This window comes from Catellatospora sp. NPDC049111, assembly GCF_040648615.1.
Lineage (GTDB): Bacteria > Actinomycetota > Actinomycetes > Mycobacteriales > Micromonosporaceae > Catellatospora > Catellatospora aurea.
Map to the genome: position 1 here is coordinate 1 of NZ_JBEZEB010000050.1, position 57201 is coordinate 57201.

The window sequence follows — 57201 nt, forward strand, 5'->3', positions numbered from 1 at the left end:
ACCCCCCCCGGGGCGGCCCCCCCCCCCCCCCTCCCACGCCAACAGTAAAAGCCCCGGGCCCGCCCGGTCGCGGTGGGGCCGCGAGTCTTTAAGAGTTGTGCCAGGGGTGGGGCGGCGCGCGGCGTGCGGAGCGCGCCGGGTGGGAGTGGGTGGGGCGGGTCAGAGGACGCCGGGGCGGCGGGGGGCCAGTGCGACGATGGACGAGGCGATCAGGCCGACCACCACGGCGATCATCGCGCCGAGGTAGGCGTCGGCCTGGTCGGTCAGGGCGCGGGAGATGCCAGGGCCGCCGATGACGTACGCCATCGCGACCGGCAGCGGGCCGATCGCCCCGGACAGTGCGATCAGCAGCCGCGAGCGGCCCACATGCCGGGCGGTCAGGCCGCAGGCCAGCGCCACCAGCAGCGCGATCACGGGCATCGAGAACGAGGCTCGCGGGATCGGCTGCAGGCCGCTGATGTCGAGCACGCCCAGTCGCATCGGGTCGTAGTACTCGCCCAGCGCGTCGCGGTTGCGGGAGAACCCGGTGGTGTCCAGGTAGGACACGATCGCCAGCAGCCACACCCCGCCGGTGCAGGCCCACAGGTTGGCCGACAGCGGCATCCGGCCGACCGCCAGCAGCGCCACGAACAGGCCCGCGACGACCCCGGCGGCCACCGCGATGGCGGCGGTCAGTTCCGGGTCGAACGCCGCGCTGAGCCGGGCGTACCGGGCGGGCTGCAACGTCAGCGGGAAGGCGGCCGCCGCCGCGCCCAGCGCCGCGGCCACCGCGGTGACGATACGCACGGCCGCGCCGATGCGGCGGCGGTCGCGCTGGGCCAGCCCGGCCGCGAAGGTCGCCCCGCCGGCCACCGCCACGATGGTGAACCACACCACCCAGGTGAGCTGCAGGTTCCAGTCGTTGTCGGTGCCCGCGACGAACTCGCGGTCCAGCCGCAGCACGTCGAGTCCATAAACGACGCCGAACTGGGCTGCCCCGACCAGCGCCGCCATGCCGAACGCCGCTGCCAGCAGCCTGCCCCAGAAACGCATCACGCGGGGACCATACGTCCGTTGGCGGTTTCAGTCCACCGGCAGCCGGTAGCCCCTTTTGACCACCGTCTGGACGAAGGCGGGATCACCCAGACCGGCACGCAGCCTGGCCACGGCCATCTCGACGGCGTGCTCGTCCGCGCCGCGCGGCAGCGCGGGCAGCAGCGAGGCCCGGGAGCGCACCTTGCCCGGCATGGCGGCCAGCGCGCGCAGCACGGCCATCGGAGCCGGGGCGAGCGGGCGCAGTTCGCCGTCGACCATCGCCGCGTGCCCGCGCAGGGTCAGCTGGTGCTCGGCGACCTGCAGAGTGACCGCCCGCCGGGGCAGCTCGTCGGCGATGGCGCGGACCAGCGCGCCGAGCCGGGCCCGCGCCGGGGCGATGACCGGGATGCCGTGCCTGATCAGCGGGGCGGCCGTCACCGGCCCGACGCACGCGGCGACGACGTCGGCCCGCAGCGCCTCCAGCACCGCGTCCCCGCCCGGCCCGGCCGCCGCCAGCAGCGCGCCGACGGCCGGGGCCGAGGTGAAGGTGATGGCGTCGACCAGCCGGTTCGACACGAGGTCGACCAGGCGGTGCAGCGGCGCCGAGTCCAGCGGCGGCGCCCAGCGGTACACGGGCACCTCGATGACCTCGGCACCGGCCGCGCGCAGCGACGCGCAGAACTCCGGTTGCTGGTCGCCGTGCAGCTGCACCGCCACCGTCTGCCCGCCCACACCCCGCTTGAGCAGGTGGGCCAGGCACTCGTCGCAGCTCTCGGAGTCCGGCGACCACTGGTCGTGCAGGCCGGCGGCACGCACCGCGCCGCGCGCCTTCGGGCCACGGGCCACGATGTACGCCTCGGCCAGCACCGTCCGCAGCGGGTCGGCCAGGCCCCAGCCCTCGGCGGCCTCCAGCCAGCCGCGCATGCCGATGCCGGTGTTGGCGACCACGATGTCGGGCGGTGTGTCCAGGCAGCGCCGGGTCGCCTCGCGCAGCTGGGAGTCGTCGTGCAGCGGCACGATGCGCAGCGCGGGGGCGATGACGACCCGCGCGCCGCGCCGCTCCAGCAGCGCGGCGAGCTCGTCGCGCCGCCGGTCGGCGGTGACCCCGACGGTGAAACCCGCGAGTTCGGTCATGACCCGGCCTTCCCCGTCAGCCCGCCGTGCCCTGCCCCGCTGCGCTCGGTCATGGTGTATCCACAGCCACTTCGACCGTGTCGCCGTTGCGGCGGATCGGGTACGTCGGCACGGCCATCCCGCTCACGTCCAGGCACTCGCCGGTACGCAGGTCGTACACCTGCTTGTGCAGCGGGGACGCGACGGTCGGGGCGTCGCCGCGGGTGCCGACGATGCCGCGCGACATCACCTGCGCCCCCGCGATCGGGTCGCGGTTGCCGATGGCGAACAGCTCGCCGGAGTAGGTACGGAAGATCGCGAGCTGGACGCCGTCGACGAGCGCGGCCACGCCGCGTTCCGCCTCCAGCCGGCTGTACGAGCAGATCGCCGTCCAGGTGACGGTCAGGGTCGTCGTGGTCATCGGGCACCTCCCAGGGTTACCGGCACCGGACCGCGGGCAGGGATCTTCTGCCCGCGCTCGACCTCGAAGCTGATGTCGGGATCGGGCGTGCCCGGTGCGTTGACGAACGAGACGAAACGTGCGAGGCGCTGCGGGTCCTGCAGCGTGGCCTGCCACTCGTCGGCGTACGACCCGACGTGGCGGGCCATCTGCGCGTCGAGCTCCTCGCACAGTCCCAGCGCGTCGTCGACGATGACGGCACGCAGGTGGTCCAGACCGCCCTCCATCGCCTCCAGCCAGGCGGCGGTGCGCTGCAGCCGGTCGGCGGTGCGGATGTAGTACATGAGGAACCGGTCGATGGTGCGGATCAGCTCCTCGGTGCTGACGTCGGTGAGGAACAGGTCCGCGTGCCGGGGGCGGAAGCCGCCGTTGCCGGCGACGTAGAGGTTCCAGCCCTTCTCCGTGGCGATGATGCCGAAGTCCTTGCTGCGGGCCTCGGCGCACTCGCGGGCGCAGCCGCTCACCGCCGACTTGAGCTTGTGCGGGGCGCGCAGGCCCCGGTAGCGCAGCTCCAGCTCGATGGCCAGGCCGACCGAGTCCTGCACGCCGTATCGGCACCAGGTCTCGCCGACGCAGCTCTTCACCGTGCGCAGCGCCTTGCCGTACGCGTGCCCGGATTCGAAGCCCGCGTCCACCAGGCGGTGCCAGATCTGCGGCAGCTGCTCGACCCGCGCGCCGAACAGGTCGATGCGCTGGCCGCCCGTGATCTTCGTGTAGAGCCCGAAGTCGCGGGCCACCTCGCCGATCACGATCAGCTTCTCCGGGGTGATCTCACCACCGGGGATGCGCGGCACCACCGAGTACGTGCCGTCGCGCTGGATGTTGGCGAGGAAGTGGTCGTTGGTGTCCTGCAGCGCGGCTTCCTCGCCGTCGAGGATGTAGCCGCTGTTGGTCACGGCCAGGATCGACGCGATCGCGGGCTTGCAGATGTCGCAGCCCCGGCCGGTGCCGTGCGCCGCCACCAGCTCGCTGAACGAGCGGATGCCGCGCACCCGGATGATGTCGAACAGTTCCTGGCGCGAGTAGGCGAAGTGCTCGCACAGCGCCTTGGACTGCACCACCCCGCCCGCGGCCAGCAGCTGCTTAAGCAGCGGGATGCAGGAGCCGCAGCCGGTGCCGGCCTTGGTGCAGGCCTTCAGCCCCGGCACGTCGGTGCAGCCGCCGGCGATGGCGTCGGTGACGTGGTCCTTGGTCACCGCGTGGCAGGAGCACACCTGCGCGGTGCCCGGCAGTTCGGCCTTCGGCGACCCGTCCCCGGCCGGGGCGAGCAGCGCCAGCGGCGGCGCGGGCAGCGGCCCGCCGAGTGAGGCCCGCAGCGTCGGGTACGCGCTGGCGTCGCCGACCAGGATGCCGCCGAGCAGGGTCTTCGCGTCGTCGGTGAGCAGCAGCTTCGCGTACACGCCGGTGACCTGGTCGGTGACGACCACGTCCAGCCCTTCGGCGAACGGCGTGCCGAAGCTGGCCACGTCCACGCCGAGCAGCTTGAGCTTGGTGGAGGTGTCGGGGCGGGCCATCGTCGCCTCGCCGCCGGTCAGCCGGTCGGCGACCACCTCGGCCATCGCGTACCCGGGCGCGACCAGGCCGTAGCAGACCCCGCCGGTCTCGTCGACCGACAGCGCGGCGCACTCGCCGATCGCCCACACCGCCGGGTCGGCCGTCGCGCACGAGGCGTCGACCGTGAAGCCGCCGCGCGGGCCGCGGGCCAGGCCGGACGGCTCGGCCAGTTCGTCGCGTGGCCGGATGCCCGCGGCCACGACGACCACGTCCACGTCGAGCGAGCCGCCGTCGTTGAACAGCATCCGGCGTACGCCGTCCGCGTCGCCCTCCAGGCCCGCGCAGCCGCGGCCGGTGTGCACGGTGACGTCGAGCGCTTCGATGTGGCGCTTCAGCACCGCGCCGCCGCCCTCGTCCACCTGCAGCGGCATCAGCCGCGGCGCGAACTCGACCACGTGCGTGGTGATGCCGAGCAGCTTCAGCGCGTTCGCGGCCTCCAGGCCGAGCAGGCCGCCGCCGAGCACCGCGCCGACCCGGCGGCCGTTCGCGGTCGCCCAGTCCTTCAGCGCGGCCAGGTCGTCGAGGGTGCGGTAGACGAAGACACCAGGCAGGTCGCTGCCCGCGATCGGCGGCACGAACGCCCGCGAGCCGGTGGCCAGCACCAGCGCGTCGTACGGCGTCTCGCCGGACGCGCTGTGCACGACTCGGCGCTCCCGGTCGATCCCGGTGACGGCCTCGTTCAGCCGCACCGCGACCCCGTCGGGCGCGCCGCCCAGGTGCAGCGCCCCGGCGTCGTAGTCGTCGAACCAGGCCGACAGCCGGACCCGGTCGTACGCCGGGCGGTCCTCCTCGGCCAGCACGGTCACCGACCAGCCTTCGGCGGCCCGCTCCGCGAACGCCTCCAGGAAGCGCTGCGCCACCATGCCGTACCCGGCGACCACAAGCTTTTTCATCAGGACACCCCCACACTGTCCGAGGTCGACAGCCACCCGACGATGCCGTCAACCGCGTCCTTGCAGCTGCCGCAGCCGGTGGTGGCGCGAGTCTGGGCGACGACGTCGTCGAGCGAGCGGGCGCCGGAGCGCCAGCAGCGCACCAGCGCGCCCTTCGTGACCGTGTTGCACTGGCACACGGTGGCGTTGTCGGGCATGAGCGCGGGCGTGGTCGTGGCGACCGGCGCCTCCGCGCCGCCCAGGGACCGGCCGAGCAGCAGCGCGCGCCGGTCGCGCGGCACCACGCCCTTGCGGTCGAAGAGCTGGATGACCTGGCCGACGCTGGGGTTGTCGCCCAGCATCACCGCGCCGGTCAGCCGGTCGTCGCGGATGACCAGACGGGCGTACGTGCCCCGGGCCGGGTCGGCGAAGCTGACGTCCTCGCAGGCGGCGTCCGGTTGCAGGCTGCCCATCGCGGCCAGGTCGATGCCGGAGGCCTTGAGCCGGGTGACCGGCGAACTCGGCACGTACACCGCGTCGGGGTCGGCTCCGGTGAGCCGGGCGGCCAGCACCTTGGCCTGCTCCCAGGCGGGCGCGACCAGCCCGCCGACGACCTCGCCGAACTGCGCGCAGTCGCCGATGGCCGAGATGCGCCGGTCGGAGGTGGCCAGGCGCCGGTCGATGACGATGCCACGCTCCACGCGCAGCCCCGCCGCGCGGGCCAGGCTCGTCTCGGCGCGCACCCCGCACGCCAGCACCAGCAGGTCGGCGCGCAGGTTGCGGTCGTTGAGCCGCAGCGTCACGCCGTCGTCGTCGGCGCTGACCCCGGTCGCCGACGACGCCAGGTGCACGGCCACGCCGTGCTCGGCGAGCGTGCGCACCAGCACCGCGCTGGCGCCGGGGTCGAGCTGCCGCTCCATCAGGTGGCCCACGCCGTGCACCACCTCGACCGCCAGCCCGCGGCCGGCCAGCCCGCGCGCGGCCTCCAGGCCGAGCAGCCCGCCGCCGAGCACGAGCGCACTGCGCGCGCCCCGCGCGGCGTCGAGGATGCGGCGGCAGTCCGCCAGCGTGCGGAACGTCGCGACGCGCGGGTGCGGCTGCTCCAGTCCCGGGATCGGCGGCACGATCGCCTGCGACCCGGTGGCCAGCACCAGGTGGTCGTAGTTCAGTTCCTCGCCGTCGTCGAGGGTGACGGTGCGGGTGGCGCGGTCGACGCCGGTGACGGTGACTCCCGTGCGGGTCTTCACCCCGTGCCCGGCGGCCTCGGTCAGCGTGATGTCGGTTTCGCCGTGCTTGCCGGCCAGCACGCTGGACAGCAGGATGCGGTTGTAGGCCCGGTGCGGCTCGGCGCCGAGCACGGTGACCTCGACGCCGGACGCGGCCGACAGTTCCGTCGCCAGCCGGGCACCGGCCATGCCGTACCCGATGACGATCACGTGGTTGGGGGAGGTGCGGGGTCGCTCGGCAGGCGGCAGGGCAGAGCCATGCCGCGCGGTGTTGCCAGGGTTCATGGTGTCACCGGCTCGATTCGTACGGCACAGACCTTGAACTCCGGCATCCGCGAGATCGGGTCCAACGCGTCGCCGGTGAGCGAGTTGGCCCGGCCCATGCCGGAGTAGTGGAAGGGCGCGAAGAGGGTGTCGGGTCGGATCGTGGTGACGAGCCGGGCGGGCGCGATCATCTCGCCGCGGCGGCTGACCACCCGCACCGTGTCGCCGTCGTCGATGCCGAGCCGCTCGGCCAGATCCGGGTTCAGCTCGACGAACGGCCCGCCGGGCAGCGCCGCGATGCGGCGGGTCTGCGCGCCGGACTGATACTGCGCCAGCACCCGCCCCGTGGTGAGGTAGAGCGGGTACTCGGCGTCGATCTCCTCGGCCACCGGCCGGTGCTCCACCGCGATCAAGCGGGCGCGACCGTCCGGGGTCGGGAAGCCTTCTTCGAAGAGCCGCGGCGTGCCTGCCCGGTCCGCCGCGGGGCACGGCCAGAAAACGCCGTTCTCGGCGTCCACCCGCTCCCACGTGACGCCTGCGTAATCGGCGACCCCTCCGGCGGTGGCCCGCCGCAGCTCTTCGAAGACGGCGCGCGGCTCGGCGGAGAACCCGCCGGACTGCTCGCCACCGGCGACGGAGCGACCGTCCCCGGTTCGGCCGAGCCGGGAGGCCAGCTCGGCCATCACCGCCAGATCCGTCCCTGTCCCTGGCGGTGGCTTGCGGAGGGCGCGGCGCCGCAGCACCCGGCCCTCCAAATTGGTCATGGTGCCGTCTTCCTCCGCCCACTGTGCCACGGGAAGCACCACATCGGCGATGGCCGCGGTCTCGCTCAGCACGAAGTCACAGACAATTAACAGATCCAGCGACCGGAGTCGCTCGGTGATCCGGGCCGCGCGGGGCGCGGAAACCACCGGGTTGGAGCCGAACACCAGCATCGCCTTCGGGCCGCCGGGCTGCCCCAACGCGTCGAGCAACTCGTACGCGGACAGGCCGGGACCGGGCAGGCTGTCGGGGTCGACGCCCCACACGCCGGCGACGTGCGCCCGCGCGGCCGGGTCGTCGATCTTCCGGTAGCCGGGCAGCTGGTCGGCCTTCTGGCCGTGCTCGCGCCCGCCCTGGCCGTTGCCCTGCCCGGTGAGGCAGCCGTAACCGGAGCCGGGCCGGCCGGGCAGCCCGAGGGCCAGGGCCAGGTTGATGAACGCGGTGACCGTGTCCACGCCTTTGGCGTGCTGCTCGGCGCCGCGCGCGGTCAGGATGATCGCGCGGTCGGCGTTCGCCAGCGCCCGCGCGGTGGCCTCCAGGTCGGCCACGGGCACCCCGGTGAGCAGCTCCACCCGGGCGGGCCAGTACGCCGCGACGGTTTGGCGGACAGCCTCCCAGCCGGTGGTGCGCTCGGCCAGGTAGGCCTGGTCGGTCAGGCCCTCGGCCACCACGATGTGCAGCAGGCCCAGCGCGAGCGCCAGGTCGGTGCCGGGGGTGGGCTGCAGGTGCAGGGTGGCGGCGCGCGCCGTCGGGGTGGCCCGCGGGTCCACGACGATCTGGGTGCCGCCGCGCTGGCGCTGCTCGGTGAGGTATCGGGCGAAGGGCGGCATGGTCTCGGCGACGTTCGCGCCGATGAGCAGCAGGGTGTCGGCCTCGGCGATGTCCGCCATCGGGAACGGCAGCCCGCGGTCGATGCCGAACGCGCGGTTGCCGGCGGCCGCCGCCGAGCTCATGCAGAAGCGGCCGTTGTAGTCGATGTTGGCGGTGCGCAGCGCCACCCGGGCGAACTTGCCCAGCGCGTACGCCTTCTCGTTGGTGAGCCCGCCGCCGCCGAACACCGCGACCGCGTCGCGCCCGTGTGTCTCCTGCACCCGACGGATGCCGTTGACGATGAAGTCGTATGCCTCGTCCCAGGTCGCGGGCTGTCCCTTGAGCAGCGGGGTGGTCAGCCGCTCGGGGTGGTCCAGCAGCTCGGCCGACGTCCAGCCCTTCTGGCAGAGCCCGCCGCGGTTGGTGGGGAAGTCGCGTGCGGCGACCTCGACCCGTCCCTCCGGGGTCTCGCGCAGGGTCATCCCGCACTGCAGGGCGCAGTACGGGCAGTGGGTGGCGACCTCACGCGGCGACGCGAGCAACGGCAGTGCCGTGGCTCGAGTGGCGGGTGGGGCCGAGGGCGTCATGTGCGAAATCCTGCGGTCCGGGAGTTTCGCCGGGACGTCCCCCGTGTTTCCAACCTGCTAAGAGCCGCGCACGTCGCGCGCGAAACCGCTGTTGGTGACGTTGCGCCCGCCGACGGGCCGGTCGGGGAGGGCGTTTTGCGGGGTCAGCCGTCCAGTGACCGTGATGATCGTCCGAATGGTTGATTATCCCATCCGGGCGCTTACGGTTACGATGACGTCACAGTGCGTAAAAGTGCTCAGAATGGGCGATTTTCACTCACGGATCTGGCATGAAGAACAGGATGACTCGTGGTCACACCGGGCGTAATCTAATCGGCATGACTGCCAAAGTAACGCTGTCCTTCACGGACGAGACGATTGAGGAAGCGCGCCGGTACGCCGAGCGCGACGGCCTGTCGCTGTCGGCTTGGATGGACCAAGCCGCGCGGGAGAAGGCCCTGCGGGAACTGTTCACCGCGCACGCGGACGTGGTGCGCCGGGCGGGCGTCGACCGGCTGGAGAAGAACGCGCTGGACGATGAGCGCGAAGTCGAATTGGTACGCCTGGAACTGTCAGGACGGGGGCGGCGTGCTGCGTAGAGGCGAGATCTGGCGGATCGACGGGGCCCGCGAAAGGCTCGGCCTGGTCATCAGTTCGGATGTGTACAACAGCACCGATGTTCCGATCGTCATCGTCGCGGAGGTCGTCGAGGAGGACGAACTCCGCGACTCGCCGCTGGCGGTGCCGATGGGCGAGCTGATCATCATGCCCGACCGGGTGTCGTCACCCATGAAGAAGTGGTTCACCGACATGGTGGACGTCGTCGACACCGACACGATGCGCAAGGTCGGCCGGGCCTTGCGCATCATCCAGGACCTCTAACAGTCCCCGTCGTCCTTGGGGCACTGCTCCCGCATCGAGGTGTGCAGCGGAGCGAACAGCTCCGTCAGCTGCACCAGCTGCCGCGGGGTCAGCCGGTCGATGAAGATCGAGCGCACCAGCTCGACGTGAAACGGCGCGACCCGCCGGATCGTCTCCCACCCCTCGTCGGTGAGCACGGCGAACTGCCCCCGCCGATCTGACGGGCAGCTCTGCCGGCGCACCAGCCCGGCGCGCTCCATCCGGGTGATCTGGTGTGACAGCCGGCTCTTCTCCAGCAGCATCGTCTGGGCCAGCTCCGACATGCGCAGGCGCCGGTCGGGCGCCTCGGAGAGGCTCACCAGCACCCCGTAGTCGGTCCCGGAGAGGTCGTGCTGTGCCATCCCCCGCTCCAGCTCGGCGAGCACGAGCTTGGCGGTGAAGATGAAACTGCGCCACGCCTCCTGCTCCTGGTCGTTGAGCCAGGAGACCTCTTCCGTCTGCGTCGCGATGGTCACCATGCATCACACCCTAGAGGGGTGGGGACACCTGCCCCCACCCCTCATCGTCTCTATCAGGCCGTCTTTACGACATCGTCGTACGCGAGCCGCGGGTTGCGGTCGTACCAGGCGCCCTCGCCCGGCTTGCCGATGTTCACCACGGCCAGCACCCGGTGCTGCCCGTCGGTGAAGAACTCCTTCTCGATGCCGGTCGCGTCGAAGCCGGTCATCGGGCCGGCGGCCAGCCCGGCCGCGCGCACGCCCAGGATGAAGTAGCCCACCTGAAGCGCGGCGTTGAACTGCGCGGTGTGGGCGCGGGCGGCGTCGTCGCCGGTGAACCAGTCGCGGATGCCGGGGGCGTGCGGGAACAGGTCGGGCAGGCGGTCGTGGAAGTTCGTGTCCGCAGCGAGGATGGCCACCAGCGGAGCCTTGCCGGTCTTGTCCTTGTTACCGTCGGCCATCTGCTCGACCAGGCGCTCGCGGGCCTGCTCGGAGCGCACCAGCACCACCCGCAGCGGCTGCATGTTCAGCGAGGTCGGCGCGTACTTGACCAGGTCGTAGATGGCCCGCACCTGCTCGTCGGTCACCGGCTCATCGGTGAACGTGTTGGCGGTGCGCGCGCTACGGAACAGCAGGTCCTGCGCGTGGTTGTCGAGAACGAGCGACATTGTCTTTCCTCCGAAGTCGGTCTGGCTCTGTCAGCCACCTGTCACCAACTTTGGTGAAACTTCAACTATTTCGCAAGCAGCAACGCTGTGGCGTACCCGACAGCGCGAAGCCGCCTTGATCAGCGGATTTGCCAGGCAGGCGGGTGTATCCGCGCGCAAGATACGGCCAGGTGCCTGGCAAGTCGGGTGATCGAGGCCGTCACGGCCGGCCGAAGATGTCGAATGCCCCGACCCCGGAGGCGGCCGGGATCGGGGCGGGAAGAGGTGGGATGGTCAGACGCCCGCGTGGGCGAGGCTGGGGGCCTGGGTGACCAGGACGCGGCGGCGCAGGTAGCACCACCAGGTGACGGCCAGGCAGGTGCCGTACATCACGGCGAACCAGCCGAAGGCGGTGCCGATGCCGCCGGTCGCGTTGATCGAGTCACTGATGGCCCGGGGCAGGTAGAAGCCGCCCAGCGCGCCGACCGCGCCGGCGATGCCCAGCGTGGCCGCCGACTCCCGCTTCGCGGTGACCAGGTCCTTCGACGTGGCGGCGAAGATCGCCGGGATCATCCGGTAGGTCGAGCCGTTGCCCGCGCCGGCGGCCGTGAACAGCAGCAGGAACGCGGCGAGGAAACCGCCCATGCTCTTGGCCTGCACCGCCGCGATGACGCCGTACGAGCCCAGGCCCATGATCATGAAGCAGGCCGCCGTGACCCTGGCCCCGCCGACCTTGTCCGACAGCCAGCCGCCGAACGGGCGGGCCAGCGAGCCGACGAGCGGGCCGGTGAAGGCCAGGGTGATCGTCGCCGCGCCCAGGTGGGCGGTCGGGGCCTGCGGGAACTGCAGCTTGAGCACGAGCGGGAAGGCCGCGGAGTAGCCCAGGAACGAGCCGAAGGTGCCGATGTAGAGGAAGGACATGATCCACGTGTGCGCCCTCTTGACCGTGGCGAACTGGGCCTTCAGCGGCGACTTCGCCACTTCGAGGTTGTTCATGAACAGGCGGGCGCAGAGCGCGGCGGCCAGCACCAGCGGCAGCCACATCAGCCCGCCGTACACCAGGCCGAAGGACAGCGCGATCGGCACCACCAGCTGCATCACGCTGATGCCGAGGTTGCCGCCGGCCGCGTTCAGGCCGAGCGCGACGCCCTTCTCCTTCTCCGGGTAGAAGAAGGAGATGTTGGTCATGGAGGAGGCGAAGTTGCCGCCGCCGAGGCCGGCCGTCGCGGCGACGAGCAGCACCGCCCAGTACGGCGGCTTGGCCGTGACCGCGAACACCATGCCCGCGATCGGGATCAGCAGCAGCAGTGCGCTGATCATGGTCCAGGTGCGCCCGCCGAACCGGGTCACCGCGAAGGTGTACGGGATGCGCATCAGCGCCCCGATCAGGTTCGGCAGCGCGACCAGCCAGAACTTCTGGTCGACGGTGAACGGGAAGGCGGCGGCCGGCATCGCCACCACCACGACGCTCCAGAGCGTCCACACGGAGAAGCCCAGGTGCTCGGCGAAGATGGAGAAGACCAGGTTCCGCCGGGCGACTCGGCGGCCGGTGGAGGCCCAGAACTGCGGGTCCTCGGGGTCCCAGTTGCTGATCGCGGCGGGCTTCGATGCCGGCGGCGCAGGCGCGATGGCGGTCATGACCAGCAAATTACGAACATGTGATTGCCATGTTGTTCCGATGCGCGTACCCGTGGTGTGAACCCTGCCGCACCGCGCGACCGCGATCGCTGTGAGCCGACGGCGGGAAACCGGACATCGAACGGCATACCACAGGGCAAGCAGGCCGTTTTGACCTCGCCGGGAGGCACCGGGTATCGTTAGCGGCTGTTGTGCGAGAGGTGGCGCCGAGCCGGTAGTCCTGATGCTCAGGTAGGCTTGTCGTTCGCGCGCCGGTCCGTTTGCGACCGGCCGGCATCGCAGAATCCGTTGGTCGTGGGCAGGTTCGCCCGCGGTCACACAGACCTACGACGAGACAAGGTAGACCTGTGCGTACGTACAGCCCGAAGCCGGGTGAGATCGAGCGTCAGTGGCACGTTATCGACGCTTCTGACGTCGTGCTGGGCCGGCTCGCCACCCACACCGCCAATCTCCTGCGCGGTAAGCACAAGCCGACTTTCGCGCCGCACGTCGACACCGGCGACTTTGTGGTCATCATCAACGCCGGCAAGGTTGCCCTCACCGGCAACAAGCGCGCGACCAAGATCGCTTACCGGCACTCCGGCTACCCCGGTGGTCTGAAGCAGGTCGGCTACGAGGAGCTGCTCACCAAGCGCCCCGAGAAGGCGATCGAGCTGGCCGTCAAGGGCATGATCCCCCACAACAAGCTGGGCCGTCAGATTCTGTCGAAGCTGAAGGTCTACGCTGGCGCGGAGCACCCGCACGCGGCTCAGCAGCCGGTGCCGTTCGAGATCAAGCAGATCGCGCAGTGAGCGCGGACGAAGGAATCACCATGACCGACACTTCCGTGCCGACCCAGGCCGTGGTCGAGGCTGAGGCTGAGGCCTCGGTCGCCGTTGCTGCCAAGCCGGCCACCCCGAAGTTCAAGGGCGACCGCCCGATCCAGACCGTTGGCCGCCGCAAGCAGGCCGTCGTCCGGGTGCGCCTGATCCCGGGCACCGGCAAGATCACCTGCAACGGCCGGGAGCTGGAGAAGTACCTTCCCAGCAAGGTCGCGCAGCAGTCGGTGCGGGAGCCGCTCGTGCTCGCGGAGAAGGGCGAGACCCTCGACGTCGTCGCCAACCTGCGTGGCGGCGGCATCAGCGGGCAGGCCGGCGCGCTGCGCCTGGCCATCGCGCGCGCCCTGTGCGAGCTCGACATCGACGACCGCCCGGCGCTGAAGAAGGCCGGCTTCCTCACTCGTGACGCCCGCGTCACCGAGAGCAAGAAGTACGGTCTCAAGAAGGCCCGTAAGGCCCCGCAGTACTCCAAGCGTTGATCGCTGTCTTCTGATCGGCCGGGCACGCTCCTGCTTCACGGCGGGATGGCGTGCCCGGCCTTTCGACTTTGGCCCCTCACCCGCGGGCCGGGTCGTCTCGAACCCCTCCTTTCGCACCCCACAGAAAGGGCCACCCGGATGGCACGCCTTTTCGGCACCGACGGCGTACGCGGTCTGGCCAACGCGGACCTCAGCCCCGAACTCGCTCTCTCGCTGGCCGTCGCCGCGGCGCACACCCTGCCCGACTCTGACCGGGAGCAGCCGCCGCTGGTGGTGGTCGGCCGCGACCCCCGGGCCAGCGGCGAGATGCTGGAGGCGGCCGTGGTCGCGGGCCTGGCCAGCGCCGGGGCCAACGTGGTGCGGGTCGGCGTGCTGCCGACGCCCGGCGTGGCATACCTGACCGCCGAGGTGCGGGCCGACTTCGGCGTGATGATTTCCGCCAGTCACAACCCGATGCCGGACAACGGCATCAAGTTCTTCGCCGCCGGCGGGCACAAGCTGACCGACGAGCAGGAGGACGCCATCGAGGCCGCGCTCGGCGCGACCTGGACGCGTCCCACCGGAGCCCAGGTCGGGCGGGTGCACGACCTGCTGGACGGGGCCGAGCACTACACCACGCACCTGGTCCAGGCGACCGGCCACCCGCTCGCCGGGCTCAAGGTCGTCGTCGACTGCGCGCACGGTGCGGCCAGCGACGTGGCGCCGGAGGCGTTCCGCGAGGCCGGGGCCGAGGTCATCGCCATCAACGCCGAGCCCGACGGTCTCAACATCAACGACGAGTGCGGCGCGACCCACCTGGGGCCGCTGAAGGCGGCCGTGGTCGAGCACGGCGCGCACCTGGGCATCGCGGTCGACGGCGACGCCGACCGGTGCCTGGCGGTCGACGCGTCCGGCGCCGAGGTGGACGGCGACCAGATCATGGCGATCCTCGCGCTGGCCATGCGCGACGCGGGCGCGTTGGCGAACGACACCCTGGTCGCGACCGTGATGAGCAACCTCGGGCTGCGCATCGCCATGCGCGAGGCGGGCATCACCCTGGTCGAGACCAAGGTCGGCGACCGGTACGTGCTGGAGGAGCTGCGCGCCGGCGGCTTCAGCCTGGGCGGTGAGCAGAGCGGCCACGTCGTCTTCACCGAGCACGCGACCACGGGTGACGGTGTGCTGACGGGCCTGCGCCTGCTGGCCCGGGTAGCCCAGACCGGCAAGCCGCTGGCCGAGCTGGCCGCCGTGGTGAACCGCCTGCCCCAGGTGCTGATCAACGTGCGGGTCGCCGACAAGGCCGTGGCCCGCGCGCCGGAGATCCTGGCCGCGGTCGCCGCGGCCGAGGCGCAGCTGCACGGCAGCGGGCGGGTGCTGCTGCGCCCGTCGGGCACCGAGCAGCTGGTCCGGGTGATGGTCGAGGCCGCGAGCGAGGACATCGCGCAGAAGATCGCCGAGGACATCGCCGCCGACGTACGGGCGGCCAGCCCGGCGGTGTGAGCACAGGCTAGACACGAAAGGGCGTCCCCGCTGCAGCGGGGACGCCCTTTCGTGTCTTGTCAGCCGGCCACGAACACGCTGATGCAGGTCGCCGCGCCGCCCGAGCCGTCCCGCTTCTGCCGCTCGGTGCCGTCGACGGAGATGGAGCAGCCGGTCACGTTCCCGTCGCCGCCCGGCGAGCGGAACGCGATCACCGACAGGCCGAACGAGTCACTGTTCAGGGTGAAGTTCTTGGTCCACGGCAGGGTGACCGTCTCGGTCTGCGTGTTGCCGGGCCCCTCCGAGTACGTGATCAGCGCCTGCCCGGTGCCCTCGACCGCGTAGCGCACCGAGTGCGAGCCGGTGGGGTCGCCGGTGGCCACGCCGACGCTGGGGATCATGTCCGGCAGGTCCTCGATCGCCTCGCCGGCCTTGTAGAACAGGTAGTAGCCGCCGACGCCGCAGACCGCGCACAGCAGCAGCACGACGCCGAGGATGATGCCCACGATCAGGCCGGTCTTGCTCTTCTTCGGCGGCTGCACCGGCGAGCCGTATCCCGCGGCGCTGTACGCCGGAGGCTGGTTGGGGTTGTACGGCGGCGGCGGTGGCTGGTTCGGGTTGTAGGCGGGGGGCTGCGCCTGGTTCGGGTCGTACGGAGGGGGGTAGCTCATGCCTTCTTCTCCTGGCTGCGCTAGTAGGCGGGGAGGCGGCGCGTCGGGCCGGGGGACCCGCGCTGCTCGCTCACCCGCGGATGGTAGGCCCCGCGCGCTCATCGGGGGCATGTGCTGGCAGCAATCCGTCACTTTTCGGGCAGGCCCAGGTCCGTCCAGGTTGCAATCAAACGTGGTGCGTGATTGGCCGGGTTCCGAACATGCAATGTGAGCGAAACTCCGCTAAGGTAACGGGCATGTGCGGGATCGTGGGATACGTGGGCGGCCAGCAGGCGCTCGGAGTGGTGTTGGACGGGCTGCGGCGGCTGGAATACCGGGGTTACGACTCCGCCGGCGTCGCCGTGCTGGCAGACAGCCGGCTGCTGCTGGCCAAGAAGGCCGGCAAGCTGTCGAATCTGGAGAAGATGCTGGCCGAGGCCGCCGAGGCGGACCTGCGCGCGGGGACCACGGGCATCGGTCACACCCGCTGGGCCACCCACGGCGGTCCCACCGATCGCAACGCCCACCCGCACCTGTCGGCCGACGGCCGCATCGCGGTGATCCACAACGGCATTATCGAGAACTTCGCGAAGCTGCGGGCCGAATTGCAGGCCGAAGGCATCGAGTTCGCCAGCGACACCGACACCGAGTGCGTCGCACACCTGCTGGCCGCCGAGCTGGCCGGCGTCGCGGGCAGCCCGCAGGCGCTCGCCGACGCGATGCGCCGGGTCTGCGGCCGCCTGGAGGGCGCGTTCACGCTGCTCGCCGTCGACGCGCAGGCGCCCGGCGCGGTGGTCGGCGCGCGCCGCAACTCCCCGCTCGTGGTGGGCCGCGGCAACGGCGAGAACTTCATGGCCAGTGACGTCAGCGCGTTCATCGAGCACACCCGCGAGGCGATCGAGCTGGGCCAGGACCAGGTCGTGCTGATCACCGCCGACGCCATCGAGATCACCGACTTCTTCGGCAACCCGGCGCAGGGCCGCGACTACCACGTCGACTGGGACGCCCGCGCCGCCGAGAAGGACGGCCACGCCTGGTTCATGCTCAAGGAGATCGCCGAGCAGCCGCAGGCCGTGGCCGACACGCTGCGCGGGCGCATCGGTGAGACCGGCGAGATCATGCTCGACGAGGTCCGGCTCACCGACCAGGACCTGCGCGACGTCGACAAGGTCTTCATCGTCTCCTGCGGCACCTCGTACCACGCCGGGCTGGTCGCCAAGTACGCGATCGAGCACTGGACGCGCATTCCGTGCGAGGTCGAGCTGGCCAGCGAGTTCCGCTACCGCGACCCGGTGCTCGACCGGTCCACGCTGGTCGTGGTCATCTCGCAGTCCGGCGAGACCATGGACACCCTGATGGCGCTGCGGCACGCCAAGGAGCAGAAGGCCCGGGTGCTGGCCATCTGCAACACCAACGGCTCCACCATCCCGCGCGAGTCCGACGCCGTGCTCTACACCCACGGCGGCCCCGAGATCGCCGTTGCCTCCACCAAGGCCTTCCTGACCCAGCTCGCCGCCTGCTTCCTGGTCGGCCTGCACCTGGCCCAGGTGCGCGGCGTGAAGTACGCCGACGAGGTGGCCGCGGTCGTCGCGCAGCTGCAGGAGATGCCCGGCAAGATCGAGAAGGTGCTGGCGGGCATGGACCCGGTCCGGGAGCTGGGCCGCGAGCTGGCCGAGGCGAAGGCGACCACGGTGCTGTTCATCGGCCGCCACGTGGGCTACCCGGTGGCGCTGGAGGGCGCGCTGAAGCTCAAGGAGCTGGCCTACATGCACGCCGAGGGCTTCGCCGCGGGCGAGCTCAAGCACGGCCCGATCGCGCTGATCGGCGGCCCCGCCGACGACCAGAAGCAGAGTGGCGGCCCGTCCGAGGACCCGGTCTCCGGCACTCCGGTCGGCCACGGCACGCCGGTGGTCTGCATCGTGCCCTCGCCGGCCGGGCGCGGCCTGCTGCACGACAAGATCGTCAGCAACATCCAGGAGGTGCGGGCCCGTGGCGCGCACACCATCGTCATCGCGGAGGAGGGTGACGAGGCCGTCGTCCCGTACGCCGACGTGCTGGTGCGGGTGCCGCGCACGCCCACGCTGCTGGCCCCGTTCGTGACCACCGTGCCGCTGCAGGTGCTCGCCGCGGCGATCGCCGACGCCCGCGGCCACGACGTCGACCAGCCCCGCAACCTGGCCAAGTCCGTCACGGTCGAGTAGTCCGCACCAATCGGCCCCGGCTGCCCGCCCCTATCGCGGACCGCCGGGGCCGTCTGCTGCCCGGCCACCGGCAGCGGTCACGGCACGGGGCTGTTCGCCGTTCCGTGCTCGCCGGTCACGATCTCGGCCAGGTGCTGCAGGGCCGGGCTGTGCTCGTCGAAGTAGAGGCCGTGCGCCTGGAACGGGTCGGCGCCCCGGCTCGACGGGAACACCCGTGCGCCGAACTGCTCCGACGACGGGTCCACGCCGTGCCACAGGTCGGCGTTGCCGCGCACCACCGCGTCCACGGTCGAGCCGGCGAACATGTAGGCCGGCCCGCCGAGCGCGTTCAGCGCCAGCTCGCCCTTCGAGGGCGCGTTCAGCACGATGTCGTTGGGGGCCGTGGAAGCCCACACGTGGCCCGGACGGGCCAGCTCGGCGGCGCTGCCCACGCCCATGCCGGGGCTGCCCAGCGCGACGATCTCGTCGGCGGCGACCGTGCCGTCCCGCTCGGTGACTCCGACCGTGAGGCTGCCGTAGGAGTGGCCGATCAGACTCAGGTGCGCGGGTTCGCCCTCGTGCGCGGCGACCAGCCCGGCCTGGAACGAGCTGAGGTCGCCGCGCGCGGCCAGCGCGGCGCGGTCGCTCGCCGCGTCGAGCCCGTCGGGCGGGTCGTACCCCAGCCACATCACCGTCGCCGTCGTGGCGTCCGGGGCCAGCACCGCCGCTCGCGCCTGCAACGCCGCGGCCCGGTCCACCTCGACGGCGAACCCGTCCAGCGAGGTGCCCACGCCCGGCACGTAGGTGGCCACGTGGTCGCTGCCGTCGGGGTCGCCGAAGGCCACCACCAGCCGACCGTCCCCGCTCGGATCCAGCCGCAGCAGGTACGCCCGCGGGTCGGCCTGGTCGAGCCGCGCCGCCAGGCCGGTCAGCGCGGTCAGCCGCTCCTGCGCGCCCGGAACGGGCGGGTGGGCCGCGGCGGCGTCGCGCAGCCGGTCCAGTTCCCGGTCGAGCAGCTCCCGGTTGACGCGGTCGCGCACCGCCGCGGGCACCCCGTCGAGCCTGCCCAGCTCCTCCGGCCGCATCGCCACCAGCCAGGCCCGCTCTGCCTCGGTCAGCCCGGCCCACCAGCGCGCCACGTCCGCCGGGGTGCCGCTCGCGGGCAGCGGAACGGGCGTGCCGGACCACGCCTGGGCGGCCGCCTTGGCCAGCGCGGTGAGGCGGCGGGCGGTGTCCTCGTCGCTCGCTCGGGCCTCCCGCACCACCGCGTCGATCTCGGCGGAGACCCGCACCGCCAGCGCCACGTCGGACGCCCCGGGAGCCGGCACGCCGAACGGAACAGCTTGCGCCGAGCCGCCCGGCGCAGCCCCGGCCCACCCGACGAGCCCCGCCGGAACGCTGCCCTGGCCGCCACCGGTGCCGGCGGGGACGCTGCCCTGGCCGCCGGGAGCGCCGGGCGGGCCGCCCCGGGCGATGTCGGGTACGACGACGCTCACGTGGCCGTCCGCGGACACCTGCACGGCGGTGCCCCGCGTCGCGGCCAGTGCCTCGGCGAGCCGCCGCTGTAGCAGCCGGATGCGGTCGGCGTGCCGCCACAGCAGCTGGTCGACCTCCAGCAGGGCGGGCGGGGCGGTGGCGAGCCGCCGGGCCAGGGCCGCGCCGGACTCCCGGCCCGCGACGGCCGCGGTGCCGCCGTGCCAGACCTGCTCCTGACGGCGGAGCCGATGGGCCAGCTCGTCGTGGTGCTCGTCGAGCGCCCGGCTCAGCCGCCGCCAGGCGACAGCGCTGTCGACCCAGCGCGCGGGATCGGCGGCCAGCAGCATCGCGTACGTGATGGTCATCGGCGCACCGCCATCGCGGCGATCTTGCGGGCCAGGCCCGAGTCACGGTCGGCGTAGCTCGCCCCGGCCAGGCACAGCCGCTGCCCGAAGACGCCCAGGTCCTCGGCGAAGCCGACCAGGTACGTGCCCACCTCGTGGGCCAGCCGGACCTGTGCGCCGCTCACCGCCCAGCCCGACGGCCCGCTGGTGAGCCCGTTGGCGTACGGCACCTCGCGTGCGACCGCGTCGGCCAGCCGCTGCAGCCCGCCACCCAGTCTGATCAGCTCGTCCGGCTCGACGTGCACCGGCTCGGGCACTGTCCCGGAAGGATTCTCGGCGTCCATGCCGACGATGCTTCCCGCCCCGAGCCGCCCCCGGCCAGCCTTGTGGATAACTCGGAGCCCGCTCGCCCGCAGGTTGTCCACAGCCCTTGTCCACAGGTGACCGCCCTGGTAGAGGGCCTGTGGACAAAGGCCGAGGAGTCAGCCGCCGTGCACCAGGCGGCCGGCTGCCCAGGTGAGTTCGGCGCGGGCCGCCCCGATCTCCTCCGCCGGTCCCGCGAACGGGTCCCGGTCCAGCACGGTCAGATCGGCGCGCAGGCCCGGCGCGATCCGCCCGGAGTCGTCGAAGTGGTTCACGTACGCCGACCCGGCCGTGTACGCCGCCAGCGCCGTGTCCAGGTCGATCGCCTGTTCGGGGCCGAGCGGCGGCTCGTCGAACCGGTAGCCGACCCGGTTCACCGCCACGTGGACCGCCCGCATCGGATCCGGGTCGGACACCGGCCAGTCGCTGCCCGCGGCCAGCCGGCCACCGCCGCGGTGCACCGCCCCGAACGGGTACTGCCAGGTCGCGCGCTCCGCGCCGAGGAACGGGATGGTCAGCTCGTCCATGGCGGGCTCGTGCGCGGCCCACAGGGCCTGCATGGTGACGGTCAGCCCGAGCCGGGCGAAGCGGGGCACGTCGGCGGGGTGTACGACCTGGACGTGCGCCACGTGGTGGCGCCGCGGCGAACCGGCGACGCGCTCGACGGCGTCCAGCACCTCCCGGGTGGCCCGGTCGCCGATGGCGTGGAAGTGGACCTGGAAACCGGCCGCGTCCAGGGCCGACACGACCTCGTTCAGGTCGGCCGGCGCGACCCGGGAGATGCCGCGGCGGTCGGTGGCGCAGCCGCAGCCGTCCAGGTAGGGCTCGATCATCGCGGCGGTGAAGTTCTCCGCCACCCCGTCCTGCATGATCTTGACGGTCTCGGTGCGGAAGTTCGCCCCGCCCGCGATCCGGGCCCGCTCCCGGCGCTCCACCAGCTCGTCGAGCTGCTCCGGGCCGCGCGACGGCTCCCACCACAGCGCACCCCGTACCCGTGCGGTCAGCAGCCCGGCGGCGTCCGCGGCCAGGTAGGCCTCGAACGCGTCCGGCCAGCCGCCGTAGTCGCCCAGGATCGCGTCCTGCCAGGCCGTCACGCCCAGCGCGTGCAGCCGGGACTGGGCCAGCAGCAGCGCCCGGCGGATCTCGGCCGCGTCCGGCCGCGGCGCCACCCCGCTGACCAGCTCCATCGCGCTCTCGTGCAGCACCCCGGTGGGTTCGCCGTCGGCGTCGCGCTCGATCCGCCCGCCCTCGGGATCGGGGGTGTGCCGGTCGATCCCGGCCAGCGCGAGCGCACGGGAGTTGCACCAGGCGCTGTGCGCGTCGCGTACGGCCAGGTAGACCGGGCGGTCGGGGACCACCCGATCGAGCATGTCCCGGTCCGGCTGACCGCCGCCGAAGGCGTCGTAGGACCAGCCCGCGCCCATCACCCAGGCCCGGTCGGGATGGGCGCGGGCATACCGGGCAACCTCGCCCAGGTAACCCGCCGCGTCGTGCTGCTCGGTCAGCTCGCAGCGCAGCAGGTTCAGCCCGGCGAACACCGGGTGCACGTGCGCGTCCTGGAAGCCCGGCAGCAGCAGCCGCCCGGCCAGGTCCACCACCTCGGTACGCCCGGTGATCAGCTCTTTCATCTCGGCGTCGGAGCCCATCGCGGCGATCACCCCGCGGTCGACGGCCACCGCGGTCGCGCCCGGCGACCCGTACACATTGCCCGAGCGAAGTACCAGATCCACACCTGAGACCTTAAGGTCAACACGTGATTGTCTCGGTGGGCAACGACGTCGTCCTGGTCGACCGTTTCGCGGCGGCGCTGCGGCGCACGCCGATGCTGACCGAACGCCTGTTCACCGAGGCGGAGCGCACCACCCGCAGCGGCAACCCGCGCTCACCCGAGTCGCTGGCGGCCCGGTTCGCGGCCAAGGAGGCCGTGGCCAAGGCGCTGGGCGCGCCGGCCGGCATGCAGTGGCACGACTGCGAGATCGTCGTCGACGCCGACGGCCGGCCCTGGCTGACCGTCTCCGGCACCGTCGCCGCGGTCGCCGCCGAACGCGGCGTCGAGCGCTGGCATCTGTCGCTGTCGCACGACGGCGGCATCGCGTCGGCCGTGGTCATCGCCGAAGCGGGCCGGTGAGCGGGGTTCGGCCACGCACGGCGGGCACGGCAGGCGAGACTCAGGCACAGACGAGCGGAACGGAGTTCTGCGTATGAGGTCGGTCTACCGGGTGGCGCAGGTGCGGGCCGCCGAATCCGCGCTGATGGCGACGCTGCCCGCGGGCACGCTGATGCAGCGCGCCGCCGCGGGGCTCGCCCGCCGCTGCGCGGTCACCCTGCGCGGGCTCGGCGGGGTGTACGGCTCCCGCGTGGTGCTCCTGGTCGGCCCCGGCGACAACGGCGGCGACGCGCTGTTCGCGGGAGCGCTGCTGGCGCGGCAGGGAGTCCAGGTCGGGGCACTGCTGAGCGATCCCGAGCGGGCCCACGCCGAGGGTCTGGCCGCGCTGCGCGGCGCGGGCGGCCGGGTGCTGAGCGACTGGCCGAAACGCCTCGACCTGGTCGTCGACGGGCTGCTCGGCATCGGCGCGACCGGGGCGCTGCGCGGCACCGCGCTGACGCTGGCCGAGCAGCTCGCCGCGCTGTCCCCGCGCCCACCCGTGATCGCGGTGGACGTGCCGTCCGGGGTCGCCGTGGACACCGGCGACGTGCCCGGCACCGCGATCCGCGCCGACGTCACCGTCGCGTTCGGCTGCCTCAAGCCCGCCCACGTGGTCGGCCCGGCCGCGGTCCTGGCCGGCCAGGTCGAACTCGTCGACATCGGCATCGTCCCGCACCTGGTCGGCGACCCCGCGCTGCGCGTCGCGGACACCGCCGACATCGCCGCCTGGTGGCCGCAGCCCGGACCGATCTCGGACAAGTACACCCGTGGGGTCGTCGGCGTGGCCACCGGCTCGGCCGGCTACCCCGGCGCGGCCCTGCTCTCCCTGTCCGGCGCGCTGGCCGGGCCGGCCGGGCTGGTCCGCTACGCCGGGTCGGCGCACGAGATCGTGGTGCCCGCGCATCCCAGCGTCATCGCCGCGCCGCGGCTGGCCGAGGCGGGACGGGTGCAGGCCTGGGTCTGCGGCAGCGGCCTGGGCACCGACGAACGGGCCGCGGCCGAGGTGCGGGGCGTGCTGGCCGCCCCGGTGCCCGCGCTGCTCGACGCGGACGCGATCACCCTGCTGGTCGACGGCTCGATGGCGAACGAGCTGCGCAGCCGGGACGCGCCGACGGTGCTCACCCCGCACGACCGGGAGTACGCCCGGCTCGCTGGGCAGGACCCCGGCCCGGACCGGGTCGCCGCCGCCCAGAAACTGGCCTCGTGGACCCGGTCGGTGGTCCTGCTCAAGGGCGACCGCACCGTCGTGGCCGGACCGTCGGGCGAGGCCTGGGTCAACCCGACCGGCACCCCGGCGCTGGCCACCGGCGGCACCGGCGACGTGCTCTCCGGCCTGCTCGGCTCCCTGCTCGCGGCGGGCCTCCCGGCGATCCGCGCGGCGGTCGCGGCAGCCTACGTGCACGGCCTCGCCGGCCGCATCGCAGCCGAGTCCGGCCCGGTAACCGCCGTCGACGTGGCGGCATCCCTCCGCCCCGCCGTAGCCTCCCTCACCCGCATGCCCACCGGCACGGCCCCCGTCCGCCCCACCTGACCCACCTCCACCCCCACCCACCGGCCAGGCTTTCCTGCACTTTCCAGGAAACTGCACGAAAGCGGTCGGGAGTTCGTGCAGTTTCCTTGAAAGTGCGAGCGTGGGCGGGGTTATCCACAGGGGGTGGAGCGGGGTTTCGGGTTTTGGGGCACGGTGGCGGGGTGTCTCGGATTGCGCGGCGGCCGCGTCAGCTCGTCAACAGGATCTTCTCGGCGCGAGAGGCGATCGAGAGGGGCGTCGTGACTCCGGGCGAGTTGCGCAGCGCGGCATGGCGGCCGGTGTTTCGCGGGGTCTACGCCGACGCCCGGATGACTGTCTCCCACCTTGCCCGATGTGAGGCCGCGACGCGGTGGATCCTTCCCGCGCCGGCTGCGGTCGCCGGTCGTTCCGCGGTGGCGCACTACGGCGGACCGGTGCCGCGTGACGATGATCCGGTCGAGGTGATCACGCCGCCTACGTGCCGGATCGGGGCGATGCGGGGCCTGCGGGTGCACACGACCGAGTTCGATGGTGCCGAGTTGGTCAGCCACGGCGGGTTGCGGGTCACCTCTCCGTTACGGACCTGCTGGGATCTGGCGCAGTGGTGCGACCTCGGCGAGGCAGTCGCGCTCGTCGACACGCTGCTCGGCAAAAGTGTGGTGAAATCCGCCGAGCTGGAGCGATATGCGCTGGGTCGCCCTGGTCGGCGCGGCGCGAAGCGGTTCGTCCGCATGGTCGGCCTCGCCGATCCGGGCGCGGAGTCCCCACCCGAGTCCCGCACCCGTGTCGCCCTGGTGCTGGCAGGCCTACCGCGACCGGTCGTCCAGCATGTGGTCGAGGACCGCGGCCGGTTCGTCGCACGCGTCGACATGGCGTGGCCGGAGTTCCGGGTCGCCGTCGAATACGACGGTGTCTGGCATGGGGAGACCGCGCAGTTCCACCGCGACCGGCAGCGGCTGAACCGCCTTGTCGGCCAGGACTGGATCATCCTGCACCTGACCGCACAGCGCCTGCGCGACGACCTCGACGGCTTCACCGCCGAGGTCCGCGCCGCCCTCCGCGCCCGCGGCTGGCGTTCCCGACCCTGACCTCGCACCTCGCGCCTCGCGCCTCGCGGCGTTCGGCAAGGCCGCGACACCACATGCTTTTTCAGGGAAAGTGCAGCAATCAGCGGCCGCTTTCCTGCACTTTCCATGAAAGAGCAGGACGCCCGCCCGCTTGGTGCGAAGCGCTGGAGGCGCCGAGGAGGGTCAGGCGCGGTCGGCGGTGGCTTCGGAGAGGGGGGCGATGCGGTCGGGCCAGTCGCCGTGGTGGGGGATCAGGGCGATGGTGCGGGAGTCGTCGTCGCGGCGGTCGATGCGGACCTCGAGGTACGCGTCGGAGAGCTGCTCGACCATGCCCTCGCCCCACTCGACCAGGGTCACCGAGTCCTCGACGGACGCGTCCAGATCCAGGTCGTCGACCTGGGCGCGGGGATCGGTGACGTTGCCCAGCCGGTACGCGTCCACATGCACCATCGGCACCGTGCCGCCCGCGGCGCGGTCGGGGCGGTGCACCCGCGCGATGACGAACGTCGGGGAGGTCACGTCACCGAGCACCCGCAGCCCGCGCCCGATGCCCTGGGCGAGCGCGGTCTTGCCGGCCCCGAGCGGACCGCTCAGCACGAGAAGGTCACCGGCGCGCAGCACCCCGGCCAGGCGGGAGCCGAAGTCGCGGGTGTCGTCGACGGTCTTGAGGATCACAGCAGCTCCAGCTCGTCCAGGAAGGTGATGAGGGCCTGGTTGACCTCGTCGGCGTGCTCCAGCATCACCACGTGCCCGCTGTCGGGAACCAGCACCATCTTGGCGTGCGGCAGCAGCCGGCAGATCTCCTCGGAGTGGGACACGGGGGTGATCAGGTCGGCGTCGCCGACGACGACCATGACGGGCACCTGGTTCAGGGCGCGCAGGGCGGGGTAGCGGGCGTGGCTGTTGATGGTGCGCAGGTAGCGGGCGACGGTCTCGGTGGTGGTGCGCGAGTTCATCTGCTCCACGTACGAGACGAGCGCCGGGCTGGGCTGGTCGCCGCCGAAGCCGTACCGCCGGGTCAGCAGCCAGGCGAGGTCGGTGCTGGCCTGCCGGGCTTTGTCGATCATCGGGCCGGTGAACCGGGCCGCACCGGTGAGCAGGGCGAGCAGCGGTCCGCTGGTGCGGTTGAGGATCTCGGGCAGGTTGCCGTAGCTGATGCCGTCGAGCTGGCCGCCCGAGGTCGCGATGAGCACAGCCCCGGCGACCCGGTCGGCGAACAGGTCGGGGTGCTGCTCGGCGCAGGCCATGATGGCCATGCCGCCCATCGAGTGGCCGACCAGCACGATCGGGCCGACCGGGGTGGTGGCCTTGATGACGTCGTAGAGCGCGTCGCCGAGCGCGGGCAGCTCGTACTCGCCCTCGTGCAGGGCGCTGGACAGGCCGTGGCCGGGCTGGTCGTAGAAGACCATGCGGTGCTCGCCGAGCGCGTCGAGGGCCTTGCGCTGGAAGTGGAAGGTGCCCTGGTCGAGGCAGAACCCGTGGACGAAGATGATGGTCGGCTCGGGCGGGCCGGGCTTGCCGAACTCGACCGCGATCCCGTCCACCGGCTCGACGATCTCGACGTGCAGCTGCACGCCGTCGTCGGTGCTGACGGTGAGCGTCTCGTCGTAGGGCAGGCGGCCGAAGGGCTCGTCGGCGTACGGGTCGGTGTCGGTGCGGCGGCTGCGCTTGACGACCAGGCGCTCGACGGCGACCCCGGCGGCGACCCCGGCGGCGGCGACACCGATGACGGCGCCGATCAGCCCGGCCTTGCGCCGGGTGCCCACCGGTTTGTCCTTGGCCACGGCCTTGTCGCCGGCCGCCGTGTCGCTCACGAGATCACCCCGTCGAAGTGCCGCATGCTGTGCTCGGCCGGGACCGGCCGCCCGTGACGCTCGCTCACGCGACATCACCGCGGTAGACCCGCGGCACTCGGGTGCTGCCGAAGCGCGTCACGATCTCGTAGTTGATGGTGCCGACGGCGTCGGCCCAGTCGTCGGCGGTGGGTTCGCCCTGGTCGCCGGGGCCGAACAGGATCACTTCGTCGCCTTCGCCGACCTCGGCGTCGCCGACGTCCAGCACGAACTGGTCCATGCAGACGCGCCCGGCGACGGTGAACCGGCCGCCGTTGAGCAGCACCGGACCGCTGTTGGAGGCGTGCCGGGGAACGCCGTCGGCGTAGCCGAGCGGCACGAGCGCCACGGTCGACTCCCGCTGCGTGACGTAGGTGTGCCCGTAGGAGACGCCCTGGCCGGCGGGCAGGCGCTTGGTCAGCAGCACCCGGGCGCGGGCGGTCATCGCGGGGCGCAGCGTGGCGCGCACCGCGGGGTCGTCGAGCGGCGACAGGCCGTAGACGGCGATGCCGGGGCGGACCAGGTCGAAGTGGGTGTCGGGCCGGGTGAGCGTGGCCGCGGAGTTGGCCAGGTGCCGCACCTGCGGCTGGATTCCGAGACGCTGAGCGGTGTCGAGGGCGTCGGTGAAGGCGGCGAGCTGGCGGTCGACGGTCTCGTGGCCGGGCGCGTCGGCGCAGGCGAAGTGGCTCCACGCGCCGACGACCTCGGCGTACCCGTCGGCCTGGGCCTTGCCCGCGGCCTCGACGAGCTGCGGCCACTCGGGGGCGGCCGCGCCGCCGCGGGACAGCCCAGTGTCGATCTTGAGGTGGACGCGTGCGGCCCGCCCGGCCTCGCGTGCCCCGGCGGTCACCGCGGTGAGCTGCGACAGGCTGGCCACGCTGAGATCCACGTCACCGGCGATCGCTCGGGCCACCGGCTGGCCGGGCAGCCAGAGCCAGGCCAGAACCGGTGTGCTCAGGCCCGCGTCACGCAACCCGAAGGCCTCGTCCAGGGTGCAGACGCCGAGCCAGGTCGCGCCGCCGGACAGCGCCGCGCGGGCGGCGGGGATCATGCCGTGCCCGTACCCGTCGCCCTTGACCACGGCCATGACCTGGGCGCTGGTGCTCGACCGCAGGGTGCGCACGTTGGCGCGGATCGCGTCGAGGTCCACCACGACCTGCGAATGAGCGTCGGCCTGCCACATGAGTCCCAGCCTACCCAGCAGTACGCCGAGGACCCCCGAGGGCCGCGCCCGGTCCCAAACCCCACCCAAATCGATCATGAAGTTGTGCCGGCGACACGCCGCTGAACCGTGCCATAGGTTCATGATCATCAGGGTGGGGCGGGGGGCACAGTAGGGTGGAGGGCGTGTTGGTGCTGGTGTTGGATACGGCCACGCCTGCGGTGACGGCCGCGCTGGCCGAGGTGAAGCCGTCGGGACAGGCCGTGCTGGCGCAGCGGGCGACGGTGGACGGCCGCGCGCACGGCGAGCTGCTCGCCCCGCAGATCGACGCGCTGCTGGCCGAGGCCGGGGTCAAACCCCGCGACCTGGCCGCGGTGGTCGCCGGGGTCGGGCCGGGCCCGTTCACCGGGCTGCGGGTCGGCCTGGTCACCGCGGCGTCGCTGACCATGGCGCTGAACATCCCGGCGTACGGCGTCTGCACGCTGGACGCGCTGGGTCTGCGCACCGCGGGCCGGGCTCTGGTGGCGACGGACGCGCGGCGGCGCGAGGTCTACTGGGCGGTGTACGCCGACGGCAGCCCGCTGACCGGCCCGGCCGTGGACAAGCCCGCCGACGTCGCGCCGCGGCTCGCGGAGTTCGCGGTGACCGCCGCGGTCGGCGAGGGCGCGGTGAAGTACGCCGACGTGCTCGGCCTGCCCGCCGGCGAGCAGCTCTACCCGGACCCGTCGGCGCTGGTGGAGCTGGCGGCGCAGCGGGTGCGCAACGGCGCCCCGACCGAGCCGCTGACCCCGCTCTACCTGCGCCGACCCGACGCGGTCGAGCCGTCCGCCCGCAAACCGGCCCTGTCCGCGAGCGAGCGATGAAGATCGAGCGGCTGCGCTGGTGGCAGATCGAGGATCTGCTGCCGGTCGAGGCCGACCTGTTCGGCGCGGAGGCGTGGACCGCGGCGATGTTCTGGAACGAGCTGGCCAACGGCCACCACTACCTGATCGCGACCGAGGACGACGGCACCGTGCTCGGCTACGCCGGGCTGGCCGTCGGCCAGGGCGAGGGCTGGGTCAACAACATCGCGGTACGCCGGGACGCGCAGCGGTGCGGCATCGGCCGGGCCCTACTGGAGGCGCTGCTCGCCGAGGGCCGGCGGCACCAGGTGAAGCAGGTGCTGCTGGAGGTCGCCGCCGACAACGCGCCCGCGCAGCGGCTGTACGCCGCCTACGGCTTCGAGGTCATCGGCATCCGCAAGGGCTACTACCAACCCAGTAACGCCGACGCACTGGTGATGCGCCGGGAGGAGAAGGCGTGAGCACGAGCGAACCTCTGGTTTTGGGGATCGAGAGCAGCTGCGACGAGACCGGTGTGGGCATCGTGCGGGGGCACACCCTGCTGGCCGACGCGCTGGCGTCCAGCGTGGACGAGCACGCCCGCTTCGGCGGGGTGGTGCCGGAGGTGGCCAGTCGGGCGCACCTGCAGGCGCTGGTTCCGACGCTGCACCGGGCGCTGGACGAGGCCGGGGTGACCCTGGCCGACATCGACGCGATCGCCGTCACCGCCGGACCCGGCCTGGCCGGGGCGCTGCTGGTAGGCGTGGCCGGGGCTAAAGGCCTGGCGCTGGCCACCGAGAAGCCGATCTACGGCGTGAACCACCTGGCGGCGCACGTCGCCGTGGACACCCTGGAGCACGGGCCGCTGCCCGAGCCCGCGATCGCGCTGCTGGTCTCCGGCGGGCACTCGTCGCTGCTGCGGGTCGACGACCTGGCCCGCGGGGTGACCCCGCTCGGCGCGACCATCGACGACGCCGCCGGGGAGGCCTTCGACAAGGTGGCCCGGCTGCTGGGCATGCCGTTCCCGGGCGGCCCGCCGATCGACAAGGCCGCCCGCGACGGCGACCCGCTGTCGATCACCTTCCCGCGCGGCCTGACCGGGCCGAAAGACCTGGTCGAGCACCGGTTCGACTTCTCCTTCTCCGGACTGAAGACGGCCGTGGCGCGCTGGGTCGAGGCCCGTCAGCGCTCCGGCGAGCCGGTGCCGGTCAACGACGTCGCGGCGAGCTTCCAGGACGCGGTCTGCGACGTGCTGACCCGCAAGGCCATCGACGCCTGTCGCAGCCAGGGCATCGAGACGCTGGTCATCGGCGGCGGCGTGGCGGCGAACTCGCGGCTCAAGGCGATGGCGGCCGAGCGCGCGGCGCAGTACGGCATCACCGTGCGGGTGCCGCGGCCCAAGCTGTGCACCGACAACGGGGCCATGGTGGCCGCGCTCGGGTCGCATCTGGTCGCCGCCGGCACCGCACCGTCCAAGCTGGACTTCGCGGCCGACTCCGCGATGCCGCTCACGCTCGTCGGGGTGTAGCTTTGCCCGGTGCTGAGGGCGACGACGTGATCGTGCGTATGTGGGAGGTGCGCGCCTATCCGCGCACCTTCACCGAGCTGCTGGACTGGGTGTGCGAGGAGGCGGTGCCGCGGCTGGAGGTCGAGCCGCTGCACATCGCGAGCGAGGTGTTCTCCTCGACCGACCTGCGCGTCGTGGTGATCTCGCGCTGGCGCGGCGAGCCCCGCCCGCTGGCCGACCCGCCCGAGGGCCTCGCCGCCCGCTCGCCCCACGTCTGGGACTTCGCCCCCGTCGACCGCTGACCCGCGCCTTCGGCGTGGCCGGCCGTGATGATCGCCGGTTCCGGTCATGATCTGCGGTCTCGCCCCACGAATCGCCCTGAAACGGCGATCTTGCGAGTGGTGGTGCGCCGTTTCGGCGTGGCTGCTGCGGTCCCCGGGCGGGTGCGGGTGAGGATGGGGGCCACCCCGGCATGGAGGGGTGCGTATGGTCTCGCGTCGTGGCGTGCTGCTCGGCGGCGGTGCCGTGGTCGTGGCCGGGCTGTTCGGGCGGCCGGCGAGCGCGACAGGCCCGGCGAGTGATCCGTTCACGCTGGGTGTGGCCTCGGGGGACCCGACCCCGGACGGCTTCGTGCTGTGGACCAGGCTGGCGGTGACGCCGATGGCCGAGGACGGCCGCGGGGGCATGGCCGACCGGGCGTACGAGGTCTGGTGGCAGGTGTCGCCCGACGAGCGCTTCACCCGGCCGGTCGCGTCCGGTATGAGCTGGGCGGAGCCGTCCTGGGCGCACAGCGTGCACGCCGAGCCGACGGGCCTGGAACCCGGCCGGGAATACTTCTACCGCTTCGGCGTCGACCGCTGGGTCTCCCCGGTGGGCCGCACCCGCACCGCCCCGGCAAGGCCCACCCTGCCGGCGGCCCTGAACCTGGCCTTCCTGTCCTGTGCGCAGTACGAGCACGGCTTCTTCACCGGCTACCGCCGGATCGCGGAGTCCGAACCGGAGCTGATCGTGCATCTGGGCGACTACGTCTACGAGTACGCGGCGCACGTCTACAACGCCCCGAGCGGCAACGTGCGCGACCACGCCGGCCCGGAGACGCAGACACTGGCCGACTACCGGCAGCGTTTCGCGCAGTACAAACTGGACCCGGATCTGCAGGCGGCGCACGCGGTCGCGCCGTGGCTGGTGGTCTTCGACGACCACGAGGTTGACAACAACTGGGCGGGGCCGGTGCCGGAGCGGCCCAACCCGCGCTTCGACCGGCGGCGCACCGCGGCCATGCGGGCGTACTGGGAGAACATGCCGCTGCGGTACGCCCGCCAGCCGCGCGGCACGGCGCTGCCGCTGCACCGCCGTGTGCGCTGGGGCAAGCTGGCCACCTTCCACCTGCTCGACACCCGGCAGTACCGCGACGACCAGGGCTGCGGCGACGGCTACCGGGACTGCCCGGCCGCGACGGACCCGGCCCGCTCCATCCTCGGCGCGCCGCAGGAGAAGTGGCTGCTCGACGGCTTCCGGCGCAGCGGCGCGACCTGGGACATCCTGGCCCAGCAGGTCTTCTTCTCGCAGCGCGACCGCGATCCCGGTCCGGTGCTGAGCACCAGCCAGGACGCCTGGGACGGGTACGCAGCCTCCCGGCAGCGGGTGGTGCGCGGCTGGCTCGACGCGAAGGTGCGCAACGCGGTGGTGCTCACCGGGGACGTGCACGCGCACTGGGCGGCCGACGTCAAACTCGACTTCGCCGACCCGGACGCGCCGGCCGTCGGCTCGGAGCTGATCTGCACCTCGCTGACCACAGGCGGCGACGGCTTCGACTCGGACCCGGCGACGCACCCGTTCCTGGCCCACAACAAGCACCTGCACCTGTACAACGGCCAGCGCGGCTACGTGCGGGCCACGGTCACCCCGGCCGAGCTGGCCGCCGACTTCATGACCCTGCCGTACGTGCACCGCGCCGGCGCGCCGGCCCAGCGCAAGGCGGGCTTCGTGATCGCCGACGGGGTGCCCGGCCTGCAGCGGCGCTACCTGCGTCCGTTCACCGGCCCGCAGGCGTTCGCACCCCGGGAGCTGGCCGACCACACGGTGTGGACGGAGACGGAACGCCCGTGACGAGATCCCGGCCTTGCGGAGGTGCCGCGAGCGTCCCACCCTCCGGTAACCTCTGCGCGTGCTGGACATCCGGAGGCCGCGACGACGGGGCGCGATCCTGTTCGACCTCTACGAGACCTTGATCCCGGATCGGACACCGGCCCAGCGCGACGAGGTCAGTCGGCGCATGGCCGTTGCGCTGGGCGTGGACGCCGACCGGTTCGCCACGCTGTTCCGGGGCACCATGCTGGCCCGGATGCGCGGCGAGTTCGGCACGTTGAGCGAGACCATCCGCACCCTGGCCTACCGGTTGGGCGGCGAGCCGACGGACACGGCTGTGCGCTTTGCGGAGGTGGCCAGGCTGCGGTTCACCCGGGAGGTGCTGTGGCCCTCGCCCGGGGTGCTGTCGGTGCTGGACGGGCTGCGCGCCGCGGGCCATCCGCTGGGGCTGGTCACCAACTGCTCGACGGAGACCGTGACGCTGTGGCGGGAGCAGCCGCTGGCGCCGCGCTTCGACGTGGCCGGTTTCTCCTGCCTGCTCGGGGTGACCAAGCCCGACCCGGTGCTGTTCCTCAAGGTGTGCGGCGACCTGGGGGTCACGCCGCAGGAGTGCGTCTACGTCGGCGACGGACACGGGGGAGAGCTGGCCGCGGCCGCGGCGCTCGGCATGCGCGTGGTGCGCACCGTCGAGCACGCCGACAGTGATCCGGCTTGGAACGGGGAGACCGTCCACCGTCTGGGTGACCTACCGGCCCTGCTGGCTGCCTGAATGCCGGGAAAACCGGTGGCGTTCGCCGGGGCGGCCCAGTAAGTTCGGCTCCGCTATGCGTTCCTTACCTCTGCCCGATCCGGGCACCCCCGACACCAGGTCAGCCATCCGGTATCTGTGGTGGCTGGCCTCGCGCCAGTCCCGGACCATCGGCTTCGGCATGTTCTTCGGCATCACCTGGATGCTGGTGGGCGCGCTGATCCCCATGGTCATCGGCAAGGCGATCGACGCCGGCATCACCACCAAGGACACGTCCGCCCTGGCCAGCTGGGCCGGGGCGTTCCTGCTGCTGGGGCTGGTGCAGGCGGGCAGCGGCATCATGCGGCACCGCAACGCGGTGTTCAACTGGATGTCGGCGAACTTCCGCACCGTGCAGGCGGTCGTCCGGCACGCCAACCGCCTCGGCGCGACGCTGCCCAAACGCATGGCCACCGGCGAGGTCGTCGCCATCGGCGCGGCCGACACCAGCCACATCGGCAACGCGCTCGACATCACCGCCCGCGGCTCGGCCGCCATCGTCAGCCTGGTCACCGTCACGGTCATCCTGCTGACCGCGTCGGTCAAGCTCGGCCTGGTCGTGCTGCTCGGCGTGCCGGTCCAGATGGCGGTGGTGAGCCTGCTCATCAAGCCGCTGCACCGCCGCCAGCAGGCCTACCGCGACCAGCAGGGCGCGCTCACCGGCCGGGCCGTGGACATCGTCGCCGGCCTGCGCGTGCTGCGCGGCATCGGCGGCGAGCAGGTCTTCGCCGAGCGATACCGGACCCAGTCGCAGCAGCTGCGCGAAGCCGGCGTACGAGCGGCGCGCATCGACTCGCTGCTGGAGTCCATCCAGGTGCTGATGCCGGGACTGTTCCTCGCGCTGGTCACCTGGCTCGGGGCGCGCCTGGCGGTGGCCGGTGAGATCCAGCCCGGCGAGTTGGCCAGCTTCTACGGGTACGCCGCGTTCCTGGTCATGCCGATGCGCACGCTCGCGGAGATGCTGGAGAAGATGACGCGGGGCCACGTCTCGGCGGGCCGGGTGCTCAAGGTGCTGCGGCTGGAGCCGGAGATCACCGCTCCCTCGTCGCCGCAGCCGCTGCCCGAGCACGGCGCGCTGGTCGACGTGAAGTCCGGCCTGTCGCTGCGACCCGGCGTGCTCACCGTGCTGGCCGCGGACCGGCCCGAGGACGCGATCGAGATCGCCGACCGGCTTGGCCGGTACACCGAGGGCGAGGTCACGCTGGGCGGCGTGCCGCTGTCCGCGGCGACCCGTGACGAGGTGCGCGCCCGCATCCTGGTCGCAGACAACAACGCCCGGCTGTTCAGCGGCCCGCTGCGCGAGGAACTCGACCCCACCGGGACGGCCGGCGACGAGCAGATCATGTCCGCGCTGCGTACGGCCAGCGCCGAGGAGGTCCTCGACGCGCTGCCGGACGGGCTCGACGCGTTCGTCGCCGAGCGCGGCCGGGAGTTCTCCGGCGGGCAGCAGCAGCGGCTGCGGCTGGCCCGCGCGCTGGTGGCCGACCCACCGATCCTGATCATGGTCGAGCCGACCAGCGCCGTCGACGCGCACACCGAGGCCCGCATCGCGCGCCGCATCGGCCCCGCGCGCCAGGGCCGCACGACCCTGCTCGCCGGCACCAGTCCGCTGCTGCTGGACCAGGCCGACCACGTCGCCTTCGTCGAGGACGGCAAGGTCGTCGCCGAGGGCACCCACCGCGACCTGCTGGCCGCCGAACCCCGCTACCGCGCCGTCGTGACCCGGAGCGTGGACGCGTGAACACGTACGACAAGGGGACAAGGGCATGAGCAGGGTTCAGCTGCCGGTCGCGGATGCGGCCGCGGTGCGCCGGTACGCGCGCCGGCTGCTCGGACGGCACCCCGGGGCGCTCGCGCGGGTGGTGCTGCTGCACGGGCTCGCCGCGCTCGCCGGGCTGGTCACGCCGTACCTGCTGGGCAAGCTGATCGGTGGGATCCAGCACGGCATGACGGTGTCCGGGGTCGACGGCATCGCGCTCGGCCTCGTGACGTTCGTGTTGGTGCAGGCGGTGCTGACCAGGTTCGCCGCGTTCTCGTCGGCGACGCTGGGCGAGCGGGTGCTGGCCGAGCTGCGCGAGGAGTTCGTCGACCGGGTGCTCGCCATCCCGCTGTCGACCGTGGAGCGGGCGGGCACCGGCGACCTGGTCACCCGTACCAGCCGGGATGTCGCGCAGCTGTCGCACAGCATGCGCCGCGGCGTACCGGAGACGCTGATCGCCCTGGTCACGCTTATCCTGACGGCCGCCGCACTGGTCTGGCTGTCCCCGCTGATGGCGCTGCCCTGCCTGGTCGGCGCGCCCATCATCATCGGCAGCGCCCGCTGGTACCTGCGCCGCGCGCCCAAGGCCTACCTGCGCGAGAACGCCGCCTCCTCTGAGGTCATCGACGGGCTCACGGAGACCTTCGACGGCGCCCGCACCACCGAGGCGCTGCGCACCGGCGCGCGCCGCATCGGCCGCACCGACCGCGACCTGCGCGAGCAGTACCGGGCCGAGCGGGGCACGCTGCGGCTGCGCACCTTCTTCTGGCCGTTCGTCGACCTGGGCTTCACGCTGCCGGTGGCGGCCACCCTGTTCCTCGGCGGCTGGTTCTACATCCAGGGCTGGGTGCCGCTGGCGGTCGTCGTCACCGCCGTGTTCTACGTGCAGCAGCTGATCGAGCCGATCGACCGCCTGCTCGGCTGGGCCGACGAGCTGCAGGTCGGCGCGACGTCGCTGGCCCGGCTGCTGGGCGTGGCCGAGATCGGCGACGACCGTGAGGTCACCGGCGCCCGCCCCGACTCGGAGCGGCTGACCGCGACGGACGTGCGCTACGCGTACGTCGAGGGCCGCGACGTGCTGCACGGCGTGGACCTGTCCATCGCCCCCGGCGAGCGGCTGGCCATGGTCGGACCGTCCGGCGCGGGCAAGTCGACCCTGGGCCGGCTGCTGGCGGGCATCGACGGCCCGCGCACCGGCACCGTCGCGGTCGGCGGCGCGCCGCTGGTCGAACTGCCGCTGGAGGAGTTGCGGGGGCACGTCGCGCTGGTCACCCAGGAGCACCACGTCTTCATGGGCACGCTGCGCGACAACCTGGCGCTGGCCCGGCCGGACGCGTCCGAGGAGCGGCTGCGCGAGGCGCTGGCCGCCGTGGACGCGCTGGACTGGGTGGACGAGCTGCCCGATGGCCTGTCCACCGAGGTCGGCGGCGGGCGGCACGAGGTCTCGCCCGCGCAGGCGCAGCAGCTCGCGCTGGCCCGGCTGGTGCTGGCCGACCCGCACACGCTGGTGCTGGACGAGGCGACGTCGCTGATCGACCCGCGGGCGGCCCGGCACCTGGAGCGGTCGCTGGCGGCGGTGCTCGACGGGCGGACCGTGATCGCGATCGCGCACCGGCTGTTCTCGGCGCACGACGCGGACCGGGTCGCGGTGGTCGAGGACGGGCGGATCGCGGAGCTGGGCTCGCACGACGAACTGGTGGCCGCCGACGGTTCCTACGCCGCTCTCTGGCGCTCCTGGCAGTCCTGACCGCCTGCCCCGTTTGTCATCGACGTTGGCCTATCTCATCGAATCCGAGCGCCGGATTTTCGATGAGATAGGCCAACGTCTAACAGGTCGGGAGGCGGTGCCGGCACACCGGTCAGCGCGGCGTGTACGGCCTCCGGGCCACCGAGGCGGGTGACCAGGGCCGGGGAGAGGTACAGCGACTCGATCGTGCGGGCGGGCCGGCCGTTGAGGGTGCCCTGCGACGACGTGCCCGCGTCCAGGTGCAGGTGCAGCAGGTCCAGGTCGGCGGGCAGCGGCTCGCCGTAGCTGCGCTCGCCCGCAGCGGGGTCGCGGGACAACCCGTCGTACGACAGCAGGAACGAGGTGCCCCGGCCGACCGCCTCGCGCAGCCGCGCCACGAACGCCTCGCGCGGCATCCCGGCCATGTATCGGTGGTCCCGGGCCCGGCTCACGCCCTCGTACGGCGGGTCGAGGTAGACCACGTCGCCGGGTCCGGCCTGGGCGAGCACGTCGGCGTAGTCGGCGGCGTACGCCCGGCAGCCGGTCAGCACGCGGGCGGTGGCGGCCAGCCGGGCGCGCATCACGGCGGGCCGCGCGCCCAGCCGCCGCCGGTCCGGTCCCTGGTTGAAGCCGCCCTCGCGGTTGTAGCGCACCGCCGCCTTGACGCAGCGGGCGAGCAGGTAGAGCAGGCAGTGCGGCTCGTGGGTCTCGTTGAAGCGGGTGCGCACCGCGTCGTAGTACGCCTTCGGGTCGGCGAGCTGCTCGTGCCACAGCCGTTCGTAGTCGTCGGCGAGCGCCACCGGCTCGGCCAGCACCCGCTGCCACAGCCGCATCAGCGGCTCGTTCACGTCGCTGATCTCGGCGGTCTGGCCGATGCGCAGGTGCCTGGCGGCGATGGCGACGGCGGCCGACCCGGCGAACGGCTCCAGCAGGCGCGCGGTGTCCGGCGGCAGCAGGGGCACGATCGCGTGCGCGAGCTGCCGCTTGCTGCCCTGGTACGGGATCGCGTGCGGCACGTCGGCGAGGCTGGGCAGGCGGCGGGGCGGGAAAGGGGCCGGCACGACCATCCATTGTGCTGGATGGTTTCGGCTACCCGCCGGTATGACACCAGCGGATATGTGTCGGCATTCAGCCCAGCGGGTCGGCGAGCAGCTGCTCGAAGGCGAGTTCCGCAGCGCCCAGCAGGGCCGCGTCGCCGCCCAGCTTGGGCGTGCGCAGGCGGACGTGCTCGCGGGTGGCGGGCAGGCCGATGCTGTTCAGGCGGCTGCGCACCTGCGCCGCCGCGGCCAGGTACACGTCTCGCAGCGTGCCGCCGAAGATGACCAGCTCCGGGTTGAAGATGTTGACCAGGTTCGCCACGCCGAAGCCGAGCCAGTCGCCGACCTGGCGTACCGCGACCTGGGCGGTGGCGTCCCCGCGGGCGGCGGCCTCGACCACGGCCAGCACCGCCTCTGCGCCCTGGGCGGTGTCGCGGCCCGCGGCGTGCAGCAGCGCGTGCTCGCCGATCTCGGTCTCCCAGCAGCCGCGGGAGCCGCAGCCGCAGGCGCGGCCGTGCGGATTGACGACCATGTGGCCGACCTCGCCGCCGTAGCCGCCGTGCCCGGTGACCCGGCGGCCGCCGGCGATGATGCCCGCGCCGACGCCGACGTCGCCGTACATGTAGATGATGTTGTCGCAGCCCACGGCGACCCCGCGGGTGTGCTCGGCCAGCGCGCACAGGTCCGCCACGTTGCCGACGGCGACCTGCGGCAGCAGGTCCGGCAGCCGGTCCTGCAGGGCGTGCCCGAGCGGCTCGTCCAGCCAGCCCAGGTGCGGCCCGAGCCGGACCAGGCCGTCCTCGCGGCGGACCAGCCCGCACACGGCGATGCCGGCCCCGATGCACCGGGCCTGCGGCTTGACCTGCTCGGCCATCTGCGCGACGAAGTCGGCGACCGGGCGTACCGCCTCGATGGCCTCGCCGCGCGGGCGCGGCGCCTCCCGCTGATCCAGGATGACGCCGCCCAGCCCGACCCGCGCCACCCGGATCCGGTCCACCTCCACGCTCGCGGCGTAGGCGTAGACCAGGTCCGAGGACGGGCGGACCACCAGTGACGGCCGGCCGGCCCGGCCGGTCTCGCGCGGCGCCTCCTCGCTGACCAGGCCGACAGCGGCCAGGTCAGCGGTGAGGGCGCCGATGGTGGAGCGGTTGAGACCGAGTTCGGAGGTGAGCTCGGCACGGGAGATAGAGCCGCGCACGTGCACGAACCGCAGCAACGCGCCGAGGTTCTGCCGCCGGATCTCCTCCTGGCTCGGTCCCGCTCGCATGATTCTCCCGTTTACAGGCGTACGTCGGTCAGCTGCTCGCGGCCGCGCGCCGACGCGAGAAGGCGTCCACGCTCGCCGCCAGCAGGAGCACGATGCCGGTGGCGACGTACTTGTACGCCGAGCTCCAGCCGACCAGGCCCATGCCGTTGATGATCATCGTGATCACCAGGCCGCCGAGCACCGCGTCCAGGACACGGCCCTTGCCGCCGAAGAGGCTGGTGCCGCCGATGACCGCCGCCGCGACGCCGTACAGCAGCACGTTCGAACCGCCGGTGTTCGGGTCGACGGAGCGCGCCATGCTGGCGGCCAGGATGCCGCTGACGGCCGCCATCGCGGAGCAGATGACGAACGCGGAGATGCGGATGCGGTCCACGGCGATACCGGCGCGGCGGGCCGCCTCGCGGTTGCCGCCGACGGCGTAGATGTGGCGGCCGAAGGCGGTCCGGCGCAGCACGAACGTCCACAGCAGCAGGAGCACGCCGATCACGGGCACCACGATCGGCACGCCCTTGAGCGAGAACAGCGGGTTGCGGCTGCGCTCCTCGTTCAGCACGGCGACCGCGACGCCCACCAGCACCGCCAGGCCGATCACCCGGAAGGCGACGACCTGCCACAGCATCGCGGGCAGCCCGCGGCGGCGGCGGTTGCGCTGCTGGATCAGCTGCGTGGCGGCGAAACCGAGCACGGTCAGCGCGCCCAGCGCCCAACCGACCATCGGCGGCATGTACTCGTTCTCCAGCGAGATGATGATCTCGTCGCGGACCGAGATGTTGGTGCCCTCCTTGAGCAGCCACAGCACGGTGCCCTGGAAGGCCAGGAAGCCCGCGAGGGTGACCACGAAGGAGGGGATGCCGACCTTCGCCACCAGGAAGCCCAGCAGCAGGCCGATCACGACACCGGTGACGACCGCCGCGGCCACGCCGACGTACCAGGGGTAGCCGTTCGTGGTCAGCATGATCGCGAGCACCGCGGCGCAGACGCCCGACGCGAAACCGGCGCTGAGGTCGATCTCGCCGAGCAGCAGCACGAAGACCAGGCCCATGCCGAGCACGACGATGGGCCCGGCCTGCGTCAGCAGGTTGGCGAAGTTCAGCGGGGTGAGGAAGGACGGCCGGGCGGCCGAGAAGACGACCGTCAGCACGATGATGCCGAGCACCGCCGGCAGCGCGCCCATGTCGCCGCTGCGGACCCGCTGCCCGTAGCTGCGCAGGTAACCCCAGAGGCCGCCGTCGTCCTTGGCCGGGGTGGCGACCTTGGCCGCCTCGTACGAATTCGTGGTGGTCGCGCTCACGCTGCGGCTCCTTCCTCGACGAGGCCCAGCTGGCCGCTGCGGCCGGAGGTGATCAGCTCGACCACCTGCGAGTGGGTGACTTCCGACGTCTTGACCTGGGCCGCCATCCGTCCCAGGTACAGCGCGGCGATGCGGTCGGAGACAGCGAACACGTCGTTCATGTTGTGGGAGATCAGCACAACGGCCAGACCGTTGTCAGCCAGGCGGCGGACCAGTTCCAGCACCTGCTGGGTCTGCGCCACGCCGAGGGCGGCGGTGGGCTCGTCGAGGATGACCAGCTTGCTGTTCCAGAGCACGGCCTTGGCGATCGCCACGGTCTGCCGCTGGCCGCCGGAGAGGCTGGACACCTGCTGGCGGACCGACTTGACGGTACGCACCGACAGGCCGGCCAGGGTCTGCTGGGCGAGCTGCTCCATCGTCGGCTCGTCGAGGATCATGCCGCTCTTCTTCTCGCGGCCCAGGAACATGTTCTGAACGATGTCCAGGTTGTCGCAGAGGGCGAGATCCTGGTACACGATCTCGACGCCGTGGCTCGCGGCGTCGCGCGGGTTGTGGACGTGGACCTGCTTACCCTCCATCAGGTATTCGCCTGAGTCGATGGGGTAGATCCCGCCGATGCACTTGACCAGCGTTGACTTGCCGGCGCCGTTGTCGCCGACGAGTGCGGTTACCTCGCCTGGGTGGACCTGGAAGGCGACGTCCCGCAGCACCTGCACCGGGCCGAAGCTCTTGTTGATTCCACGCAGTTCGAGTAGAGGGGTTCCCATCAGGGCGCTCCGTTCGAGGGGTTACTGCCTGTTCCACAGATGTGGTCCCTGGGTGCCTTGCGACCCCCAGGGACCACATTCCGGTCGATCAATCAGGTCAGCTGATGCCGGCCTCGGTGCACTTGGCCGCGAAGTCGGCGGTGCACAGCTCTGCCTTGGTGACGTAGCCGTCGGTGACGACGTCCTTCACGTTCGCGAAGTAGATCGCCTGCGGCTCCAGCAGGACCGAGGGCACGTCCTTGCCGGTCTCGGAGTCCTTGGTGGTCTGCGAGACGGACTTGGTCTGACCCTGGGCCAGGGCGATCGCCAGCTCGGCGGTCGCGGTGGCCTCCTTCTTGACGGCCTTGTACACGGTCATGCACTGGTCGCCGAGGAGGATGTTCTGCAGGCCCTGCACGGTCGCGTCCTGGCCGGTGACCGGGACCTTGCCGTTGAGCTTGTTCTTCTTCAGGATCGAGATCGCCGCGTTGCCCAGGCCGTCGTTCGCGGCGAGCACGCCGTCGATCTTGCCGTTGGCCTTGGTCAGCATCTGCTCGAAGAGAACGCCGCCCTGCGCGTTGTCCCAGTCCGGCACGGCCTGGTCGTCGACGAGGGTGTACTCCTTGGCGTCGTACTTCGGCTTCAGCACCGACACGCCGCCCTCCTTGAAGAGGGTCGCGTTGTTGTCGGTCGGCGAGCCGTTCAGCTGCGCGATGGCCGGGTTCTTGGTGCCCTTCTCAGTGAGGCACTTGACCAGGCCCTCACCTTGCAGGCGACCGACCGCGACGTTGTCGAAGGACACGTAGTACTTCGCGTTGCCGCCCAGCGTGAGCCGGTCGTAGTCGATGGTCGGGATGCCCTGCGCCGCGGCCTTGTCCAGCACGGCCTTGCCGGTGCCGGAGTCGAGGTTGACGATGACCAGGACGGTGACGCCCTTGGTGATCATCTGGTCCGCGATGCTCTGGAACTGGGTCTTGTCACCCTGGGCGTTCTGGATGTCGTACTTGACGTTGGCGGCCTTGAAGGCCTCCTCCAGGTACTTGCGGTCCGCGGTCTCCCAGCGGGCCGAGGACTTGCTGTCCGGCAGGATGACGCCGACGAAGGGCGTCTTCGAGTCGGCGGGCTGGGTGTCTTCCGCACAGGCGGCCAAGCCGGTGACGGCCATCAGGCCGGTCATGGCTACAGCCAGGATCCCTTTGCGCATCGTTGCTCAAATCCTCTCGGATTCAGGGGTGTGTATAGGTGGTGCGGGCGGCCCCGCCGGGTTCCGGGACCAGGCGAGTCCAACAGCGTTCATCAGTGCGTGAGGCCGGTCACACGGGGTTTTGTTGTGTGCGACAACGTATGCGCAACAAATGCAAACGCGCAAGCCCAAGGTTTGTTGTTGGCAATAACAATTCAGCAACGTCCCCGTAACCCGCCCGCTCGCTGCCCTTTCCCGCCGCGCCGATCTTGCGCGAACAGTGGGTACGACACACTCAATCCCGGCAATTGGACAACGGTTCGTGCAAGATCAACATGATCTTGGCAGCGGCAGCGGCAGCGGCAGCGGCTGGGTGTGGCGGGGTGGCGGGTGTGGGTGCTTGCGCGGAGAGTTTTTGAGCGGTGGGTCCGAGCGGTGGGTCCGGCCGCTGGATCGCGCGTCGTCAGGCGGCCGGCATCGTCCCAGGCCGCGCGTTGTCTACGACAAACGGACATATAGGCGGGACTACCGGCGAAGATCCGTTTTTGTGGACGCTGGCTGTCCCTATAGGGGCGTCCAGCGTCCACAAAAACGGATCATGAATGGAAGCGGCAAGCATCGGTCCGGCTGCGAGCCGTCCGTGTGTAGGCCGTCCTGTGCGACATCGAGTTCACCATCGAGGCCGGCAAGCTGGGGCGCTGGTTCGGGGCGGGTCAGGCGCGGGCGATGGGGGCCAGCGTCGCGGAGGTCAGGCGGACCAGGTCGGCTGGGGCGAGCCGGAGTTGCAAACCGCGCTTGCCGGCGGAGACGTAGATCAGGTCGCCGTCCAGCGCCGACTGGTCGATCACCGTGGGCAGGCGTTTGCGCTGGCCGAGGGGGCTGATGCCGCCGCGTACGTACCCGGTGGTCTTCTCCGCGAGGTCACGGTCGGCCATCGCGGCCTTCTTGCCGCCGGCCGCGGCCGCCAGCGCCTTGAGGTCGATCTCGCCGGTCACCGGCACCACGGCCACGGTCAGCGCGCCGTCGACCTCGGTGACCAGCGTCTTGAACACCCGCGCCGGGTCGGCCCCGATCGCGTCGGCGACCAGCGCCCCGTAGTTCGGGGAGTCGGGCGAGACCTCGTAGGTGTGCAGCGTGTGCTTCACCTTCTGCTTCGTCAGCAGTGCTGTCGCGGGAGTCCCCTGGCTGGCCACGCCGCGATGCTACCGCCGCCGCCCGCTGGCCCACGGCTCACCCGGCCACGGCTCGCCCAGCCCCGGCTCACCCGGCCACGCGCTCCACCCGCCGGCCCACCCGTCATCCCTCCAGCGCCCGAACCCGCCCCGTCCGGTCCGCCCGGCCGCCCTGCGCCTTGGTGATCACGGTGGCAGGGGTGGCGACACGCCGTCGAACACGTCCCCAAGTTCATGATCAGCGCGGTCAGGGGGTGGGGGTGGCGAGGATGGCGAGGGGGGTGGTGGCGGTGCGGGTGAGGAGGAGGGAGGCGGGGTTCGGGCCGGAGAGGCGGAGGTCGCGGCGGAGTTGTTCGACGTCGAGGGCGCTGCCGCGTTTGAGGATTTCGAGGCGGCCGACGCCGCGGTCGCGGAGGGTGGCGCGCAGGCGTTTGAGGGAGAAGGGCAGGACCTCGTCGACCGTGAAGCAGCGGCCGAAAGGGGAGGTGATGGGGGTGTCGGACCAGATGTAGGCGATGTTGGGGTCGGCGAGCCAGCCGTCGTGGGCGGCGGCGAACTCGGCGACGAGGTGGGCGCGGACGACGGCGCCGTCGGGGTCGGTGACGTAGCGGCCGGGCGGGGCGACCGGGGCGGACTGCTCACCGGTGCCGGTGAGTTCGTGCGGGACACCGTCGCGGAAGACGGTCGCGCGGCGCGGCGTGGTCGCGAGCGGGCCGCACCAGGCGGCGGCCTCGACCACGTCGCCGTCGACGGAGACCAGTTCCAGTTCGCAGCCCGCGGGCAGTAGTGCTTGGTCGATGCCGGGGGCGAGTTTGAGCACCGTGTGCGGGATCCGCTGCGGGAGGGAGACCACCCAGTCCCAGGGCGGGGAGTAGTCCTCGGGGCGGAACACGCGGCGGCCGCCGCTGCGGCGGGCCGGGTCGCAGAACACGGCGTCGACCAGGCTCAGGTCGAAGTCCTGGGCGTCGCCGCAGGTCACGGTCGCGTCGGGGGCGTTGAATGCGGCGCAGGCGGCGGTCAGCGGGTCGGCATCGACGCCGTACGCCCGGATGCCGGTGGCGGCGAGGGTGCGCAGGTCGGCGCCCAGGCCGCAGCCCAGGTCGGCCAGGGCCGTGACACCGGCGGCGCGCAGGCGGGCCGCGCGGCGTACCGCGACGATCTCACGGGTGGCCTGCTCCAGGCCCGCGCGGGTGAGGAAGACACGCCCGGCGTCCGCGCCGAACTTGGCCGCGGCCCGGCCGCGCAGCGCGACCTGGGTGAGGGCGGCGGCGGCCAGGCCCGGCGGCACGCCGCGGGCCCGCAGCGCCGACGCGGCGGCCAGTTCGTCGGTCCCGGCCAGCTCACCCGCGAGGTCCAGCGCCGCGACACCTTCGGGGGTACGCAGCAGCGCCAGCTGATCGAGATCCACGGCCCCATTCTCGCAGCGCCCCGCCGACCGGATCGAGAAGGTCACAGTGGCCCGGCGACACGCCCCGGTGAGCGCTGGACACCTGGTGAATCGGATAATTCACCGAGTGGCGGCTGGCACTCTCCTTGACTGAGTGCTAGACGCGGCATAATGTTCGGAGTTAGCACCCTGCCCTGCAGAGTGCTAACGCATGACCCGCCCGGCGAGGCCGACACCCGCGACGACGGCAGCGCTCGGGCGAAGACTTGACCAGAAGACAACACCCGGGGCTCGTGCCGCGAGAACCCGGGGCTATACCCCAGGAGGGTATGCTCGTGACTACCGCGACGAAGGTTGCGATCAAGCCGCTCGAGGACCGGATCCTGGTCCAGGCGAACGAGGCTGAGACCACCACCGCGTCGGGCCTCGTGATCCCCGACACCGCCAAGGAGAAGCCGCAGGAGGGCACCGTCCTGGCTGTCGGTCCCGGCCGCGTCGACGACAAGGGCAACCGCATCCCGGTCGACGTCAAGGTGGGTGACAAGGTCATCTACTCGAAGTACGGCGGCACCGAGGTCAAGTACGCCGGCGAGGAGTACCTGCTGCTCTCCGCCCGCGACGTCCTCGCGGTCGTCGAGAAGTGATCCGTGCGATGCCCCGGCCCGCCCGCGAGGGTGAGCCGGGGCATCGTGACGTTTAAGGGAGACGATTGATGCCTAAGATCCTTAGCTTCTCCGACGACGCGCGGCACCTGCTCGAGCACGGTGTCAACGCGCTCGCCGACGCCGTCAAGGTCACGCTCGGCCCGAAGGGCCGCAACGTGGTGCTCGACAAGAAGTTCGGCGCGCCCACGATCACCAACGACGGCGTGACCATCGCCAAGGAGATCGAGCTGTCGAGCCCGTACGAGAACCTGGGCGCGCAGCTGGTCAAGGAGGTGGCGACCAAGACGAACGACGTCGCGGGCGACGGCACCACCACCGCCACCGTGCTGGCCCAGGCGATGGTCCGCGAGGGCCTGCGCAACGTGACCGCGGGCACCAACCCGGCCGGTCTCAAGCGCGGCATCGACGCGGCCGTCACCAAGGTCAGCGACGCGCTGCTGGCCAAGGCCGCCCCGGTGGCCGACAAGTCCGATATCGCGCAGGTCGCGACGATCTCGGCGCAGGACTCGACCATCGGTGAGCTGATCGCCGAGGCGATGGACAAGGTCGGCCGCGACGGTGTCATCACCGTCGAAGAGGGCTCGACGATGACCACCGAACTCGACATCACCGAGGGCATGCAGTTCGACAAGGGCTTCATCTCGCCGCACTTCGTCACCGACCCCGAGTCGGGCGAGGCCGTGCTGGACGACCCGTACATCCTCATCACCACCAGCAAGATCTCCTCGATCGAGGAGCTGCTGCCGCTGCTGGAGAAGGTCCTGCAGACCAGCAAGCCGCTGCTGATCGTGGCCGAGGACGTCGACGGCCAGGCCCTGAGCACCCTCGTGGTGAACTCGATCCGCAAGACCGTCAAGGTCGCCGCGGTGAAGGCCCCCGGCTTCGGCGACCGCCGCAAGGCGATGCTGCAGGACCTCTCCGTGCTCACCGGCGGCGAGCTGATCGCCCCCGAGCTGGGCTACAAGCTCGACGGCGTCACCCTGGAGCAGCTCGGCCAGGCCCGCCGCGCGGTCATCACCAAGGACACCACCACGATCGTGGACGGTGCCGGCGTGCAGGCCGAGGTCGACGCGCGGGTCTCGCAGATCCGCAAGGAGATCGAGGCCTCGGACTCCGACTGGGACAAGGAGAAGCTGGGCGAGCGCCTGGCCAAGCTGTCCGGCGGCATCGCCGTCATCAAGGTCGGCGCCGCGACCGAGGTCGAGATGAAGGAGCGCAAGCACCGCATCGAGGACGCCATCGCGGCCACCCGCGCGGCGGTCGAGGAGGGCATCGTGCCCGGCGGCGGCGCGGCGCTCGCGCAGATCGTGAGCGTGCTCGACGACGACCTCGGCTTCACCGGCGAGGAGAAGGTCGGTGTCTCGATCGTGCGCAAGGCGCTGGTCGAGCCGCTGCGCTGGATCGCCCAGAACGCCGGCCACGACGGCTACGTCATCGTGCAGAAGGTCCAGGGCAGCGACTGGGGCACCGGCCTCGACGCGGCCAAGGGCGAGTTCGTCGACCTGGTCAAGTCCGGCATCGTCGACCCGGTGAAGGTGACCCGCAACGCGGCCATCAACGCCGCGTCGATCGCGGGCCTGCTGCTCACCACCGAGTCCCTGGTGGTCGAGAAGCCGGCCAAGGCCGAGCCCGCCGGCAACGGCGGCCACGGCCACTCGCACGGCCACGGTCACCAGCACGGCCCGGGTTTCTGAGCCTGAGCGGCTGACATCGACAGCGGGTCCCGGCTTCGGCCGGGGCCCGCTGTCGCCTTTCCGTCCTTTGTGGCATGCGCGGCGGTCGATAGTGTCCTCGCATGACCGGTCGCGGCTTGGTGCGCTACTTCGGCCTGGTGGGCCTGGCCTACCTGGTCGCGACACTGGGCACCGGTCTGACCGACTACCTGACCGCGGCCGAGGTGAGCAAGGCCAAAGCGCTGGCCATCTCCGGCGGCGTCGGACTGGTCGTGGCTCTGCTGCTCGGCCTGATCGACCTGGCCAAGAGCGGCAACTCCCGCAACGCGGCCACCAAACCGGTCGGCGCGGGGCCGGGCGCGCCGGGCGGTTACGCGGTGCCCCCTGGCCAGGCGGGTGGATACCCGGCGGGCGGCCGTGGCTCGGCCTATCTCGCCGGTCAGGGCGTTCCCGGCGGCAGCACGGCCTACCCGGGCGGCCACGCCGCGCCCTACTCGGCGGGCGGAAGCGCGCCATACCCGGGCGGCCACGGCAGCGCCCGGCCGACCGGTGCGCCGCCGCGGCGGGGCGGGGTCGGGCTGGTGCTCACCGCGATACTGCTGCTCGGGCTGTGCGCGGGTGGCGGTTACCTGGCCACCACGGCGGTACAGGCCGGGGTGCAGAAGCTGAGCGAGTTCGCCACCCCGCCGTGGATCAACAAGCGCAACGAGACGGGCCAGGAACGGCTGGCGTCGGAGGTCTCCGAGACCGGTGGCCCGCTGACCATCACCGTGCTGAGCGTCGAGGTCACCAGCCAGGCCACCAAGGTCAAGATTCGGGGCGAGAACACCGGCGGCGACGCGCTCACGCTGCCGACGTTCGGCCGGGCCCAGCTCACCGCCGCGGGCGAGACGCTGCTGCCGGACCCGGGCGCGAGCACCTGGCCGGAGACGGTGCCCGCGGGAGGCGAGGCGACCGGCGTCATCGTCTTCGACGGCGTGCTCGGCCCGGGCGTCGACTCGGTGCGCCTGTCCTTCAGCGTCATCCACGGCAGCTTCGACGCGCCGCCCAACATCGCCGTCGACATCCCCGTACAGCCGCTCCAGTGATCCCGCTCCCGCTTTCGCGGACGCTGCCGGTTGCACTTTCAAGGAAACTGCGGTCTAGGACCGCTGGATTGCCGCAGTTTCCTTGAACTGCAGGGCGGCGAGGCGACGGCGGCGACGCGACGGCGCGGGGGCGATGCGGCGGTAAGGAAACGGTAAGCCGTCGGGCCCTGCCGTTTGGGGGTCATGCGGGGGAGACTGGCGGGCGTGGTGAGTCGTGGACGGGCGATGGTCGCGGGCGTGGTCTCGGCCGCGGTGGCGGTGGGGCTGGGCGAGCTGATCGCGGTGTGGACGGGGCCGCGCAGCGCGCCGCTGATCGCGGTCGGCGGCGCGGTGATCGACCTGGTGCCCGAGCCGGTCAAGGCCGCGGCGATCAGCGTTTTCGGGGTGTACGACAAGATCGCCCTGCTCGTCGGCACGTCGCTGCTGCTGGTGGCGTTCGCCGCGCTGGTGGGCCTGGCGGCGCGGCGGGACTTCCGCTGGGGTGTGGCCGGGATCGGGCTGTTCGGCCTGATCGGGGTCGCGGCGGCGCTGACCCGCCCGAACGCGGGGGTCGTCGCGTTCCTGCCCGCCGCCGTCGGCACGGCCGCCGCGGTGGGTGTGCTGGGCGCGCTGCTGGACGTGGCCGCCCGCACCGAGGACCTGCCGGACAGCCCGGCGACCGCGGGCTCCCGCGCGGCGGGGCGGCGCCGGTTCATGCGGCTGAGCGCGGCCGGGATCGGGGTGGCGGCGGTGGCCGGCTTCGTCGGGCGCTCGCTGGCCGCCCGCAAGGACGTGCAGCAGGCTCGGGCGGCGGTCACCCTGCCGCAGCCGGCCAGCCCCGCGCCCGCCCTGCCCGGCACGGTGGACCCGCCGGCGGCGGGCCTGTCCGAGTACGTGACCCCGAACGGCGACTTCTACCGCATCGACACGGCGCTGGTCGTGCCGCAGGTCGATCCGGCGACCTGGCAGTTGCGCATCCACGGCCGGGTGGCCCGGCCGATGACGCTGAACTTCGAGCAGTTGCTGGCCCGGCCCATGATCGAGCGGTACGTGACGCTGGCCTGCGTCTCCAACGAGGTCGGCGGGGACCTCATCGGCAACGCCCGCTGGCTCGGTGTGCCGCTCAAGGACCTGCTTGACGAGGCCGGCCCGCTGGACGGCGCGGACCAGGTGGTCAGCCGGTCGGTGGACGGCTGGAACTGTGGCACGCCGACCGCGCTGCTGCGCGACGGCCGCGACGCGATGCTCGCCGTCGCGATGAACGGCGAGCCGCTGCCGGTCGAGCACGGCTTCCCGGTGCGCATGGTCGTGCCCGGCCTGTACGGCTACGTCAGCGCCACCAAGTGGGTGACGGAACTGGAACTGAGCTCCTTCGCCGACTTCGACGCGTACTGGGTGCGCCGGGGCTGGTCCGCGCAGGGGCCGATCAAGACCGAGTCCCGGATCGACACCCCGCGCGAGGGCGGCACGGTCACCGCGGGCACGGTCACCGTGGCCGGGGTCGCGTGGGCCCAGCACCGCGGGGTCACCGCGGTGGAGGTACGCGTCGACGACGGCCCGTGGCAGCCCGCCGACCTGGCCGGGACCGTGTCACCGGACACGTGGCGGCAGTGGACCTTCCGCTGGGACGCCGCGCCGGGCGAGCACACGCTCGCCGTGCGCGCGGCGGACACCAGCGGTCAGGTCCAGACGGAGGCCCGCGCCGATCCCGCCCCGGACGGGGCGACCGGCTGGCACACGATCAGCGTGCAGGTGCGCTGACGTCCTCGGAGAGCCGAGCTTCGAGCCGTTGAACGTCGACGCGCTCGCCGCGCCGGTCGGCGCATTCGCGCCAGCCCAGTTGCAACAACTGGTGCCGCTCGTTCTCGGTGAACCCGCCCCATACGCCGTACGGCTCGCGGGTGGTAAGCGCATGCGCGGCGCATTCGGATCGCACCGGGCAGCGTTCGCATACCTGTTTCGCCGCGCTTTCACGGCGCCCCCGAGATGAGCCTCTTTCACCATCGGGGTGGAAGAACTGCAAGCTGTCACGGCCTTTGCACGCGCCGTGATGCTGCCAGTCCCAAACGTCGGCTATCGGACCGGGAAGTCTGCGGAAGTGAGCCATCTGACCTCCTAGGGGATGGGAGGCTTGAGTTCAAGCGAAGAGATTTAGGCAACGTCAGCACGTTACTCCGCGTACGTCCACTTGTCGCCATCCAGTGGATGATCAGGTAGTGCTGGACCGAGATTTCGACGGAATCCCCGGAAAGTGCGTAATGATCTGGGTGTCTCGTGGTCTTCTTCGCAGGAGAGAGGGGGATCACCGTGCAGACCGTTCTCGTATGCGTCCGCACCGCCGCGGCGGCCGCGACCATCGCCTCGTGTGCCGAGCGGCTAGGCGTGGCCGCTGGAGTGCGTACCGTGACCAGTGCCGCCGAGGCGATCGCGCAGCTTGCCGCGTTCCCGGCAGGGATCGTGCTGGCCGACACCGCGCTCACCCGGCCCGATACCGTGGGATTCACCCGAAAGGTGATGACCGCGGTGCCACACGCCCAGCTGGTGCTGTTCGGCCCGGAGGAGCCCGCCGCCGCGCAGGCCGCCATCCGGGCCGGGGCCAGAGGGCTCATCGGCGGGACCGACCCTGATCCGGTGAGCACCGCCGCCAAGGCGCTGCTGCTGGTCAGCAGGCCCGCCGCGCGGACCGCCGACGCCGTGCGGCCCGCGGTGAGCGGCGTGATGGCAGGCGCGTCCCGCGCGCCCGCCGGGCCCGGCCGGCCTATGCCTCCGGCGGGACCGGGCATGTCGGTGCCGTACGCCAACCGCAGCCCCGGCGCGGGGCCGTCCGCGGTGGTGCCCGCCCAGCGTGGCGACCTGCCGGGGGAGGCGCCGCCCGGCGGCGTGGTGCGCCCGGCGCGTTCGGTCACGCTGACCGAGCGCGAGCTGCAGGTGCTGCGCGGGATGGCCGACGGCCAGAGCAACGCCGAGATCGGCCGCGACCTGTTCGTCTCCGAGGACACCGTCAAGACCCACGCCCGGCGGCTGTTCCGCAAGCTCGGCGCACGTGACCGGGCCCATGCGGTGGCCGCCGGCTTCCGAGCCGGCCTGGTCTTCTGACCTGAGCGACGCCCGGCGCGGACCCCCTCCCCGCGCCGGGCGCCCCGCCGATCGCCACCCGGCAAGATCGCCCGACTTGCCTGGCACCTGTGCGTATCTTGAGCCCGAATACACCCACCTGCCAGGCAAGTCCGACGATCTCAGCCCTCGCCGGCCCGCTGGCCCTGGCGGCCTCGGGCAGTAGTCCTCGCGCAACTCTTAAAGACTCGCGGCCCCACATCTTGCGTGGGGCCGCGAGTCTTTAAGAGTTGCGGCAGGAAGGCCGGGCGCGGGCCGGTGGTTATTCCTCGACCATGTCGTCGACGGCGTCGGCGTAGCCGCGGGCGTATTCCCAGGTCACGTAGTGGTCCGGGTCGGGGTCGTAGGCCGGTTCGTGCACGCGCGGGCGGCCGGAGTCGAGCAGGTGGCGCAGGTTGCCCCGGAGCAGGTCCCAGTCGAAGTAGTGCGGCTCCCGGCAGTCCTCGCAGTCGACCACGAGGCCGCGGATGCCCTTGGGGGAGAGCAGCACCTGGTAGACCTCGAGCTCGGCAAGGTCGGCGAGCAGGTCGGCGCGCTCAGAGGTCGAGAGCTCGCCGTACGCGTCGCCCTCGGGGTCGTCCAGGCCCGCGGTGGGGTCGGTCGGGTCCCCGTGGAAGGGGTCAATGGGCTCGTCGTGCTGCACCCCTTCACGTTAGACCCCTGAGCGCGGGAGCGCAGGCATGAGTCCCCCGCGCGTCAGCGACAGATCTCCATGAGGTGGGCCACCCCACGCCCGGGCGAATTCGGGCCTGGTCGGGCGCTGGGTACGATTCATTGGAGCCTCATCACACCCACATGCCGCGCTCCGGACCCAGGGGGACAAAAAGATGGATGCCGCCCGCGAGATTCCACTCGGCCTCACTTTCGACGACGTCCTGCTGGTGCCCGGCGAGTCGGACCTGATCCCCAGCCAGGTGACCACGCAGACCCGGCTGACCAGGAACGTCACCCTGCAGATCCCGCTGGTCTCCAGCGCCATGGACACCGTCACCGAGGCCCGGATGGCGATCGCGATGGCCCGCCAGGGCGGCATCGGCGTGCTGCACCGCAACCTCTCGGTGGAGGACCAGGCGGCCCAGGTCGACCTGGTGAAGCGGTCCGAGTCCGGCATGATCACCAACCCGGTGACCTGCTCGCCCGACGACACGCTACGCGACGTGGACGCCACCTGCGCGCGATACCGCATCTCCGGCCTGCCGGTCACCGACGCCGACGGCACGCTGGTCGGCATCGTCACCAACCGCGACATGCGCTTCGTCACCGACATGTCGGTGAAGGTGCGCGAGGTGATGACCCCGATGCCGCTGGTCACCGCGCCGGTGGGGGCGTCCAAGGAGCAGGCGCTGGCGCTGCTGCGCACCAACAAGGTGGAGAAGCTGCCGCTGGTCGACGAGAGCGGCCGGCTGCGCGGGCTGATCACCGTCAAGGACTTCGTCAAGACCGAGCAGTTCCCGCTGGCCACCAAGGACGCCGCGGGCCGGTTGCGGGTCGCGGCCGCAGTGGGTGTCGGCGACGACGGCTACAAGCGGGCCCGCGCGCTGATCGACGCGGGCGTCGACGTGGTCATGGTGGACACCGCCCACGGCCACAACCGGGCCGTGCTGGAGCTGGTCGCGCGGCTCAAGAAGGAGTCCGACATCGACATCGTCGGCGGCAACGTGGCCACCTACGCCGGCGCGAAGGCGCTGGTCGAAGCGGGTGCGGACGCGGTCAAGGTCGGGGTCGGGCCGGGCGCCATCTGCACCACCCGGATCGTGGCGGGCGTCGGCGTGCCGCAGATCACGGCGATCATGGAGGCGGCTCGGGCCTGCGCGCCCGCGGGCGTGCCGGTGATCGGCGACGGCGGCATCCAGTACTCGGGCGACATCGCGAAGGCGATCGTGGCCGGGGCGGAGACCGTCATGCTCGGGCAGGCGCTGGCCGGTTGCGAGGAGAGCCCCGGCGACCTGGTCTTCATGAACGGCAAGCAGTTCAAGGCGTACCGCGGCATGGGCTCGCTCGGCGCGATGCTGGCCCGCGGTCCGGCCGCGCAGTCCTACTCCAAGGACCGCTACTTCCAGGCCGACGTCACCCAGGCCGACAAGCTCATCCCCGAGGGCGTCGAGGGCCAGGTGCCCTACCGCGGCACCCTGGCCACGGTGGCCCACCAGCTCGTCGGCGGCCTGCGCCAGGCGCAGTTCTACTGCGGCGCGGCCGACATCGCCGAGCTGCGGGCCAAGGGTCAGCTGGTGCGCATCACCGCGGCGGGGCTCAAGGAGTCCCACCCGCACGACATCCAGATGACCGTGGAAGCGCCGAACTACCACTCGCGGTAGCGTCTGCATGCTTAAGCGAACCGCGGAGAGGACCCACTGTGCGTGACATCGTCGAGATCGGCATGGGGAAGACCGCCCAGCGCGGCTACCACCTGGATGACATCGCGATCGTGCCGAGCCGCCGTACCCGCGATGTGGACGACGTCTCGACGAACTGGCAGCTCGACGCGTACAAGTTCGGCATCCCGTGCGTGGCGCACCCGTCCGACGCGATCATGAGCCCGGCCAGCGCGGTGGCGCTGGGCCGGCTCGGCGGGCTGGGCGTGCTCAACGTCGAAGGCCTGTGGACCCGATACGAGGACCCGCGCAAGCAGCTCGAGGCGCTGGCCGAGGCCGGCGAGGACGAGAACCTGACGGCCCGGCTGCAGCAGCTCTACGCCGCCGAGCCGATCAAGCCGGAGCTGATCGCGGAGCGGGTGCGCGAGATGCGGGCGCTGGCGGGCGACGGCGGCGGCAACGTCACCGTGGCGGTGCGGGTGTCCCCGCAGCACACCCTGGCGCTGGCCCCGGTCATCCTCGACTCCGGGGTGGACCTGCTGGTCATCCAGGGCACCATCGTGTCGGCGGAGCACGTCTCCACGGTGGACGAGCCGCTGAACCTCAAGGAGTTCATCGCCGACCTGGACCTGCCGGTCATCGTCGGCGGCTGCACCAACTACCAGACGGCGCTGCACCTGATGCGCACCGGCGCGGCGGGCGTCATCGTCGGCATCGGCGCCGACCACCTGACCACCAGCGACGCTGTGCTCGGCATCAAGGTGCCGATGGCAAGCGCGATCGCCGACGCCGCCGCGGCCCGCCGCGACTACCTCGACGAGACCGGCGGCCGGTACGTGCACCTGATCGCCGACGGTGACCTGCACACCTCCGGCGACATCGCCAAGGCGCTGGGCTGCGGCGCGGACGCGGTCATGCTCGGCGCGCCGCTGTCGCTGGCCGAGGGCATGCCCGGCAACGGCCTGTGGTGGCACCCGTCAGCCAGCCACCCGAAGCTGCCGCGCGGCTCGATCGGGCTGACCCCGGAGCCGCTCGGCACGCTGGAGCAGGTGCTCTACGGCCCGGCCACCGATCCGGACGGACTGCTGAACCTGTTCGGCGGCCTCAAGCGGGCCATGGCCAAGTGCGGCTACCGCGACCTGAAGGAGTTCCAGAAGGTCGGCCTGCTGCTCGACAACTGATCGACCGAGCGAAGCCCCGCCGCTGCTGTACGCAGCTCGGCGGGGCTTCGCCGTCGTTGCGGGCCGAGTCGCCGCCCCGCTTCGGCGGCGGCGGTTAGGGTGGAGGCTCTACGGCGGGAGGTCGCATGGTCAGGCGTACGTGGGTCGTGGCGGCAGCGGTGACGGCCGCGCTGCTGGGCGGCTGCTCGGGCCAGACCCGGCCCCTGTTCAGCGGAGCGGGCGCGCAGGAGTTCCCCGCTCCGGTCCCCGTGCCGGTCAACCTTGCCGGGGCCGGCGACCCGTACTTTCCGGGCTACGGCAACGGCGGGTACGACGTCTCGGCGTACGATCTGAAGATCAAGTATGACCCGGCGACGGACAAGTTGGCGGGCGTCGCCACGATGACCGCCACCGCCACCACCGACCTGTCGAAGTTTCACCTCGACCTGCACGGCCTCACCGTTGAGAAGATCACCGTCGAGGGTGTGGCGGCCACCTCGACCCGGCAGGGCGACGAGCTGATCATCACGCCGGTCGTCCCGGTCGCGTCCGGCAAGCAGTTCGTCACCGTGGTCACCTACGGCGGCGTGCCCAAGGCGATCACCGCCCCCGACCTGGGCATCACCGGCTTCCTGACCACTCCCGACGGTGCCTTCACCCTCGGCGAGCCCGAGTCGGCGACCACCTGGTTCCCGGTCAACGACCACCCCAAGGACAAGGCGCTGTACGCCATCGAGCTGACCGTGCCCGGTGACCTCGACGCCATCAGCAACGGCCTGCTCGAAGGCAAGTCCACCGCGAACGGCTGGACCAGCTGGCGCTGGAAGGTCACCTCGCCGATGGCCCCCTACCTGGCCACCTTCGTGATCGGCGACTACCGGACCGTCGAGGGCGTGCACAAGGGCAAGCCGGTGCTGACCGCGGTCGCCGAGTCCCTGCCCAAGGGCGACATCGACGAGGCCATGGCGAAGACCACCGAGATCACCGACTTCCTGGAGCAGTACTTCGGCCCGTACCCGTTCGACGCGTACGGCGGCATCGTCATCGACGACGAGCGGGTGCGCTACGCGCTGGAGACGCAGACCCGGCCGGTCTACTCGAACGCGTTCTGGAGCCGCGGGCAGAACACCGTCGTGGTCGCCCACGAGCTGGCCCACCAGTGGTTCGGCGACAGCGTGTCGGTGGAGCGCTGGGAGCACATCTGGCTCAACGAGGGCTTCGCGACCTACGCCCAGTGGATGTGGGGCGAGAAGATCGGCGTGTCCACCATCCAGGAGGAGTTCGACTCCCGGTACGACGACCCGGGCAACCGGATCTGGGACATCGCGCCCGGCGCGCCCGGCGCGGACAACATCTTCTCCGGCAGCGTGTACGACCGCGGCGGGATGACCCTGCACGCGCTGCGCAAGCTCGTCGGCGACGACAAGTTCTTCGAGATCCTGAAGACCTGGGCCACCGAGCAGCGCGACGGCAACGCCAACACCGCCGAGTTCATCACCCTCGCCGAGCGCATCAGCGGCCAGAACCTGACCGACTTCTTCCAGAAGTGGCTCTTCGAAACCGGCCGCCCCGCCCAGTGACCTGCGCGCCGTCCGGCGCTTGCCAAGATCGCCGTTTGCGGTCAGAACCCGAGGTCAGGCCCGAGTTTTTGACCGCAAACGGCGATCTTGTCGGCTCCGGGGGAGTGCGGACGGGCACGGGTGGCTGAGGATGCGAGGCAAGGGAGCCACCCGCGCCCGGGTCTCATTCGGGGGTACGGCGACGGGGCTGTCTGGGCGGCGGGTCGTCACCCAGCCCAGTCCTGGTAGTGGACGATGAGCCGGCCCCCGTGGACGCGCCGGTCGCAGGGATGGGGCCGGCCGCACGGACGTGCGGCATCCCGTGCCGTCTCGCCGGTGCACCGCGAGCAGGTGGTGCCCGTAGGCGGCCTGCGCCTCGGCGTACCGGAGGAACTCCTGTTCGGCCATCGGCGTGTCCATGCGGGCACGGTATGGCGGAACGGGTGCCCGGCGCGGCGTCCGTCGGGACGTCGATCCGGTGACATCGAGGGCGTCATTTCGGCGTCATCGGCGTATGGTGTCGGCATGACGGCTCCTAACGCGACACTCCGTGCGGTGCGCATGGGCATGCTCATGAGCCAGGACGACTTCGCCCGCGCCATCCGCGACGCCGGTCAGCGGGCTGGCGTCCCCAACGACGCCAACAAGCGGCTGGTCCAGCGCTGGGAGGCGGGTGTCGTCATCACGCCCCGCCCGACGTACGCCCGTGCCCTGGAGGTGGTCACCGGGCTGCCGATCAGCGCCCTGGGTTTCTCCCTCGCGGTGCCCCACCCGCCCACCAGTGATGACGGCACAGGCAGTGTGAACGTGGACCCGACGGTCATCCCGAGCCAGGCGCTGCCGAGCCTGCCGCGCGCCGCTGCGGCGTCCGGGGCCAACCACTCCGGCATCTGGCTCAGCCGGTACGAGTACCACTCCAGCGGTCGTGAGGGGACCTTCGTCGGCGTGCATCACGTGGTCGTGCTCCAGCACGGCGACCGGCTCACGGTGCGCAGCCTGCCCGGCTCCTCGGACTCGCCGCTCACCCTGGATCTGACCGTGGACGGCAACGTCGTCACCGGCACCTGGGTGGAGCAGACGGCCGTGGACGGCTACTACCGCGGTGCCCGCT

At 72.0% G+C, this 57201-nt stretch carries 51 protein-coding genes (1 of these 51 only partly in view); 26 read left to right on the plus strand and 25 right to left on the minus strand.

Annotation, left to right across the window (positions count from 1 at the left end; all coding sequences use genetic code 11):
* Positions 1 to 159 precede the first annotated feature (159 nt).
* Genes AB0B66_RS38005 through AB0B66_RS38030 form a run of 6 tightly spaced genes read right to left on the minus strand, consistent with a single transcriptional unit; the run spans position 160 to position 8662 of the window.
* Complete coding sequence (locus AB0B66_RS38005) at positions 160 to 1035, minus strand: hypothetical protein (protein ID WP_360539475.1); 876 nt, start codon at positions 1033 to 1035, stop codon at positions 160 to 162.
* A 27-nt stretch (positions 1036 to 1062) separates the two neighbouring features.
* Positions 1063 to 2148, minus strand: a complete 1086-nt coding sequence (locus tag AB0B66_RS38010) for a uroporphyrinogen-III synthase (protein WP_360539477.1) — start codon at positions 2146 to 2148, stop codon at positions 1063 to 1065.
* A gap of 49 nt (positions 2149 to 2197) precedes the next feature.
* The gene (gene nirD, locus AB0B66_RS38015) at positions 2198 to 2548 is read right to left on the minus strand and encodes a nitrite reductase small subunit NirD (protein WP_360539479.1); all 351 of its coding nucleotides are present in this window, start codon (positions 2546 to 2548) and stop codon (positions 2198 to 2200) included.
* Positions 2545 to 5034: a nitrite reductase large subunit NirB gene (gene nirB / locus AB0B66_RS38020; RefSeq protein WP_360539481.1), complete on the minus strand. Its 2490-nt coding sequence runs from the start codon at positions 5032 to 5034 to the stop codon at positions 2545 to 2547. The genes nirD and nirB overlap by 4 nt, the downstream gene beginning before the upstream one ends.
* The gene (locus AB0B66_RS38025) at positions 5034 to 6524 is read right to left on the minus strand and encodes an FAD-dependent oxidoreductase (RefSeq protein ID WP_360539483.1); all 1491 of its coding nucleotides are present in this window, start codon (positions 6522 to 6524) and stop codon (positions 5034 to 5036) included. The genes nirB and AB0B66_RS38025 overlap by 1 nt, the downstream gene beginning before the upstream one ends.
* Complete coding sequence (locus AB0B66_RS38030; protein ID WP_360539485.1) at positions 6521 to 8662, minus strand: molybdopterin oxidoreductase family protein; 2142 nt, start codon at positions 8660 to 8662, stop codon at positions 6521 to 6523. The genes AB0B66_RS38025 and AB0B66_RS38030 overlap by 4 nt, the downstream gene beginning before the upstream one ends.
* 317 nt (positions 8663 to 8979) lie before the next feature.
* On the opposite strand from AB0B66_RS38030, the gene AB0B66_RS38035 reads away from it, so the two are divergent.
* Positions 8980 to 9240 (plus strand): DUF6364 family protein, encoded by a 261-nt coding sequence (locus AB0B66_RS38035; protein ID WP_155374111.1) that lies wholly within the window; start codon positions 8980 to 8982, stop codon positions 9238 to 9240.
* A complete protein-coding gene (locus AB0B66_RS38040; RefSeq protein ID WP_186315787.1) occupies positions 9179 to 9523 on the plus strand; it encodes a type II toxin-antitoxin system PemK/MazF family toxin in 345 nt (114 codons plus the stop codon). The genes AB0B66_RS38035 and AB0B66_RS38040 overlap by 62 nt, the downstream gene beginning before the upstream one ends.
* Here AB0B66_RS38040 and AB0B66_RS38045 read toward each other — a convergent pair.
* The 3 genes from AB0B66_RS38045 to AB0B66_RS38055 all read right to left on the minus strand — a co-directional run bounded on the left by AB0B66_RS38045 (position 9520) and on the right by AB0B66_RS38055 (position 12284).
* Positions 9520 to 10020: a MarR family transcriptional regulator gene (locus AB0B66_RS38045; protein WP_360539487.1), complete on the minus strand. Its 501-nt coding sequence runs from the start codon at positions 10018 to 10020 to the stop codon at positions 9520 to 9522. The two genes, AB0B66_RS38040 and AB0B66_RS38045, sit on opposite strands and share 4 nt — an antisense overlap.
* 53 nt (positions 10021 to 10073) lie before the next feature.
* A complete protein-coding gene (locus AB0B66_RS38050) occupies positions 10074 to 10667 on the minus strand; it encodes a malonic semialdehyde reductase (protein WP_360539489.1) in 594 nt (197 codons plus the stop codon).
* Between the two features lie 273 nt (positions 10668 to 10940).
* Positions 10941 to 12284, minus strand: a complete 1344-nt coding sequence (locus AB0B66_RS38055) for an MFS transporter (RefSeq protein WP_360539491.1) — start codon at positions 12282 to 12284, stop codon at positions 10941 to 10943.
* A gap of 347 nt (positions 12285 to 12631) precedes the next feature.
* On the opposite strand from AB0B66_RS38055, the gene rplM reads away from it, so the two are divergent.
* The 3 genes from rplM to glmM all read left to right on the plus strand — a co-directional run bounded on the left by rplM (position 12632) and on the right by glmM (position 15060).
* Positions 12632 to 13075: a 50S ribosomal protein L13 gene (gene rplM / locus AB0B66_RS38060; RefSeq protein ID WP_360539493.1), complete on the plus strand. Its 444-nt coding sequence runs from the start codon at positions 12632 to 12634 to the stop codon at positions 13073 to 13075.
* Positions 13076 to 13095: 20 nt separating this feature from the next.
* Positions 13096 to 13581, plus strand: a complete 486-nt coding sequence (gene rpsI, locus AB0B66_RS38065) for a 30S ribosomal protein S9 (RefSeq protein WP_203692189.1) — start codon at positions 13096 to 13098, stop codon at positions 13579 to 13581.
* A 138-nt stretch (positions 13582 to 13719) separates the two neighbouring features.
* On the plus strand, positions 13720 to 15060 hold the full coding sequence (gene glmM, locus AB0B66_RS38070; protein ID WP_360539495.1) for a phosphoglucosamine mutase: 1341 nt from the start codon (positions 13720 to 13722) through the stop codon (positions 15058 to 15060).
* A 59-nt stretch (positions 15061 to 15119) separates the two neighbouring features.
* Here glmM and AB0B66_RS38075 read toward each other — a convergent pair whose 3' ends face one another.
* Positions 15120 to 15710: a hypothetical protein gene (locus tag AB0B66_RS38075; protein ID WP_360539497.1), complete on the minus strand. Its 591-nt coding sequence runs from the start codon at positions 15708 to 15710 to the stop codon at positions 15120 to 15122.
* A gap of 236 nt (positions 15711 to 15946) precedes the next feature.
* On the opposite strand from AB0B66_RS38075, the gene glmS reads away from it, so the two are divergent.
* A complete protein-coding gene (gene glmS, locus AB0B66_RS38080) occupies positions 15947 to 17890 on the plus strand; it encodes a glutamine--fructose-6-phosphate transaminase (isomerizing) (protein ID WP_360539499.1) in 1944 nt (647 codons plus the stop codon).
* Between the two features lie 77 nt (positions 17891 to 17967).
* On the opposite strand, the gene AB0B66_RS38085 is transcribed toward glmS, so the two are convergent.
* The 3 genes from AB0B66_RS38085 to AB0B66_RS38095 form a co-directional block, all read right to left on the minus strand.
* The gene (locus AB0B66_RS38085; RefSeq protein WP_360539501.1) at positions 17968 to 19710 is read right to left on the minus strand and encodes an alpha/beta hydrolase; all 1743 of its coding nucleotides are present in this window, start codon (positions 19708 to 19710) and stop codon (positions 17968 to 17970) included.
* Positions 19707 to 20033, minus strand: a complete 327-nt coding sequence (locus AB0B66_RS38090) for a hypothetical protein (protein ID WP_360539503.1) — start codon at positions 20031 to 20033, stop codon at positions 19707 to 19709. The genes AB0B66_RS38085 and AB0B66_RS38090 overlap by 4 nt, the downstream gene beginning before the upstream one ends.
* Before the next feature lie 138 nt (positions 20034 to 20171).
* Positions 20172 to 21782 carry an amidohydrolase gene (locus AB0B66_RS38095; RefSeq protein ID WP_360539505.1) on the minus strand — a complete coding sequence of 537 codons (1611 nt, stop codon included), beginning with the start codon at positions 21780 to 21782 and terminating at the stop codon, positions 20172 to 20174.
* 23 nt (positions 21783 to 21805) lie between these two features.
* On the opposite strand from AB0B66_RS38095, the gene AB0B66_RS38100 reads away from it, so the two are divergent.
* The 3 genes from AB0B66_RS38100 to AB0B66_RS38110 all read left to right on the plus strand — a co-directional run bounded on the left by AB0B66_RS38100 (position 21806) and on the right by AB0B66_RS38110 (position 24796).
* Positions 21806 to 22180: a holo-ACP synthase gene (locus AB0B66_RS38100; RefSeq protein WP_203692182.1), complete on the plus strand. Its 375-nt coding sequence runs from the start codon at positions 21806 to 21808 to the stop codon at positions 22178 to 22180.
* A 73-nt stretch (positions 22181 to 22253) separates the two neighbouring features.
* A complete protein-coding gene (locus AB0B66_RS38105; RefSeq protein ID WP_360539508.1) occupies positions 22254 to 23729 on the plus strand; it encodes an NAD(P)H-hydrate dehydratase in 1476 nt (491 codons plus the stop codon).
* Between the two features lie 413 nt (positions 23730 to 24142).
* Positions 24143 to 24796, plus strand: a complete 654-nt coding sequence (locus AB0B66_RS38110; protein ID WP_360539510.1) for a hypothetical protein — start codon at positions 24143 to 24145, stop codon at positions 24794 to 24796.
* 162 nt (positions 24797 to 24958) lie between these two features.
* On the opposite strand, the gene tsaE is transcribed toward AB0B66_RS38110, so the two are convergent.
* From tsaE to alr, 3 genes are all read right to left on the minus strand, one after another.
* Positions 24959 to 25450, minus strand: a complete 492-nt coding sequence (gene tsaE / locus AB0B66_RS38115) for a tRNA (adenosine(37)-N6)-threonylcarbamoyltransferase complex ATPase subunit type 1 TsaE (protein WP_360539512.1) — start codon at positions 25448 to 25450, stop codon at positions 24959 to 24961.
* Positions 25447 to 26559, minus strand: a complete 1113-nt coding sequence (locus AB0B66_RS38120; RefSeq protein WP_360539569.1) for an alpha/beta hydrolase — start codon at positions 26557 to 26559, stop codon at positions 25447 to 25449. Before AB0B66_RS38120 ends, tsaE begins: the two co-directional genes overlap by 4 nt.
* Positions 26560 to 26653: 94 nt before the next feature.
* Positions 26654 to 27790, minus strand: coding sequence for an alanine racemase (alr, locus tag AB0B66_RS38125; protein WP_360539514.1), 1137 nt, complete (start codon positions 27788 to 27790; stop codon positions 26654 to 26656).
* Between the two features lie 164 nt (positions 27791 to 27954).
* Here alr and tsaB point away from each other — a divergent pair, with 164 nt between their 5' ends.
* The 8 genes from tsaB (at position 27955) to AB0B66_RS38165 (ending at position 36478) form a co-directional block, all read left to right on the plus strand.
* A complete protein-coding gene (tsaB, locus tag AB0B66_RS38130; protein ID WP_360539516.1) occupies positions 27955 to 28632 on the plus strand; it encodes a tRNA (adenosine(37)-N6)-threonylcarbamoyltransferase complex dimerization subunit type 1 TsaB in 678 nt (225 codons plus the stop codon).
* The gene (gene rimI / locus AB0B66_RS38135) at positions 28629 to 29072 is read left to right on the plus strand and encodes a ribosomal protein S18-alanine N-acetyltransferase (RefSeq protein ID WP_360539518.1); all 444 of its coding nucleotides are present in this window, start codon (positions 28629 to 28631) and stop codon (positions 29070 to 29072) included. Before tsaB ends, rimI begins: the two co-directional genes overlap by 4 nt.
* Positions 29069 to 30118, plus strand: a complete 1050-nt coding sequence (tsaD, locus tag AB0B66_RS38140; protein ID WP_360539520.1) for a tRNA (adenosine(37)-N6)-threonylcarbamoyltransferase complex transferase subunit TsaD — start codon at positions 29069 to 29071, stop codon at positions 30116 to 30118. Before rimI ends, tsaD begins: the two co-directional genes overlap by 4 nt.
* Before the next feature lie 26 nt (positions 30119 to 30144).
* Complete coding sequence (locus AB0B66_RS38145; RefSeq protein ID WP_360539522.1) at positions 30145 to 30399, plus strand: hypothetical protein; 255 nt, start codon at positions 30145 to 30147, stop codon at positions 30397 to 30399.
* A 184-nt stretch (positions 30400 to 30583) separates the two neighbouring features.
* On the plus strand, positions 30584 to 32206 hold the full coding sequence (locus AB0B66_RS38150) for an alkaline phosphatase D family protein (RefSeq protein ID WP_360539524.1): 1623 nt from the start codon (positions 30584 to 30586) through the stop codon (positions 32204 to 32206).
* 58 nt (positions 32207 to 32264) lie between these two features.
* Positions 32265 to 32954, plus strand: a complete 690-nt coding sequence (locus AB0B66_RS38155) for an HAD family hydrolase (RefSeq protein ID WP_360539526.1) — start codon at positions 32265 to 32267, stop codon at positions 32952 to 32954.
* Between the two features lie 55 nt (positions 32955 to 33009).
* Positions 33010 to 34713: an ABC transporter ATP-binding protein gene (locus tag AB0B66_RS38160; RefSeq protein WP_360539528.1), complete on the plus strand. Its 1704-nt coding sequence runs from the start codon at positions 33010 to 33012 to the stop codon at positions 34711 to 34713.
* Positions 34714 to 34738: 25 nt separating this feature from the next.
* Positions 34739 to 36478, plus strand: coding sequence for an ABC transporter ATP-binding protein (locus AB0B66_RS38165; protein WP_360539530.1), 1740 nt, complete (start codon positions 34739 to 34741; stop codon positions 36476 to 36478).
* 35 nt (positions 36479 to 36513) lie between these two features.
* Here AB0B66_RS38165 and AB0B66_RS38170 read toward each other — a convergent pair whose 3' ends face one another.
* From AB0B66_RS38170 to AB0B66_RS38200, 7 genes are all read right to left on the minus strand, one after another.
* Positions 36514 to 37518 carry a DNA adenine methylase gene (locus AB0B66_RS38170; protein WP_360539532.1) on the minus strand — a complete coding sequence of 335 codons (1005 nt, stop codon included), beginning with the start codon at positions 37516 to 37518 and terminating at the stop codon, positions 36514 to 36516.
* 67 nt (positions 37519 to 37585) lie between these two features.
* The gene (locus AB0B66_RS38175) at positions 37586 to 38761 is read right to left on the minus strand and encodes an ROK family transcriptional regulator (protein ID WP_203692170.1); all 1176 of its coding nucleotides are present in this window, start codon (positions 38759 to 38761) and stop codon (positions 37586 to 37588) included.
* A 28-nt stretch (positions 38762 to 38789) separates the two neighbouring features.
* A complete protein-coding gene (locus tag AB0B66_RS38180) occupies positions 38790 to 39935 on the minus strand; it encodes an ABC transporter permease (protein ID WP_360539571.1) in 1146 nt (381 codons plus the stop codon).
* 113 nt (positions 39936 to 40048) lie between these two features.
* Positions 40049 to 40822 (minus strand): ATP-binding cassette domain-containing protein, encoded by a 774-nt coding sequence (locus AB0B66_RS38185; RefSeq protein WP_360539573.1) that lies wholly within the window; start codon positions 40820 to 40822, stop codon positions 40049 to 40051.
* Between the two features lie 94 nt (positions 40823 to 40916).
* Positions 40917 to 42002 (minus strand): sugar ABC transporter substrate-binding protein, encoded by a 1086-nt coding sequence (locus tag AB0B66_RS38190; RefSeq protein ID WP_360539534.1) that lies wholly within the window; start codon positions 42000 to 42002, stop codon positions 40917 to 40919.
* Between the two features lie 692 nt (positions 42003 to 42694).
* Complete coding sequence (gene ybaK, locus AB0B66_RS38195) at positions 42695 to 43174, minus strand: Cys-tRNA(Pro) deacylase (protein ID WP_203692168.1); 480 nt, start codon at positions 43172 to 43174, stop codon at positions 42695 to 42697.
* Between the two features lie 226 nt (positions 43175 to 43400).
* On the minus strand, positions 43401 to 44561 hold the full coding sequence (locus AB0B66_RS38200; protein WP_360539537.1) for a class I SAM-dependent methyltransferase: 1161 nt from the start codon (positions 44559 to 44561) through the stop codon (positions 43401 to 43403).
* A gap of 308 nt (positions 44562 to 44869) precedes the next feature.
* Between AB0B66_RS38200 and groES the strand changes: the two genes are divergently transcribed.
* The 4 genes from groES (at position 44870) to AB0B66_RS38220 (ending at position 49706) form a co-directional block, all read left to right on the plus strand.
* Positions 44870 to 45184: a co-chaperone GroES gene (gene groES, locus AB0B66_RS38205; protein ID WP_203692166.1), complete on the plus strand. Its 315-nt coding sequence runs from the start codon at positions 44870 to 44872 to the stop codon at positions 45182 to 45184.
* 68 nt (positions 45185 to 45252) lie between these two features.
* Entirely contained in the window at positions 45253 to 46899 is a 1647-nt protein-coding gene (groL, locus tag AB0B66_RS38210; protein ID WP_360539539.1) for a chaperonin GroEL, read from the plus strand.
* Positions 46900 to 47000: 101 nt separating this feature from the next.
* On the plus strand, positions 47001 to 47966 hold the full coding sequence (locus AB0B66_RS38215; protein WP_360539540.1) for a hypothetical protein: 966 nt from the start codon (positions 47001 to 47003) through the stop codon (positions 47964 to 47966).
* A gap of 183 nt (positions 47967 to 48149) precedes the next feature.
* Positions 48150 to 49706, plus strand: coding sequence for a molybdopterin-dependent oxidoreductase (locus AB0B66_RS38220; protein WP_360539542.1), 1557 nt, complete (start codon positions 48150 to 48152; stop codon positions 49704 to 49706).
* Here AB0B66_RS38220 and AB0B66_RS38225 read toward each other — a convergent pair.
* On the minus strand, positions 49687 to 50052 hold the full coding sequence (locus AB0B66_RS38225) for a WhiB family transcriptional regulator (RefSeq protein ID WP_360539544.1): 366 nt from the start codon (positions 50050 to 50052) through the stop codon (positions 49687 to 49689). The two genes, AB0B66_RS38220 and AB0B66_RS38225, sit on opposite strands and share 20 nt — an antisense overlap.
* Positions 50053 to 50252: 200 nt before the next feature.
* On the opposite strand from AB0B66_RS38225, the gene AB0B66_RS38230 reads away from it, so the two are divergent.
* Positions 50253 to 51041, plus strand: a complete 789-nt coding sequence (locus AB0B66_RS38230) for a helix-turn-helix transcriptional regulator (protein ID WP_360539546.1) — start codon at positions 50253 to 50255, stop codon at positions 51039 to 51041.
* A 280-nt stretch (positions 51042 to 51321) separates the two neighbouring features.
* On the opposite strand, the gene AB0B66_RS38235 is transcribed toward AB0B66_RS38230, so the two are convergent.
* Positions 51322 to 51702 carry a DUF5319 domain-containing protein gene (locus AB0B66_RS38235; RefSeq protein ID WP_166383380.1) on the minus strand — a complete coding sequence of 127 codons (381 nt, stop codon included), beginning with the start codon at positions 51700 to 51702 and terminating at the stop codon, positions 51322 to 51324.
* Positions 51703 to 51886: 184 nt separating this feature from the next.
* Here AB0B66_RS38235 and guaB point away from each other — a divergent pair, with 184 nt between their 5' ends.
* The 4 genes from guaB to AB0B66_RS38255 all read left to right on the plus strand — a co-directional run.
* Entirely contained in the window at positions 51887 to 53374 is a 1488-nt protein-coding gene (gene guaB / locus AB0B66_RS38240) for an IMP dehydrogenase (RefSeq protein ID WP_360539548.1), read from the plus strand.
* Between the two features lie 38 nt (positions 53375 to 53412).
* Entirely contained in the window at positions 53413 to 54552 is a 1140-nt protein-coding gene (locus AB0B66_RS38245) for a GuaB3 family IMP dehydrogenase-related protein (protein WP_360539549.1), read from the plus strand.
* Positions 54553 to 54677: 125 nt separating this feature from the next.
* Positions 54678 to 56111, plus strand: coding sequence for a M1 family metallopeptidase (locus AB0B66_RS38250; RefSeq protein WP_360539551.1), 1434 nt, complete (start codon positions 54678 to 54680; stop codon positions 56109 to 56111).
* 504 nt (positions 56112 to 56615) lie between these two features.
* Positions 56616 to 57201, plus strand: partial view of an XRE family transcriptional regulator gene (locus AB0B66_RS38255; RefSeq protein WP_360539553.1) — the 5' portion only. Its footprint extends 173 nt past the window's final position; only the first 586 of its 759 coding nucleotides appear in the window; the start codon lies at positions 56616 to 56618; the stop codon falls past the right edge of the window.

Bases quoted from the DNA above. Each gene is read 5' to 3' on its own strand.
- AB0B66_RS38105 (WP_360539508.1), top strand. From the start codon at position 22,254: ATGAGGTCGGTCTACCGGGTGGCGCAGGTGCGGGCCGCCGAATCCGCG.
- guaB (WP_360539548.1), top strand. From the start codon at position 51,887: ATGGATGCCGCCCGCGAGATTCCACTCGGCCTCACTTTCGACGACGTC.
- AB0B66_RS38045 (WP_360539487.1), bottom strand. From the start codon at position 10,020: ATGGTGACCATCGCGACGCAGACGGAAGAGGTCTCCTGGCTCAACGAC.
- AB0B66_RS38085 (WP_360539501.1), bottom strand. From the start codon at position 19,710: ATGACCATCACGTACGCGATGCTGCTGGCCGCCGATCCCGCGCGCTGG.
- AB0B66_RS38150 (WP_360539524.1), top strand. From the start codon at position 30,584: ATGGTCTCGCGTCGTGGCGTGCTGCTCGGCGGCGGTGCCGTGGTCGTG.
- AB0B66_RS38190 (WP_360539534.1), bottom strand. From the start codon at position 42,002: ATGCGCAAAGGGATCCTGGCTGTAGCCATGACCGGCCTGATGGCCGTC.
- rimI (WP_360539518.1), top strand. From the start codon at position 28,629: ATGAAGATCGAGCGGCTGCGCTGGTGGCAGATCGAGGATCTGCTGCCG.
- AB0B66_RS38050 (WP_360539489.1), bottom strand. From the start codon at position 10,667: ATGTCGCTCGTTCTCGACAACCACGCGCAGGACCTGCTGTTCCGTAGC.
- AB0B66_RS38215 (WP_360539540.1), top strand. From the start codon at position 47,001: ATGACCGGTCGCGGCTTGGTGCGCTACTTCGGCCTGGTGGGCCTGGCC.
- AB0B66_RS38035 (WP_155374111.1), top strand. From the start codon at position 8,980: ATGACTGCCAAAGTAACGCTGTCCTTCACGGACGAGACGATTGAGGAA.
- AB0B66_RS38220 (WP_360539542.1), top strand. From the start codon at position 48,150: ATGCGGGGGAGACTGGCGGGCGTGGTGAGTCGTGGACGGGCGATGGTC.
- AB0B66_RS38010 (WP_360539477.1), bottom strand. From the start codon at position 2,148: ATGACCGAACTCGCGGGTTTCACCGTCGGGGTCACCGCCGACCGGCGG.
- AB0B66_RS38075 (WP_360539497.1), bottom strand. From the start codon at position 15,710: ATGAGCTACCCCCCTCCGTACGACCCGAACCAGGCGCAGCCCCCCGCC.
- AB0B66_RS38030 (WP_360539485.1), bottom strand. From the start codon at position 8,662: ATGACGCCCTCGGCCCCACCCGCCACTCGAGCCACGGCACTGCCGTTG.
- AB0B66_RS38225 (WP_360539544.1), bottom strand. From the start codon at position 50,052: ATGGCTCACTTCCGCAGACTTCCCGGTCCGATAGCCGACGTTTGGGAC.
- AB0B66_RS38160 (WP_360539528.1), top strand. From the start codon at position 33,010: ATGCGTTCCTTACCTCTGCCCGATCCGGGCACCCCCGACACCAGGTCA.
- glmS (WP_360539499.1), top strand. From the start codon at position 15,947: ATGTGCGGGATCGTGGGATACGTGGGCGGCCAGCAGGCGCTCGGAGTG.
- alr (WP_360539514.1), bottom strand. From the start codon at position 27,790: ATGTGGCAGGCCGACGCTCATTCGCAGGTCGTGGTGGACCTCGACGCG.
- groL (WP_360539539.1), top strand. From the start codon at position 45,253: ATGCCTAAGATCCTTAGCTTCTCCGACGACGCGCGGCACCTGCTCGAG.
- nirD (WP_360539479.1), bottom strand. From the start codon at position 2,548: ATGACCACGACGACCCTGACCGTCACCTGGACGGCGATCTGCTCGTAC.
- nirB (WP_360539481.1), bottom strand. From the start codon at position 5,034: ATGAAAAAGCTTGTGGTCGCCGGGTACGGCATGGTGGCGCAGCGCTTC.
- AB0B66_RS38025 (WP_360539483.1), bottom strand. From the start codon at position 6,524: ATGAACCCTGGCAACACCGCGCGGCATGGCTCTGCCCTGCCGCCTGCC.
- AB0B66_RS38055 (WP_360539491.1), bottom strand. From the start codon at position 12,284: ATGACCGCCATCGCGCCTGCGCCGCCGGCATCGAAGCCCGCCGCGATC.
- AB0B66_RS38090 (WP_360539503.1), bottom strand. From the start codon at position 20,033: ATGGACGCCGAGAATCCTTCCGGGACAGTGCCCGAGCCGGTGCACGTC.
- AB0B66_RS38165 (WP_360539530.1), top strand. From the start codon at position 34,739: ATGAGCAGGGTTCAGCTGCCGGTCGCGGATGCGGCCGCGGTGCGCCGG.
- groES (WP_203692166.1), top strand. From the start codon at position 44,870: ATGCTCGTGACTACCGCGACGAAGGTTGCGATCAAGCCGCTCGAGGAC.
- AB0B66_RS38175 (WP_203692170.1), bottom strand. From the start codon at position 38,761: ATGCGAGCGGGACCGAGCCAGGAGGAGATCCGGCGGCAGAACCTCGGC.
- AB0B66_RS38180 (WP_360539571.1), bottom strand. From the start codon at position 39,935: ATGGGCGCGCTGCCGGCGGTGCTCGGCATCATCGTGCTGACGGTCGTC.
- rpsI (WP_203692189.1), top strand. From the start codon at position 13,096: ATGACCGACACTTCCGTGCCGACCCAGGCCGTGGTCGAGGCTGAGGCT.
- AB0B66_RS38250 (WP_360539551.1), top strand. From the start codon at position 54,678: ATGGTCAGGCGTACGTGGGTCGTGGCGGCAGCGGTGACGGCCGCGCTG.
- AB0B66_RS38040 (WP_186315787.1), top strand. From the start codon at position 9,179: ATGAGCGCGAAGTCGAATTGGTACGCCTGGAACTGTCAGGACGGGGGC.
- glmM (WP_360539495.1), top strand. From the start codon at position 13,720: ATGGCACGCCTTTTCGGCACCGACGGCGTACGCGGTCTGGCCAACGCG.